Origin of the sequence: Streptomyces sp. NBC_01485 (assembly GCF_036227125.1) — a bacterium.
Classification (GTDB): domain Bacteria; phylum Actinomycetota; class Actinomycetes; order Streptomycetales; family Streptomycetaceae; genus Streptomyces.
The window spans coordinates 2847496-2905166 of the sequence record NZ_CP109435.1; the positions used below are offsets into that span (position 1 = coordinate 2847496).

Sequence of the window (57671 nt, forward strand, 5' to 3'; positions counted from 1 at the left end):
GGCTGGCTTATGCCAGTCGGCTCTATCTGGCGCCCGAGCAGGCACGCTCCGGGTACCCGATCGTCAACGTGCAGCCCGACATGCGGGACGGTGAGCCGGGGCGTGCGGGGTTTCTGCTGCCCATCGAGGACGGCCGCTGGATCGTCACGCTCAACGGCACCCGGGGCGGCGAACCCTCCCCGGTCAACGACGACTTCGTGCGCTTCGCGCGTGAGGAACTGCGGCACCCCGTCATCGGGGAACTCCTCGAACAGGCCGAGCCGCTGTCCGACGTGTCGTACACCCGGGCGACCGTCAACCGCCGGCACTTCTACGAGCGGATGCCTGCCTGGCCGGCGAACTTCGTCGTCCTCGGCGACGCCCTCGCCGCGTTCAACCCGCTCTACGGTCACGGTCTCGCCGTCGCCGCCCAGAGCGCGGTGATCCTGCGGGACGTCGTCCGGCGGCACGGGTGGGGCACGCCCGGACTGTCCCGTCGTATCCAGAAGGCGCTGGCCCGGCCGGTCGGCACCGCCTGGGACCTCGCCGTCGGCCAGGACGTGTTCTATCCCGGCGCGACGGAGAAGGGACCCACGCTCCGGGACCGGCTCGTGGCGTCGTACGTCAACCGGCTGATGCACACCGCCACCGGCAACGGGCGGATCGCCCGCCGGGTGACGGACGTGACCTCGCTGGAGCGCGGCCCGGAGGCGCTGCTGAGTCCCTCGGTGCTGGTGGCGGCCGCGCTGGGGCCGTTGAAGCCGGCGTTGACCGGGCCGCCGTTGACGGGGGACGAGTTGAAGCGGGCGGGGCTGCGGTAGGCCCAGGGGCCGGGTGACCTGGCGAACCGGGCACCCGGCCGGTGTTCAGCCTGCGAACGGCGGTTGGGCCAGGCCCTTCCCCGCGCCCGGGACCACCAGCAGTGACCCCGCCACCGGGTGGGGGGCCGTGAGACCGACGCGGGCCGTGGTGATGTACAGGTCCGTCAGGTCGGCGCCGCCGAACGCGCACGCCGTGATCCTCGGGGTGGGGAGGGTGATCACGCGGTCCAGTTCGCCCGCCGGGGTGTAACGGCGTACCGCTCCCCCGTCCCACAGCGCCACCCACACACAGCCGTCGGCGTCGACGGTGAGGCCGTCGGGGTAGCCGGCGCCGTCCTCGATCTGGACGAGGGGGCGACGGTCGGAGACCCTCCCGTCCGGCGCGTATGTGAAGACGTCGATCCGGCGCGTGGGCGAGTCGATGTAGTACATCAGCGTGCCGTCCGGGCTCCAGCCCGTCCCGTTGCTCACCGCCACGTCGTCGAGGACCGCCCCGGCCGCGCCGTCGCCGGTGAACCGGGACAGCGTGCCGCCGCCCGGAGCCTCGTCGTAGCGCATGGTGCCGGCCCACAGGGAGCCGTCGGGGGCGACGGCGGCGTCGTTGGCACGGCGGCCGGGGACCGGCTCGTGGTGCAGCCAGCGGAAACTGTCGTCGGGGTCGAGGAGGCCGACGCCGTCCCGCAGGTTCAGGACCAGGCCGCCGCCCGCGCGGGGCTTGGCCGCGCCCACGTGCTGGTCGGTCACCCGGACCGTGCGGCGGCCCGTCGCGGGGTCGTAGGTGTGCAGGCGGGCGCCGAGTATGTCGAGCCAGAGCAGCCGGCCGGTGGCCGGATCCCAGGTCGGCCCCTCACCGAGGGTCGCCTCGGCCCGGACGGCGACTTCGTACGAGGACGAGGACGATGCCGACGAGGAGGACGTGGACGCGGGTGACGTGGAAGTTGTCATGCCACGCTCCGGTAGCCCAGGAGTTCGGACAGCTCGGCGGCGCCCTTCGCCGCGAGCTGCTCCAGCTCGCCGCGGCGCTCGTCGCTCCAGCGGATCATCGGCACCGAGATGGACAGCGCGGCGACGACCCGGCCCGTGCGGTCGCGGACCGGGGCGGCGACGCAACTGACGTCCGGGTTGGACTCGCGGCTCTCGACCGCGACGCCCCGCTCCCGGATCTCCGCCAGGGCCTCGCGCAGCGCGCCGGGGTCGGTGATGCTGTTCGGGGTCATCCGGACGAGGTCGGCGTCGTCGGGGACGCGCGCGCTGAGCTCCGGCTCGGGGAGCGAGGCCAGCAGCATCTTGCCGACGGAGGTGCAGTGGGCGGGGAGGCGACGGCCCGCGGCCGAGACCATCCGGACCGCGTGCGTGGAGTCGACCTTGGCGATGTAGATGACATCGGTGCCCTCGAGGATCGCCACGTGGACTGTCTCGTCACACGTTTCGGCGACGGAGCGCGCGACCTGCTGACCCTCGGCGGCGAGGTCGAGCTGCTCGGCGTAGCGGCTGCCGAGCTGGTACGGGCGGACGCCGAGACGGTACCGTCCGGGCTGTCCGGGCACGGCGACGATGTACGACCGCGCGGAGAGCGTGGTCACCAGTTCGTGCACGGTGGTGCGCGGAAGCTGCAGCTTGCGCACGATGTCGGGGGCGGAGAGCGAACCGTCCCCGTCGAGGAAGAGCTCGAGAATGTCGAGAGCTCGGGTCACGGCAGGTACGAGGCGTCCCACAACCGGCCCCCTCCCTTAGTTAGTCGTCTCAGTGGCTGTCAGGCGGCCATACGGTGATCGTGTTCGAGATTTCAACAGGCGATCGGCATGACGAACATGACGACCACAGGCTGTCATAGCGCGTCGCGCCGGGCAATGGTCGGGAAACGTGAGGGCAAGTACGTCGCCCCCGCGTTTGGGCCAGGATGGTACGCATGCCGACTCAGAAACGTCTCGCCGGCTCCTTCACGCCGCTCGACTTCGAACTGGTCCTGCTGCGTCGTATGGCCGACCACAATCCGGACCTGGTGGAGAACGCCCGCCATGAACTGGGCGTCTCCCTCACACAGATGCGAGAGGCCAACAGACGCTGGCAGGCGATGACGCACTCCCCGCACGCCCGGGGCGCCCTCGCCCGCTACCGATCCGTCCTCGGCGAGCCCGAGACCCGGACGCCCCGCCGCGTCGGCGACCTCGACTGCGAGGCCTGGCTCTGGCCCGTGTCCTACTGGCCCGACCTGCGCTTCGAGGTCCTGCTCGCGCCGAACGGCAGCGTCTGGAACGAATGGCTGGTCCGCTCCCCCGTAGGCGAGCCGCCACCCCTCAAGTCCCTCGACGACCTCACCCCCTGGTCCTGCACGGTCGACGAGGCCGCCCGCGCCTTCGCCCCGGCCCGCCCCCTGGAAGGCACGGCCCCCACCCGCTGGGGCCTGGCCTTCACGGCACCGGACCGGCACGGCGTGCGGCAGGAGGTCGTCGCCGAGTTCACCTGGGGACTGCTGCAACGGACGGCGGTCAGGGAGTAGCGCGGTCCGGAGGTCCGGAGGTGAGGGCGGCGGCCGTCAACGAGTGACGGTCGTCAGCGGGTGGCGGCCGCCGCCAGGATCGCCGCCGCGACGGCCGGCACCGACTCCGGGTGCAGGAACAGGAAGAGGTTGGGCTCGACCAGTTCCAGTTCCATCACGCACGGCTCCCCGTCGTCGCCGTCCACGAGGTCGACCCGGGCGTACAGCAGCTCGGGCGACTCCGGTACGGCGGCCAGGGCGCGTTCGGCGACGGCGATCTCGGCCGGGGTAGGGGTCCAGGGCTCCAGTCCGGGGTGGGCGACCTTCACCGCGTCGAAGGCGGTGCCGGGGGCCAGCACCGCCCGCTTGCGGCTGGCGTGCAGCAGGCGTCCGCCGAAGAACTGCACGGCCCGCTCACCGCCGCTGTCGATGCCGCGCACATACGGCTGCACCATCGCCGTCAGCCCCTCGGCGTGCATCCGCGCGAGCTGCCGTACGGCCGTCTCGTGCTGGTCGGGCGTGTAGCGGGCGGCGTAGCGGGCGCCGGCGCCGGAGGTCGGCTTGACGACGTACTCGTGATCGGCGGGGAGGTCGGCCGGGTCGCCGGGCTCGAGGTAGCGCGTCGGGACGGTCGGCACTCCGGCCGCCGCCAGTTCCCCCAGATACCGCTTGTCGGTGTTCCACCCCACGACGTCGGCCGGGTTGGCGAGCCGGGTGACGGCCCCGACCTTCCGCGCCCACGCCGTGAACTCGTCCGCGCGCCAGCTGTAGTCCCAGGTCGAGCGGATGACGACGAGGTCGTAGGACCCCCAGTCGACGTCGGCGTCGTCCCAGAACACCCCGTCCGCCTCGCCCCCGGCCGCCCGCAACGCCGCCACCAGCACCGGAAGATCGCCGTCCCGGCTGGGCTCGGGCCGGGTGGGGTGAAAGCTGCTACAGATTTTCTAGTCATTCATAGTCATCCGTAGTCGTGTGTCTCAGGTACCTTGGTCTCGTGAAGCTTTCGGAGTGGGCCCGTCAGCAGGGCGTGAGCTACCAGACTGCCTGGCGGTGGGTGAAGGACGGGAAGATGCCCGTCCCCGTTCGCCAGGCGCCGTCCGGGACGTGGTTGGTCGACGAGGTCGCCGTCCAGCCGTCCGGGCGTGTGGTGGCGTACTGCCGCGTGTCGTCCGTTGACCAGAAAGCCGATCTTGAGCGGCAGGCCGCCCGGGTCGTGTCCGGCGCGAACGGGCTGGGTCTGGCCGTCGCTGAGGTCGTCACCGAGGTGGGATCCGGGTTGAACGGGCGGCGGCGCAAGCTGCACCGGCTGCTGTCCGACCCGCAGACGGCGGTGATCGTGGTCGAGCACCGCGACCGGCTGGCCCGGTTCGGCGTCGAGCACCTGGAGGCCGCACTGTCGGCGTCCGGGCGGCGCCTGGTCGTCCTCGACCCCACCGAGACCGCCGATGACCTGGTACGCGACATCACCGAGGTGCTCACTTCCATGTGCGCCCGCCTGTACGGGCCGGGGGCAGCGAAGAACCGGGCCGCCCGCGCGGTGGCCGTGGCGACCGGCGAGGCCGCCGAGTGAAGAAGTTCCAGCCGCAGCCCGGGTTCGTGGTGCAGGCGTACCGCTTCGCACTGGACCCGAACGCCACCCAGGAGCATGCTCTGCGCTCGCACTGCGGCGCGGCGCGTGCCGCCTGCAACTGGGCCGTCGGCTGGGTGACCGCCTCCTGGTGGCAGCGCCGCGCGGAGGAGTCCTACGGCATCGGCGAGGCCGGGCTGACGGAGTGGCGGCCGTGGTCGCTGCCCGCGCTGCGGAAGGCGTTCAACGAGGCCAAGCACACCGATCCGAGGTTCGCCGCCTGGTGGGAGGAGAACTCCAAGGAGGCGTACTCCACCGGCCTGGCGAACGCGTCGGCCGCGTTCGGCAACTACGCGAAGTCCAAGAACGGCAAGCGGCGCGGCAAGCGGATGGGTGCGCCGCGGTTCAAGTCGAAGCGCAAGGCGTGCCTTGCCTGCCGGTTCACCACCGGCGTGATCCGCGTGGACGCTGACGGCCGTCACGTCACCCTGCCCCGGCTGGGCACGATCCGCACCCACGAGCCCACGGTGAAGCTCCTCGACCGTACTCAAGCCGAAGCCCTCACGCTCTGGTGACGAGACGGATCTTCCGGGCGGAAACGTACGGAATGCCGAGACCTGACTACGGTCTCGGCAACGGTCATAGGTGACGAGCGCTCTCTAACGGGCCACGACGGACTCCCTGTTCCTTCAAATCCTTCATGCCCTTCATGCGACTGTCCGATATCCGATCATCTCTCTGACCGCCTATCCGATCGTCCGAAGGCTAACAAGGGGCGCCTGACAGGTGGGGGCGCGGTCCCGTGGGGTAAGACACCGTTTGATCGTGTCCCGCAGCCACCAGGAGCCCGTCCCGTGTCATCGCCCTCGGCCTCATCTTCGTCCTCACCCTCGTCCTCGCTCTTCCCGGCGCTGACGGACGACCCGTCCGGTCGTCCCGCCCTGCGGTTCGGGGAGCGGTCTCTGACGTATGCGGAGCTCGCGGCGGCGGCCGGTGCCGTCGGGGAGCGGGTGCGGGGGGCGGGGAGGGTCGCCGTGTGGGCGACTCCGTCGCTGGAGACCGCCGTCGGGGTGGTGGGCGTGCTGCTCGCCGGGGTGGCCGCCGTGCCGCTGAACCCGAAGTCGGGCGAGAAGGAGCTCGGGCACATCCTGTCCGACAGTGCGCCGGGGGTGGTGCTTGCGGCTCCGGGTGATGAACTGCCGGAGGCATTGCGGGAGTTGGAGCGGATCGACGTCGACGTGGACGTGGATGGGGATGGGGTCGGGGGGTTGGGCGGTGAGGCTGTGGGCGATGAGGACCCCGCCCTCGTCGTCTACACCTCCGGCACCACCGGGCCGCCCAAGGGCGCGGTGATCCCGCGTCGGGCGGTCGCCGCGACCCTGGACGCGCTCGCCGACGCCTGGCAGTGGACCGGGGAGGACGTCCTCGTGCACGGGCTGCCCCTGTTCCATGTGCACGGGCTGGTGCTGGGGGTGCTCGGGCCGCTGCGGCGGGGCGGGTCCGTGCGGCATCTCGGGCGGTTCGACACGGAGGGCGTGACGCGCGAGCTGAGCAGCGGCGCGACCATGCTGTTCGGGGTGCCGACGATGTACCACCGCATCGCCGAGGCGCTGCCCGCCGACCCCGCGCTCGCCAAGGCGCTCGCCGGGGCGCGGCTGCTGGTGTCCGGTTCGGCCGCGCTGCCCGTGCACGACCACGAGCGGATCGCCGCCGCGACCGGGCGCCGGGTGATCGAGCGGTACGGCATGACGGAGACGCTGATGAACACCAGCGTCCGTGCGGACGGGGAGGCGCGGGCGGGGACGGTCGGGGTGCCGCTGCCGGGCGTGGAGCTGCGGCTCGTGGAGGACGACGGGTCGGTCGTCGCCGCGCACGACGGGGAGACCGTCGGGGAGATCCAGGTGCGCGGGTCGAACCTGTTCACCGAGTACCTCAACCGGCCCGAGGCGACCGCCGCCGCCTTCACCGCCGACGGCTGGTTCCGGACGGGCGACGTGGCGGTGCGCGATCCCGACGGGTACGTGCGGATCGTCGGGCGCAAGGCCACCGATCTGATCAAGAGCGGGGGTTACAAGATCGGGGCCGGTGAGATCGAGAACGCGCTGCTGGAGTATCCGGGGGTGCGCGAGGCCGCCGTCACCGGGGAGCCGGACGCGGACCTCGGGGAGCGGATCGTCGCGTGGGTCGTGCCGGTGGATCCCGAAGCGCCCCCGACCGAGGGTGAGTTGGCCGATCACGTCGCCCGGCGGCTCGCCCCGCACAAGCGGCCCCGCGTGGTGCGGTACCTCGACGCGCTGCCCCGCAACGACATGGGGAAGATCATGAAGCGGGCGCTGCCGTCATGACGACGGGACGGGCGAGCGCGCGGGAGATCATCGCCCTCGTCGCCGACGAGTTCCACGAACTCTCCGGACCCTCCGGACCCTCCGGATTTTCCGAGCTCTCCGAACTCCCCCACCCCGAGAGGGAGTTCGCGCCCGACGGCCCCCTCGGCTGGCCCGGCTACGACGCCTCGCGCGCCCGCGCCGCCCGGCGCACCGGCGAGACGGAGTCCGTCGTCTGCGGCACCGCGAGCGTCGAGGGCACCCGGGCCGTCCTGATCGCCTTCGAGTTCGGCTTCCTGGGCGGTTCCCTGGGCGAGCGCACCGGCGACCGGCTGGAGGCGGCGTACACGTACGCCCGTGAACACCGGCTCCCGGTCGTGCCGTTGGTCGCCACGGGCGGCAGCCGGATGCAGGAGGGCATGCTCGCCCTCACCCAACTCCAGCGGGTGGCACGGCAGTCGGCGCTCACGAGAGAGGCCGGGCTGCCTCAGATCGCCGTCCTGCGGGACCCGACGACCGGCGGCGGCTGGGCCACCCTGGGCGCGGGCGCCGACGTGGTCCTGGCCCTGCCGAACGCCCAAGTCGCCTTCGCCGGCTCCCGAGTCCGCCCACGGGACGCCGACCCGTCCGCCTACACGGCCGAGGCCCAGGTCTCGGCGGGAGCGGCGGACGCGGTCGTGCCTCCGGCGGAGCTGCGGGGCGCGCTGGGGCTGTGGCTGCGACTGCTGACGGGCGGGACGGCTGGAGTGAGGCGGTCGGCCGAGACGGGCGAGCCCGCCACCCGGCCGATCGAACCGACTCCGGCGCCGGAAGCCCTCGGGTCGAGCGGGGCGAGCGGGGCGAGCGCATCGGGCCGGGCGAGCGACGCGGGGCAGGGGATCGAGCCCGCCCCGGTGCCCGGGGCGCTCGGGGTGACGGGGCTGCCGGTCTCCGGGTGGGACGCGGTCGCGCGTGCTCGTTCGCCGGAACGGCCCCGGGCGCAGGCCTACTTGGACGTCTACTTCGGCCACCGGGTCGCGATCTCCGGGGACCGGTGTGGTGGTGTCGACGCGGGCGGGATGCTGTGCGGGTTCGGCGAGCGTCAGGGGCGTACGGTCGCGTATGCCGCGCAGACCGGGGCGGCGACCCGGCCCGCCGGTTACCGCACGGCCGTCCGGCTGATCCGGCTCGCGGACCGGCTCGGGATCCCGGTGCTGACCCTGGTGGACACCCCGGGCGCGGCCAACGACGCGGAGGCCGAACGGCAGGGCGTGGGCGCGTCGATCGCCGAGTTGTTCGGGGCGGTCGCCACCGCGCGGACGCCGATCACCACGCTCGTGATCGGCGAGGGCGGTTCCGGCGGGGCGCTCGCGCTCGCCGCACCCGGCCGTACCTGGGCCACACCGGACAGCTACTTCTCCGTCATCGCACCGGAGTCGGCCGCCGCCATCCTCAAGCGGCCACCGGAGGAGGTGGAGGCGACGGCGGACCAACTCCGTATCCGGCCCCAGGACTTGGCGGCCTTGGGCGTGATCCGGAGCGACCAGGCCGACTGAAAGGCCGAACTCGGGAACAATCTCCAGCACCGTCCGTGACAATGGATGTGCGCAGAGCCGCTGGTGATGTCGAGTTGTTCAGGACTGGACCGGACTTGACTGGACCGCTTTGGACTGCTCTGGGCTGGACTGGACTGGAAGGGGTTACGGGGACACTGTGGACGGACTGGTGGAGTTCAAGACCGACGACGGTGCCGTGGTCGCCGTCGAGGCGGTCACGGAGCAGCGGCCCGGGTCGCGGCTGGTGGCCCGGGGCGACGGTACGGTCCAGGCGGCCCGCACCTTCGAAGGCGCCCTGGAAGGCGTGCGCGCCGCCGCCGAGTCGGCGCTGCGCGTCTTCCGCGACGGGGCGTTACGGCCGGACGGCGTGGAGATCGAGTTCGGGGTGAAGCTGTCGGCCGAGACGGGCGCGATCATCGCCAAGGGCACGGCGGAGGGCCACCTCGTCGTACGACTGACCTGGTCGCCGTCCTCCCCCTCATGAGCAGCGTGAGCCGCATGAGTCGCATGGGCGGCGTGGGCCGCACGGGGGGCGTGAACAGTGGGAACAGCGCCGAGTGGCACGCCCGGATCGAGAGCGCCGGCCAGGTCGCGGGCGCGGGTTTCCTAGTCACCCCGCGCCGGGTGCTGACCTGCGCCCACGTCGTGCACCAGGCCGCCGCCGACACGCTGACGGTGACCTTCACCGAGCGGCCCGGCTCCCCCGCCGTCCCGGCCCGGGTGGTCGCCGACGGCGGCTGGGGAGGCGGCACGACCGACCTCGGCGACCTGGCCGTCCTGGAGCTGGCCCACGACGTGCCGATCGCCCCGGCCGCGCTCGCCCCCGTGGACACCGCCCACGGCCACCGGCCCGACCGTCCCGACCTGCCCCGCAAGCTCGTCGTCTACGGCTTCCCGGTGGGCTTCGACGAGGGCACCCTCGCCGAATACCGCATCACCTCACCCCAGTTGCTCAACCGCGAGTGGATCCAACTGGAGGCCTGGCAGCCCGGCGGGCAGCCGCTCGCCCCCGGGTTCAGCGGCGCCGCCGTCACCCTCGTCGAGACCGGCGAGGTCGTCGGCATGGTCACCGCGGCCGCCGGCGACCGGGGCGTGCACAACGGGCGCATGATGCCCACCGAGGTCATGACCCGCTACTGGCCCGCCCTGGAGGGCCTGGTCCCCACCGCCGACCACCGCACCGCCGACCGCGCGCGCCTGCGCGAACTCGTCGAACGCGCCGTCCGGGCGGGCCTGGACGGCGATCCCGGGCGGCGCGTACGGCTCTACGAGGCCGCCCGGGGCCTGCTGGACCCGGACGCGCCCGAGGAGGGGTTCGACTCACTGTGGTCGGCCGCCCTGTTCGTGCTGTGCGAGATCGACGGCGCCGACGCGGCCACCACCGTCACCCGCTTCACGGCCCACCTGGAATCCCTCCTGGAATCCCTCCCGGACTCCCGTTCCCTGTCTCACGTCACCGTCGAGACGGCCGCCGCACCCCACTGGTCGCCCATCCTCGTCGACCTCCAGCACAGCGGCGCGGGCGACGGGCACGTGCGCGTCGAGGTGTCCGCGTACAGCGGGGGCCGCCGGCATCCGGTCGGCTCGGACACCGTCCCGCAGGCCGGGCTGCGCGCCTACGTGCAGGACCGGATCGAGGCCGCCTTCCGGTATCTGACGCCCGGCTGCGACGAGTTGATCGCGTTCGCGCTGCCCCGCGACTGGATCGACCTGCCCGTCGACCGCTGGGCCAGCAACCCCGACGACGACACCCCGCTCGGCTGCGTGTACCCGCTCGTCGTCACCGACCAGGCCCGCCGCCGGGCGGGCGTCCGGCACCAACTGACTCGGATGTGGAACCGGTTGGACTCCGTGCCCGGCGCGCGCGTGCACCGCGTCGAGTGCGGCAGCCCCGAGGAGCCCCGCCGGCTCCGGATGCGGCTGCGCCAGGACGACGCCTGCCTCGCCGGCTTCGCATCCGCCCCGGCCGCGCCCCGCACCCGCCCCCACTTCGACACCTCGCTCAACGCGCCCGCCCCGATGGTGATCTGGTCCCGCGAGGGCTGCGCCGCCGGGCCCGACGAGCCCTGCGCCGGCGGGGACGGCTGCGCGGGCAAGACGTTCCTGGACGAGCTCGACACCTGCCTGTCCGGCGTCCCGCCCGCCCAACTCCCGCGCCGCGTGCTGGCGTTGCGGGAGGAGGCCGACGCGGAGGACGGCCACTGGGCGCACGACATCCAACTCCTGTGGGACGACCCGCGCGTCTTCACCGACCCGCACGGCGAAGCGCCCGCCCACGCCCACTCCCCCGTGGCCTGAGCCCGCCACCGAGTCACCAGGCCACGCCAGGTCATGCCAAGTCACGCCATGCCACACCGAGTTCGGAGAACCATGCCCCACTGGTCCGTCTACACCGGGAACAGCGAGCCGCACGACGGCATCGACCGGCTGCCCGCGCCGCCGCCCTGGCGCGCGTTCGACGGCGAGCCCGTCGTGCCGGCCCCCCGGGACGCCGACGACGAGGCCGCCGTCTCCCCCGACCGGGTCCACCGCGCCCGCTCCTACGTCGCCACCCCGGAGAGCGTCCAGCTCGTCAACGCGGCCCTCGTGCTGCGCCGCCCCCTGCTGGTCACCGGCCCGCCCGGCACCGGAAAGTCCTCCCTGGCGTACGCGGTGGCACGGGAGTTGGGGCTCGGCCCGGTGCTGCGCTGGAACATCACCAGCCGCTCCGCCCTGTCCGACGGCCTCTACCAGTACGACCCCCTGTCCCGGCTGTACGCGGCGCGGCAGGCGGCCCGCACGGGGCAGGACGTCCACGAGGCCGGCGGCGTCGAGGACCACCTGCGCCTCGGCCCCCTCGGCACGGCCCTGCTCCCGTACGACCGTCCCCGCGCCCTGCTGGTCGACGAGATCGACAAGAGCGACCTCGACCTGCCCAACGACCTGCTGAACGTCTTGGAGGAGGGCCAGTACGAGATCCCCGAACTCCTGCGCGCCGCCCGCCACTCCGCCGAGGACGTCACCGCCGAGGTGCTGGCCGACGGCTCGGACTCCCCGGTCACCGTGACACGCGGCCGGGTCCGCTGCCGCGCCTTCCCGTTCGTCGTGCTGACCAGCAACGGCGAGCGCGAGTTCCCGCCCGCCTTCCTGCGCCGCTGCGTCCGCCTGAAGCTGCGCCGCCCCGACCGCGAACAGCTCACCGAGATCGTCCGGGCCCACCTCGACACCCCGCCCGGCGAGGCGGAACGCCTCATCAACCGCTTCCTGACCCGCGCCGCCGACGGCGAACTCGCCACCGACCAGCTCCTCAACGCCCTCTACCTCACCGGCGTCACCGGCCTCGACACGGACTCCCGCGACGCCCTGGCGGAACAACTCATGCCCTACCTGAGCACGACGGCGGACGGCGATGGCTTCTGACGCCGCGCCGCAGGGAGATGTGCCGCCGGGGGACACGTCAGCGCTTGCCCGGCTGACGGCGCTGCTGACCACCGCGTCGGAGACAGCGCCGACGGCGCGCGAACTGGCCGAACTGCTATGGCTGGCAAGGGAGTTGGAGGATCCGGACGCGGCTCACACGGATACCTCCGGCGACCCGTGCTCGGACCCGGACGGCACAGCGGCCACGACGCCGTCACCGCCGCCCCCCGCTCCGGCCGGCCCCGAGGACCGGCCGTCAGAGACCCCGCCCCTCCCTGAATCCCAGCCCCCGTCCCCCACCGACCGCGTCCCCCTGCACCTCCCCGCCCCGCCACCGCCGACGGACGCCCCGGCACGCACGACCACGGCCACCAGGCAACTCCTCGCACCCGCACCCCCGATGCTCCCCCACCCCCTCGCCCTCCAGCGGGCGCTGCGCCCGCTGAAGCGGACGGTGGCGTCGGCGCGCGCCCGTCTCCTCGACGAGCGGGCGACGGCCGACCGCATCGCCCGGCTGGGCGCCCACCCCGACGTCTGGCTGCCCGTCCTGCGCCCCGCGCGCGACCGCTGGCTGCGCCTGAGCCTCGTCCACGACACGGGCCCGACGATGCCGGTGTGGCGGCCCCTCGTCCGTGAACTGCACACCGTCCTGGCCCAGTCGGGCGTCTTCCGCACGGTCACCCTGCACCCGGCGGCGCCCGACGGCCGGGCCCGGCACGTCCCCGACCCGGCGGACGGCCGGACGGTCACCCTGGTCGTCAGCGACTGCATGGGCCCGCAGTGGCGACCCGGCCCGGCGGGCGACCTCTGGTACGGCACCCTGCGGCACTGGGCGACGCGGATGCCGCTGGCCGTCGTACAGCCGCTCCCCGAGCACCTGTGGCCCACGACGGCCCTGCCGGCCCAGCCGGGCCTGCTCTCCTCCCCCACCCCGGCGGCCCCGCTCTCCGCCCTCACCTTCACCCCGTACGACCCGGACCCGGACCCCGAGACCTGTCCCGCACCCGGAACCGCCTTTCCCCTGCCCGTCCTGGAACCGGGCGCGCCCTGGCTGGCCAACTGGGCGGCGCTGGTGGCGGGACCCGGCGGCGTCCACGCCCCGGGCGCTGCGGCCTGGCTTCCGCCGGCCCCCACCCCGCCCGCACCCGCCGAGCCGGGGACCACCGACCCGGGGTCCCTCCCCGCCCAGGACCTGGTGCTGCGCTTCCGGGCCACCGCCTCCCCGGAGGCCTTCCGGCTGGCCGGTCACCTGGCGCTCGCGGTGCCGTCCGTGCCGGTGATGCGTCTGGTCCAGCGTGCCGTGAACCGGGACCCGCGCCCGCAGCACCTGGCCGAGGTGATCCTCAGCGGCATGCTCACCACCGCCCCCGGCCCACCCGGCTCCTACGACTTCCGCCCCGGCGTACGCGACCTCCTCCTGCGCACCCTCCCCCGCACGACCCGAGGCCGCACCCGCGAACTCCTCGACCGCATCGGCGGCCTGATCGACGACCAAGCGGGTTACACGCCGGGCGGGTTCCGGGCGGAGACCTCCACCCCCCAGGCCAACGGCACCGGCACCGACACCGGTGCGGACTCCGGCTCCGACACCGCCCCGGCGTTCGCGAGGGTGAGCGAGGAGACGGTGCAGCGGATGGGCGGGGGCGGCACGGAACCCGCCGTCCAGGAACCCTCCGCCCAGCATCCGGATGTGCAGGAGCCCGCCGGCCCTCTGCACATCCGGATGCTGGGCCCGCTGCACGTCAGCCGTCCCCCGGAGCACCCGTCCCTCCCCCTCCCCTCCGTCGAAGCCCAGGCGCTCCTGTGCATGCTGCTCCTCGCCCCCGAACAACAGACGCCGACGACCTACGACGACCTGGCCGCCGGCCTGTGGGAGCAGCGGCCCGGCAGGGTGGAGTCCGTCCGCCGTATCGACGCGCTGGCCAGGGAGGTCGGCCACCTGCTGGGACCCGCGCGCCTGACCCGAACCCCCGACGGCTACACCCTGGACGCCACCGGCACCGGCACCGGCATCGGCACCGGCATCGGCATCGAGGTCGACGCCGTCGCCTGCGAGAACGCCGTCGCCTTCGAGGGACTCCTCGCCCACCCGCCCCAGGACCCACGGGCCCAGCGCTCCCGGCTCGAAGACGCCCTCGCCCTCTTCCACGGCGACCCCCTAGACGGCCTCCCCGGCCCCGCCGCGCGGGAGACCCGCTCCCGGTTGCGCTCCCTCCGCGACACCCTCCGTACCGCCCTCGCCGAACTCCACCCCGCGATCCTCTTCGAGACCGACGCCGATCTCACCGTCCACCCCGAAACCCGCATCACCCTCGAACTGGCCGTCCACGAAGTACTCGCGCGCGGCGATCTCACCCCCCAGCAGTACGAGATCCGCGTCCGCCGGAACGGCTACGTCGTCCAGGTCCACCCCGACGCCTACCTCCTCCCCGTCCTCGCCGCCGCCCTGCGCTGGCTGCCCGGCCCCGTCGCCGACCTGGCCGAACCGCCGCGCCTGCGCGTGACGTTCCGGAACGGCCCGGCATCGACACCGGCACCGGCCCCCGCACCCCGGCACGTCACCGCCCCCGTCCTCCTCACGATCCCCCCCGCCCTCTACGACGACTTCGCCCACAGTTCCGCCGCCTCCGGCCCCCACCGTTTCCGCCCCCTGTACGGCGACGCCCCGGACGGCCCCCCACTCGCCTGGTACTGCCGGCTGCCCGCGCCGCGCCCCGAGGACGGGAACGGGAACGGGAACGGGAACAGGGACAGGGACAGGGACAGGGACACGGACAGGGACACGGACGAGGCGCGGGACCTCGTACGGGGGCCGCTGCTCACCCCCGATCTACGGCAGCTCGGGATACCCGCCCCCGGCCGCACCGCGATCGTGCACACGGGCCCCGACGGCCCGCTCACCCTCCTCAACCCCGCCGACCCGTACGGCGGACGCCCGCCGCGCGCGGCGACGTACTACGAGGTCGACCTCACCCCGCACCACGCCGTCCGCCAGGTGTCGCTGCCCAGCTCCGGCAAGGGCGCCTTCACCGCTGCCGTGGAACTGACCTGGCGGGTGGCCGACCCGGTGGCGTACGTACAGGCCGACGCACGGGCGTACGTGCGGGCGGAGGCCACCGGCGTGGCCGAGCGGCTGCTGGCGCATCTGGTGGAGGCGGCATCCCGGGTCACCGGCCACCACTCCGTCCGCCGGGCGGCCGGCGCGCAGCGGGCCGTCAACGCCCAGTTCGGCACGTGGCCGGTGCCGGGGCTGGCGGTGACCTGCGCGGTCACCCTCGCGCCGGACTACGCCCCGCCCCCCGAGGTGCGGCGGCCCGCCGACCCCTCCGCGCGCCCGCTGGCGGGCCTGCTCGCGGACGCCGAGACCGTCCTGTTCGGCTTCGACGGCCCGCTGACCCGCCTGTTCACGGCGAACACCGCCCGCGAGGCCGCCCTCGACCTGCTCGCGCTGGTCGCCGAGCACCGTCACCCCGAGGACGCGCTGACCGGGCAGCCCCTGGGCGGCGGCGGGGCGCGACGGGAGCTGTTCGTGCACCCGCTGGACGTCCTGCGCGCCTTCGCCCAGGACCCCCTCGGCCCGCTCCTGCGGGACCGTCTCAACGAGCTGGAGCTGAGGGCCGTACCGGACGCGCCGACGACGCACCACTCCGTCACGCTCGTGCGCACCCTGCACGACAGCGGACGCCGGGTCGGGGTGGCCACGGACGTCAGCACACAGGCCGTCCACCGCTATCTGGAGTCCCACCGGCTCCCCCTCGCGCGCGTGCACTGCCGCAGCAACGACCTCGGCCGGCTCATGCCGCACCCCGACTGCCTGCTGCGCGCCCTGCGCCCGCACGGCACGCCCGCCTTCACCAGCGTCCTGATCGGCTCCACCCTCGCCGAGCTGACCGCCGCCCAGCAGGTCGGCCTGCGCTTCATCGGCCTCGCCCGCAATCCCACGGTCGAGACGGGCCTGCGCGAGGCGGGCTGCGAGGTCACGGTCACCTCCCTCGCCCCCGTACTGAAAGCGGCACAGTCGCTCTGAGAGAGCGGTCCCCTCACTCCCTTACATGAGCCCCACTTTCGACATGTGCGACAAAACCCCCATTCGGTCGCGCCCCGCCCGGCCCCCTCCAAGGGGCGGCCCCCGCCCCGCCCCCGCACGATGCGAAGGAGGCCGACCGCCCGGCGGCCCCACGGTCTGTGCTCTCGGGAGGACCTGCCATGACCGCCAGTCTGGAGCAGCTACGCCGCTGCCACTTCGCCGTCGACCTCGGAGCGGCGCGGACGCGGGTGTACGTGAAGGGGGCCGGGCTCGTCGTCGACCAGCCGTCCGCCGCCGCCGTGAACACCCGCACCGGCGCGCTGATCGCGGTCGGCGAGTTCGCCGAGAAGATGACGGGACGCACCCCGCACTACATCCGCGTCGTGCGCCCGGTCTCCGGCGGCACGGTCGTCGACATCGAGATGGCGCAGCGCATGCTGCGGCACCTGCTCGGCGACAAGATCCGCCGCCAGTTGCGCCGCAAGCCGTTCCTGCGCGGCGCCGCCTGCACCCCGCACGACGCCGACCCGCTCGCCCAGCGCGCCGCGATCGAGACGCTGGTCGGGCTCGGCGCGCGGCGCGTGGAACTCGTCGACACGCTGATCGCCGCCGCCGTCGGCTGCGGGCTGCCCGTCGAACGCCCCGAGGCCACCATGATCATGGTGTGCGGCGCGGCCGCGACCCAGGTCGCCGTGCTCTCCCTGGGCTCGATCGTGACCGCCGAGCGGATCCCGGTCGGCGGCGAGGCCGTGGACCACGCGATCGTCCAACACCTGCGCCACGAGCACGAGTTGATGCTGCCGAGCCAGTCCGTACGCCCCCTGCAGGTCGCCCTCAGCGGCAACGGTCTCACCCCGCACGGGCCCACCTCCACCGAGATCCACGGGCGGGACGTCGCCACCGGTCTCGCCCGCTCCGTGCGGGTCGACACCGCGGCCGTACGGGACGCCATCGAGACCCCGCTGACCGCCGTCCTCGACGGCATCGGCCGGGTGCTGCGCGAGTGCCCGCCCGACCTGGTGGCCGACCTCGCCGACCGCGGGATCATGATGGTCGGCGGCTCCGCCCTGCTGCCCGGCTTCGACCAGATGCTGCGCCAGGCCACCGGCATGCCGGTGCACATCGCCGAACGGCCCGACATCTGCGCCGCCCAGGGCCTGGGCGCCATGCTGGAGGGCAAGATCGCGCCACTCACCCTGGAGCCGATCGCCACCACCTGAGCCGCCCGAGCCGCCCGTGCCGCCTGCGCCACCTGCGCCACCTGCGCCACCTGCGCCACCTGCGCCACCTGCCGAAACAAACCGACTACGTGAGCCCCGGCAACAGGAGACACAGGAAGCACAGGAAACAACAGACGGCGACAGGAAACACCAGATGGCAACAGGCGGCAACAGACGTTTACCCGCGTGAAACCTTGACGATCACCCGGCCGGGTGCCACGATTCCGGCGCCGCCATGTTTACGCAAACATCAGCCATCGCGGGGCTCCGATGTTTACGCAAACATCAGAGCCGAAAGGGCACACGTCCATGCGTCACACCCCCGCCAGCGCCTCCCGCTCCCCCCGCCTGCGCGCCGCTCTCGTCGCGGTCGCCGTCGCCGCGGTGAGCGGCAGCACCCTCGCCGCCACCCCCGCCTCGGCCAGCGCCCGCCCGGCCATGGACACGACCCAGTTCAAGGGCGTGAACTGGGCCGACCCGCGCGACAACTTCGCGGACGACTACCTCCAGTTGTCCGGTCTGTCGACCAAGGACACCTACAGGCAGACCTACGCGAAGGCGACCCGGATCATCTCGGCGTTCCGCGCGAACCTCGGCGCCAACACCGTGCGGCTGCCGATCAACCCGTACACGGTCAACGGCGCGTACTGGAAGTCGTACCGCGGGGTCATCGACGCGGCCTCCGACCAGGGTTTCAAGGTCATCGTGTCCTACTGGGAGGGCACGGGTGACCGCAAGGACGGCTTCATCGACGACACGGCCACCTACTGGCCGATGTGGAAGACCGTCGTCAAGGCCTACAAGAACGACAAGCGCGTCTACTTCGAGCCGATGAACGAGCCGCACGGCTACACGGACACCGAGTGGGCCGACATAGCGGCGAAGTGGCTGACCAGGTACAAGTCGGTCCCCCGCAACCGGGTCTTCGTCAGCGGCGCCGGCTACAACGACCACGTGACCACGGTCTGCGCCGACCCCCGTCTCAAGGGCACGTACCTCTCCCTGCACCACTACGGGTTCTGGAAGGAGTACGCGACCTACGACCAGTGGGTGGCCGACCTCAAGGTCCGCATCGGCGACTGCGCCAACCGGACCGTGGCGGACGAGTTCGGCGCGCCGATGACCGACGGCCTGAACTACAACGTCAAGACCCCCGACAACAACTTCATCAACTACGTCCAGGCGGTCACGGACACCTTCCGCGAGCTGAAGATGGGCTCGGTGTACTGGCCGGGCCTGCGCACCGACGACACCTACTCGCTCCAGAAGCTCGTCGGCCCCGTCAACCGCCCCTGGCTGACCACCACCAACCAGTCCGGCGCGGACCGCCTCGCCTGGGCATGGGGCCGGGGCAAGCCGGTCAAGGGCTGACACCGGTCAAGGGCCGACGCCGGCCAGCCCCGAGGTGCTCACCGGGCCCGCTGACCTGACGGTCGGCGGGCCCGTCGCCTTTCGGCGGGGAGAGGGTGCGATGCGTCACGATGAGTTGCGACGATTTGCGATGAGTTCCGGCCGGGTCGCGAGTCTGTTCTGGTGAGCGTCGTAGGACGTTGCAGGACGTTTGCAGGACATTTGCAGGACGTCGTACGACGCTGCCCGACGCGAGACACCTGGGAGGACACCTGGAGCTCGACGGGACGGTCGAGGTCACCGGCGCCGACGGGCCGGTCCCGTTCAACGAGCCGGTCAACGGGTCGCTCGGCCTGCTCGACATGACGCCCTACGGCCGCGGCGAGGCGTGGGAGGACAACCCCGAGGGCCGGCCCGTGATCGGCGACGTCCGCGAGGGGTACCCGTCCGAGGGCCGCCTGCTGGTACTGGCGCTCGGACGCCGACGGCGTCGCCACCTGGGGCCCGACCAGCCGGCCCGTGCCGCAGTGGACCCGCCCCGGCGCGACCCCCGCGGAGACCCTCGGCCGACACGGCCACCACCACTGAGGCGACGTCAACGCGCCCCGAGGCATACGCCGTTGATCCACACACCGACCACCCCGTAGGTTCCGACACATGACGAACACGAACGCGAACACCAACGTGAGCACGAATGTGAATGCGAACGTGCCGAACGTACGGATCGGTGTCATGTACGACCGCGACTGGGCGCCGGAAGGGCTGCCCGGGTTCGCGCGGCAGGCCGAGGCGCTCGGGGTGGACGATCTGTGGGTCGTCGAGGATCTCGGGTGGAACGGCGGGGTGTCGGCGGCGGCCGTGGCGTTGGGGGCGACCGAGCGGCTGCGGGTGGGGCTCGGGATCGCACCGGCGCCGTTGCGCAGTCCGGCGCTGCTGGCGATGGAACTGGCCACGCTGGCCCGGGTGTTCCCCGGCCGGCTCGTGGCCGGGGTCGGGCACGGGGTGCGGGAGTGGATGGTGTCGGTCGGCGTCGCGCCCCGGTCACCGCTGGCCCTGCTGGAGGAGACGATCACCTCCGTGCGCGCGCTGCTGCGCGGGGAGCGGGTCGAGCTGGACGGGCGTGAAGTGCGGCTGGACGGCGTCCAGTTGGTGCACCCGCCGGTTCAGGTGCCGCCGGTGGTGGCGGGTGTGGTCCGGCCCCGGTCCCTCGAACTGTCCGGCCGCGTCGCGGACGGCACCCTGATCGCCGAGGGCCACGGCCCGAGCGACCTCGAGAACACCCGCGCCCTGACGGCGAAGGGCGGCGCCGGGCCCGACCACACCCTGACGGTCCTCTCCTTCGCGTGCGTCGGCGACGACCCCGACGAGGTCGCCCGCACCCTCCACCCCCACACCGAGGGCCACGGCGCCTGGCTGGGCCGCCCGCAGGAGGAGGTGTTCACCGTCTCCGGAACACCCGCGCAGGCCGTCGGCGACATCCACGCCCTGGCGGCGTCCGGCGCGGACACGGTCGTCCTGCGTATCGTCGGCGCGGAGCCGCTCCGCCAACTCGAAGCCGTACTGGACTCCCTCGGCCGCCCTCGGACACCGGCGCCGACCGCGAACTGACAAGTTCCGGACGGCACACGGAAGAACGCGGAGCAGAGCCGATCAGACTGAAGCAGCACACGGAAAAGCGGGGGATAGGCATGGCACGTTTCCTGGTCATCGGCGGCGGCATCGCCGGCACGGCGGCGGCTCTGGCGCTGCACAAGGCGGGCCTGGAGGTCGCCGTGTACGAGGCGCACCCCGACTCCGCCGAGGACATCGGCGCGTTCCTCACCCTCGCGAGCAACGGCCTGCGGGCCCTCGCGCAGCTCGACGCCACCCCCGCGGTCACCGCGCTCGGGTTCCCGCTCACCTCGATGCGCGTCGTGGACGCGACCGGCGCCGAGGTGGCACACGTCCCGCTCGGCGAGGCCGACGACCCCGCGCTGCGGTACCGGTGCCTGCGCCGCGGCGAACTCGGCGCGGCCCTGCAGGCGGAGGCGGTGCGCCGCGGCATCGCCGTCGTCCACGGCGCCCGTCTCGCCTCCGTCGAGGACGGCCCCGACGGCGTCACCGCGCACTTCGCCGACGGCAGCACGGCGTCGGGCGACCTGCTCATCGGCGCCGACGGCCTCAACTCCGCCGTCCGCCGCACAACCACCCCCACCGCACAGCCCCGTTACGCCGGACAGCACGTCTTCTACGGCTACACGAACGCAGCGCCGGAGGCCGTGCAGGCCGGTCAGGAAGATGCGGCGTGCATCACGATGACGCGCGGCAGCACAGCCGCCTTCGGCCATACGACGTCACCCGACGGCGAGACGTACTGGTTCGCCCGCGTCTCCGCCCCCGAACCCCTCACCGCCGACGAGCTGACCGACGCCGCCCCCACCCATTGGCGCGACCTGCTGCTCCCGCTGCTGCGCAAGGACCCCACCCCGGCCGCAGGCATCGTCGCGGCCACCACGGCCCCCGTCCTGGTCACCAACGCCACCGAGATGCCCAACGGCGCCCCCTGGCGCACCGGGCGCACCCTCCTCGTCGGAGACGCGGCCCACGCCGCCTCCCCCGCGACGGGACAGGGCGCCTCCCTGGCCCTGGAGGACGCGGTGATCCTCGCCAAGTGCCTACGCGACACACCGGACCTCGACTCCGCACTCCCCCTCTACGAGGCACTGCGCCGCCCGCGCGTCGAACACAACACCACCGCCAGCGGCAACATCTCCCGCGGCACCCAGCGCCCACCCCGCCCCACCGGAGCAACGCCCGCACCGGCGCCCCGTCCCGGCGACGACGAACTCATCCGCCAACTGGACTGGCCCTCCACCGTTCCTAATCAGTGAGCAGAAGTGAGTCTTGGACCCATACCTGGTCACCGCGGACACCCCGAACGGTTTTGGATGTCCTGGCGGGAGTGTCATGAATTAGGTGTGATCCTTCCCGAAGGAGTCATCTGATGAATGCGACGACAGGTCACCTGATTGAGGTCCCCACCGAGAAGGTCTACGGCCCCACCCAGGACCGCGCCCTGCGGCTGATCACCTGCGACGGCGACTTCGACGCCCAGGGTCACCCGGTGAACAACCTCATCGTCTACGCGAAACTGAGGTGAGCCCCGGCAACCGCCCCCCTCACCTGCCGCGGAGGCGGGCCGCCAGCGCGGCCAGGGTCTGGGCGGTGTCGGTCAGGGACTGCACGGCCGCCTCCAGGTCCGCCGCCACGCTGGTCGCGGGGACGCCGTCGGCCTTGGGCGCGGGGACCGGCGTACCGCGATAGCCGATGGGACCCTCGTTGTAGCGCTGGTAGTAGCCGACGAACCCCTGACCGGTGGGGGCTTCGACGAAACGGACCTGGGCGAGCTGGGTCTCGTTCGAGCCGGAGTTGGAACTGATCTCCAGACGATAGTGGCGGTAGGCCGTGGTGTGGGCGGCGCCCCGTACGACGAAGTCCCTGGTCTGGAAGCGGCTGGTGAAGGTCTCGCCGGTGCGGGTGTCCAGCGGCGTCCAGGTGTGGCCGTCGAAGGAGCCGAGGAGCGTCCAGTCGCGGGGGTCGCGGCCGGGGGCGTCGTTCGCCGACCTCAGGGAGTACGACGAGACGACGGCGGGGCGGGCGAGGGTGAAGTCGAGCAGGGCGGTGTCGTCGAAGGCCAGCCACTTGTTCCGGGCGTCGTCCAGGAGGTTGGCCGCGCCCTCCCCACCGCCGTCGAACTCCTCGCTCGCCGCCACGCCGGTCACCTTGAGGTCGCCCGTCGCGGACTGCAGCATGACCACGCCGGAGTTGCCGCGCTGGTCGCGCCAGGACACCCGCTCGACGGGAACCGGTCCGTCGTCCACCAGCAGCCGCAGCTCGTGCGAGGCGTGCCAGCCGCCGCCCCAGCCCTCCTCCGTGCGGAAGCGGTGCAGACGGGACTCCGAGGCGTCGTCGAGCCCCTCGGGGAACGCCCAACTGCCGTTGAGGTGACCGCGGTACTCGTAGACGGTGCCGTCGGCGGCACGGTGACTGCCATGGAAGCCGGACATGTTGGACTGGAAGCTGATGGCCGACTCAGCGCCGTCCGCCGCACGCCAGTTGAGCTGCGCGGGCAGCGAGTGCTCGTCCCGGTCGATGTGGAACAGCAGCCGCGGACCCACCTCCCAGGACTCGGAGGACGAGGAGGAAGTGTCGGCGAAGGGGGCGCGGAGTTCGGTGCGGTAGGCGAAGACCGAGTCCTGGGCGGCCTGTGCCGCCCGCGCGCGCTCCGAGCGGCCCCGCTCGTCGATGGAGTCGAGGGTGATCCGGTAGAGCCAGAACATGCTGCGCGCCTCGGCCGAGGTACGTATCTCCAGGGTGTTGCCGCCCGGCTTCAGCAGCCGCGCGGGCACCGCGAACACGTTGTCCGTCGGAAGGTCACCGCCGCCGGGCACGGTGAGTTCCTCGGCCAGCGCCTCGCCCTGGAGCAGTACGTCGATCGGGGCGTACCCCGGTGAGGAACCGAGCCTGGAGACAAGGCCCGTGACGGTGAGCGTCGCCTGCGGTATCGCCTCCGGATCCACCACCTCGAACTCCAACGTCACGCTCCCGCCCGCGTCCAACGCCAGATGATCCCCGGCGAACCCGCACCCATGGCGCTGGACCTCGGCGTTGGACAGAAGAGCCGGCTCGACGGAGAAGTCCGCGAAGGTGGCCTGCAAGCTCATGACGGCTTCAGCTCCTGATAGACAGTCAACTTCGGTCATGCCGAAGGGCGATGACCGTGATCAGAGAACTTAGCGCCAGGCTCTGACACCCGACGGAAGCAGCGGCTCGGGAAGCAGCTACTTTCCATACCGGAAACCATCCGCTACTCTTTCCAACATGGAAACTAACGGGGAACCGCTCACACCACTCACACCGGAGCAGGCCCGCTCCGCCCTGGCCGACACGCAGCGCGTCCGGGCGTCCGCCACGGCCCTGGCGGCCACCCCGTGGCCGAACTGGTTCTTCGCCACGCTCACGCTCTACGTCGCCGCCCTCCCGATCGTCTACGGAGGGGTCATGGCCGACCCGGAGTGGCTGCTGCCGCGCCCGGCCTGGGCGGGCGTCATGCTGGCGATGACGGTGGCGTACGCGTCGCTCTTCCGCGTTGCGGCCAAGGGCTGGCGCGACAGGACCGGGGTGGCGCTGCGGTTCGACGTGCTGCCGAAGCGGGCGACCGTACCGCTCATGATCGGCCTGCCGGTACTGCTGGTGGGGCCGGGGTTCGCGTTCCGTGTCACGGGATGGCCGGGTTGGCTGATCGCGGCCTCGCTGACCGGCGCCGCCGTGTCGGCCGGCTTCCACCTCACCTTCGTCCGCCTGCACCGCAAGACCGAGCAGAAGCCCGCCTGGAAGCCGGCATGAGCACCGACGCCCCCGACCCGCTGGCGGGTTTCGACGCCACCGTCCACGCCCCGAACCGGCTGCGCATCTGCGCCCTCCTGGACACGGCGGGCGAGGCGGAGTTCGGCCTCGTCCAACGGCAACTCGGCGTCTCCGCCTCCGTGTTGAGTAAGCACGTCACCGTCCTGATCGACGCCGGCTACGTCGAACAGCGCAAGGCCGCCCACGACACCCGCCGCGTATGGCTCCGCCTGACCCGCCAGGGCCGGGACGCCTACCAAGGCCATCTCGCGGCGCTGCGGGCGATCGTGGGACCACCGGATCCGGCCCCCTGATCACCCGCAGATCACGCGGACTTGATGGGATACGTCACCGCGCCTGACGGCGCGCCCTTCGCGGCCGCTTCACCGCCGCACGGATCCGCCACCACACCTTGCGCACCTGAGGGGTCTCCGTGGAACAGCTGACCGGCGTGTTCGACTCATAGTCGGGACCGTGCCCCAGCGACTTACCCTCGGCCGGGTATTTCTCATGCGGAGTTTGCGCCATTCGCCCCTCCTGCGGACGATACGTGCCGCAGTTCTTGCGCAGGTCGTTGTCGGACCGGGTCGTCGGGCTGGACCCGAAGCCGGCCACACCCACCATGACAGGATTTCCGGTGTGAGTGACGACGAGGAGTACCTGGACAAGAGCCCTGCCGCCGCGCGGATGGGGAAGGCCGCCGAGTACCTGGTCGCGGCCTCCTCCATCCTCGCCACAGGCGGGGAGTTGAACGTCTCCACCTCGCTCGTGGACGACGAGGGCGTGGACCTTGTCTTCCACCGGCGCGGGAGTTCCGCGACCCTGGCCGTGCAGGTGAAGGCCCGGATGTCCACTGGAACGCAAGTGCAGCAGGGCAGGCTGACGGCCTTCGTGCGGGCGCAGACGTTCCGGCCGCGGACCGGCCTGGACATGCTGTTCGTCGCCGTGGATGTCGAGCGAGGGGCGATCATGACGGCCTGGCTGATACCGAGCACCACCTTCGGAAAGATGGTGACCGAGCCCAACGGCAAGGGTCGCTTCGCGTTCTCGGCGTCCATGAAGCCGGACTCCAAGGACCGCTGGACCCCGTTCCGGCTGACAGCAGCCGAACTCCCCAAGCGCGTCCTCGCCCGACTCGCTGAGCTGGAGAAGGCGCCCGGAGCCCTGGCGTGAGCAGCGGATTCAGTCCGCTGGGCGAAAGCTGACGCTCCAGCAGCTCACCAGGAAGGTTCCCGCCCTCGCGGAGGGTTGGGTTTCCGGTCCTTGCCGGGACCCGCTGACCGAGACCGAGACCGAGACCGAGAATCGCCTCTCCGGGACAGCATGAGCGATGTACCGTCAATCGCACTGCGTCAGGGACGCCTCTGACCTGCGGTGTCGGTGTCGGCTACTACGCAGTGGCACATTCGGGATGAGGAGACCTTGGAGCGCGCGCCTGAGCAGTTGGGGGCCTGGCTCGAAGGCCGCCGGAGACGGCTGGGGCTGAGTCAGACGCAGCTTGCGGAGCTGGCCCTTGTCAGCACGCGCAGCATCCGCGACATCGAGCACGGCCGGGCACGCTCCCCGCGCAGCCTCTCGGTGCTCAGGCTGATGGCGGCACTGGGTCCGGAGGCCGAACCGGAGCCGGTCGGCGGCCCGGAACCGGTCAGGCTGGACGTCCTCGGTCCCCTCGTCCTGCGCGTGGCCGGACGACCCGTGGAGTCCGGCGCGCCGAAGCAGAGCTGCCTGCTCGCCCTGCTGGGCCTGCATCCGGGTGTGCCCGTGTCCCGGGACGAGATCGTCGACGTCCTGTGGGACGGCCGCCCTCCCGCCAGCCGTCTGAACGTGGTGCACACCTATGTGTCCCGGTTGCGCCACCTGCTGGCCCCGGCGGCCCGCCCCGAGGACGGGCCCGCCGGCGTGCTGCGCCGGACCCGCACCGGCTACCTGCTGCAACTGGACGAGGACCGGTGCGACGCGGCGAAGTTCACCGCCCTGGCCGCCCGGGTCTCCCCCACCGCCTGCTCCCCCACCCCGTCCGGCGACGGCGACCCCAGCCAGATGTACGCCACCGCGCAGGGCGCGCTGCGGTTGTGGCGCGGCGCGGTCCTCCAGGACATGCCGTCCCGGGTACGCGAGCATCCCCCGACCGTCGGCCACGCCGTCACCGCTCCCGGTGTGCCACGTACCCCCCGGTGACGGTCAGCCGTACCGGCGCCTGAGCCAGCTCGTCCGCCGGCGCCTCGACCGGATCCAGGGTCAGAGCCGTCAGGTCGGCGCGGTGGCCGGGGGCGATACGGCCCGCCGTCCCGCTTTCCCCCGCCGCCCGTGCCGCGTGGGTCGTGCAGCCTTCCAGCGCCTCCAGCCCGGTCAGTCCCGCCCGCGTCGAAGCCGCGCCCCTCGGCGCCCGTGCCGCGGCCAGGACGGCTCGTACGTCGTAGTGGGCGATGGGCCAGTCCGAACCCAGGGCCACCGTCGCGCCCGCGTCGCGCAGGTCGCGCAGGCGCCAGGCGTGACCGGCGCGGGCGGTGCCCAGACGGCGGGACCACTCGTCCGTGCCGTCGGCCCGTGTGTACGCGGTGTGCGGTGGCTGCATGGACGCGGCCACCCCCAGCTCCGCGAAACGGGGCAGCAGGTCGTCCGGCGCCGTCTCGATGTGCTCGATCCGGTGCCGCCCCCGCGCGCTCGGCCCCAGCCCCGCCACCACGTCCAGAACGTGCCGTACCGCCGCGTCACCGATGGCGTGCGTGGCCGTGCTGACCCCGGCGGCATCCAGCCGCCGTACGGCGGCGGCGTACGCCTCGGGGTCCGGCCAGAACGCCTCGGTGCCCTGGCCGTGGCAGTCGGCGTGCTCCAGCCAGGCCGTGCCGCCCTCCACGGTGCCGTCCATGAAGAACTTGACCCCGCCGACCTGCCAGTGCCGGCCTGCTCGGCCCTGGAGGGCGATCAGTTCCTCCAGACCCGCCTCGTCCACCCCCGGCATGCACCAGGGCGCGAACCGCAGCCGCACCGGCAGCACCGTCTCACGGGCCACGGAGTCGACCAGCTCCTGATCACCGGCGTCCATGACGTGCGCCCCGGTCAGACCGGTCGCCGCCATCGCCGTCAGGAGCTCGATCAGGCGGGCGCGACGGGCGGTGTACGACGGCCGGGGCATGACGGCCGTGAGCAGCTCCATCGCGGCGTGCTCGACGAGGTGTCCGGTGGGCCGGCCCGACGCGTCGCAGACCACCTCGGAACGCTGGGTGAAGTCCCGCGGCCCGGTCACGCCGGCCGCGGCGAGCGCCGCGCCGGTCGCGAGGGCGGAGTGGCCGTCGTAGAGGCGCAGGAAGGCCGCGGCTCCGCCCACCGCGTCCTCGACGAGCGCGCGGTCGATGGGCCGGCCTTCGAACGCGTTGTGGTCGAGGCCGAAGCCGAGCACCCACCCGTCGATCCGCTCGGCCCCCGCGAGGGCGGCCCGCAGCCCCGCCAGGTCCGCCACTCCCGACAGATCGACACCGGTCGCCATGTCCAGCCCCCACACGGGGTGACTGTGCGCGTCCACGAGTCCGGGCACGAGATGCGCCCCCTCCAGAGGTACGACCTCCGTGCCCGGCCCTCGCCAGTCGCGTACGTCGCTCTCGTCTCCGATCGCGGCGATCACCCCGTCGCGTACGGCGACAGCGGTGGCGTAGGGCAGGGCGGGGTCGAGGGTGCGCACCTTGGCGCCGGTGAGGATCAGGTCGGGGGCAGGCATGCGGCGGTGAACTCCTTTGGTCTGTACGGCTATTCGGCGGGTTCGGCAGGTTCGGCGGCGAAGTTCGCGTACACCTGCGGTCGTGCGCGGCGCAGCCACCACGCGAGGACCAGACCTACGACGAACGTGGCGGGGGCCATGAGGATCAGGACGGTGTTGACGGTGGGCGAGGCACCGGTGAACAGGTCGATGTGGGTGACGACGAGCCCAATCACCGTCGCCAGGATCACAGCGGCGAGGACCGGGGCGACGACCGTGCGAAGGACGCCCTCCTGGTGGCGTACCCGCCGGAAGTAGCAGGGAACGGCGATCGCGGCGAGCAACTGGAGCACGAACAGGCCGATCATTCCCGGGGTGTTGACCCAGAGGAGCAGCCGTTGGTAAGGATCGGCACCGGCAGCCCAGAAGGCGATGACGACGACCGCGCCGAGGGCGGTCTGGGCGATTCCGGCGACGTAGGGGGAACGGTGACGCGAGTGGATGCGGCCCAGCGTCCTCGGCAGGACTCCCTCTTCGGCGAGGGAGAGGGCATACCGGTTGATCGCGTTGTGGAAGGCGAGCAGGCAGGCGAGGATGCTGGTGATGATGAAGAGGTGCATCAGGTCGGCCGCCCAGCCGCCGACGTAGGTGGTGATGGCGGAGAAGAACAGGCCGCTCGGATCCTTGGCCGCGGCCGCGATCACTTCCTCGTTCCCGAACGCCTGGATGACGATCCAGACGATGAACGCGTAGAAGACGCCGAGGAACCCGATGGCCACGTAGGTCGCGCGCGGCACCGTGCGGTCCGGGTCGCGCGCCTCCCGCCGGTAGATGACGGTCGACTCGAACCCGGTGAAGGCGGCGAAGGCGAAGGCCATGACGACGGCCATGCCGGAGACGAAGACGTGGCCCGCGCCGAAGGAGACACCGGACAACCCGTGCGCACCGCCCTTGATCAGCACGCCGCCCGCGAGGAGCACCAGGATGCCGGTTTCGGCGACAAGCAGGACGCCCAGGAGTTTGGCGCCGAAGTTGACGGAGCGGAAACCGCCGTAGCCGACCAGCAGCAGGCCGGCGAGGGAGATCGGCAGCCAGGACACGTCCACGGAGAAGAGGGCGTGCAGGCTGCTCGTGGTGGCGCTGGCGAGGAGGCCGTAGATGCCGATCTCCATGCCGTTGTAGCCGATGAGGGCGAGCAGAGCGGCGCCGATGCCGACGGGTCTGCCCAGGCCACGGGTGATGTAGGCGTAGAAGGCGCCGCCGCTTTTCACGTGGCGGCTCATGGTGGTGAAGCCGACGGCGAAGACCGCGAGGGTGATGCCGGCGATGAGGTAGCCGGCGGGGGCGCCGATGCCGCCGAGCAGGATCGCGAGCGGGGCGACGCCGGCCATGACGGTGAGCGGGGCGGCTGCGGAGATGACGAAGAAGGCGATGTCAGCGGTGCCGAGGGAGCCGGAACGGAGGGTCGCCGTGGTGGGCGGCGCGCTCTCCTCGGAGGCGTCGGGGGTGGTCACGGACATGGGCAAGCCCTTCGGGCGCGGCGGACGGGGAGGGATCCGGACGTGCGGGGTGGCCGGTGTTTCCGGGGCTGCTGCGAGGCGATGGCGGCCTCGGACCCATTAATCTAAAGGCTTTCGGTTTCGGCAATGTAGCCTCATCCCGGGCATCCGGGAAGCCCCATCTCACACCCTTGGGGGGAACACACATATGGGACGGCCGCGCACACCGCTCCTCGACCGTGAGCGCATCACCACGACGGCGCTGCAACTCGTCGCCGAGCACGGCGACTTCAGCGTGCCGCAGATCGCGAAGCGGCTCGGGGCGCAGACCGGGTCGGTGTATCACCACGTGGACGGCCGGGACGGCATCGTGGAAATGCTGCGCGAGCGGGTCGCGTCCGCGATCGACCCCGGCACGCTGGACGTGAGGCCGTGGGACGCGGCCCTGGAGGCCTGGGCCCGCTCGTACCGGGCCGCGTTCGCCGCACACCCGAAGGCGATCCCCCTGCTGATGACCTCACCCGTACGAGCGCCCCGGGTACTGGAGCAGTACGAGCGCGCGGTGACGCTGCTGCTGAACGCGGACTTCGCACTCGTCGACGTGATGCCGCTGATCATCGCCCTGGAGAACCTGGTCCTGGGCTCGGCCCTCGACCTCGCGGCGCCGGAGACGATGTGGGTCATGACGGAGTCGACACCGACTCCTCGGCTGGCCGAGGCCCTGGCCGTGGTGGGCGAGGGGCGCGCGAATCGGGCGTTCGAGGTGGGCCTGGAGGGGCTCCTGAACCACGCGAGAGCCTTGCGACCGGCCGGGTGACGGTACGGAACGCGACCAGCGAACCTTCCACCCCGCCCTGGAGCGATTCAGGAGGCGGTGACGCCCCTTTCCGGCTCCTGAAAGCCTGACGTCGTTCAGCGACGTCTCGGAACCCAGACCGATCCGTGCGCGTACGCGGCCCGCCGGCCGTTCCGCTTCCGGCTCGAACCTTCGTCGCGCTCTCTGGCCACTTCGGGTGGGGCCGCTCCTGTCGACCGACCGGCCCTGCCCTGCCCCGGTCGAGGACTCCGTGCCGGCCCGCGCTCAGCCCTTGACGGCGGAGCTGGCGACGCCTTGGACGAACCAGCGTTGGAAGAACGAGAAGACGATCAGGACGGGCAGGACGAGAAGGACGCCGAAGGCGAGGATCTGGCCCCAGTCCGGGGGCTGTTGGCCCTGGAAGACGCTCATCTCCAGAGGGAGGGGGCGGACGGAGGGGTCGGAGACCATCAGGACCGGCCACAGGAAGGCGCCCCACTGCGTGAGGAAGGTCAGGATCGCGACGGAGGCGAAGACCGGTTTGCTCATCGGGACGATGATCGCGAAGAAGGTGCGCCACGGGCCCGCGCCGTCCAACCGGGCGGCCTCCTCGATGCTCGGCGGGATCGAGCGGAAGAACGTGTGGAACTGGTAGATCGAGAAGGCGTTGGCGACGAACGGGATCGCCTGGACATAGACGGTGTTGCGCTGCTCGTTGAACATGTAGAACAGCGGCACCGCCACCGACTCGAACGGGACCAGCATCAGCAGCAGGACGAGCGTGAAGACCGCCTCCCTGCCCCGCCACTTCAGCCGTGACATGCCGTACGCGGCCATCGAGTTGACGAACAGACCGCCGGTCACGACCACGAACGCCACGAGCAGCGAGATGCCCATGAAGCGCCAGAAGTAGCCGGTGCTGTCGGAGTTCAGGGCGTCGAGGACGTGCGCGTAGTTGTCGAAGGACAGGTGGGTGGGGAGGAAACCGCTCAGGCCGTTCAGTACTTCGTCGGAGGGCTTGAGACTGCCGAGGAGTAGATACAGGACCGGCAGGACGAAGGCGAAGGCGAGCACACTGAGGACGGCGTAGTCGCCGATGCGACGCAGGCGCAGCCGACGGCGTGGCGCGCGGGTGGTCGTGGTCGTGGCCATGGTGGGGTCAGTCCTCGTTGTCGGGCCGGACGACGCGGCGCTGGATGAGGGTCAGGGCGACGACGATCAGGAAGAAGACGACCGTGATCGCGGACGCCTGGCCGATGTTGTTCTGGTCGAAGGCGGTGGTGACGGCCTGGTACATGACCGTCCGGGTGGCGTCCTCGTCGAGACCGCCGCCGTGGATGAGGACGTACACCTGGTCGAAGACCCGGAAGGACAGCACCGAGGTGAGCATGGCGACGAAGACGAGCGTGCCGCGGATGCCGGGCAGCGTGACGTGCCGGAACCGCTGCCAGGGCGTGGCACGGTCGAGCTCGGCGGCCTCGTAGAGTTCGCCGGGGATCTGCTGGAGGCCGGCCAGCAGGATGACCATCTGGAAGCCGACGCCCTGCCACACCGAGAGCACGATCACCGAGGCCATGGCGGTGGCGGAGTCGCCGAGCCAGTCGAAGGCGCCCCAGTTGCCGAAACTCACCGCGTGCAACGCCGAGTTGAGCAGACCCTGGTCGCTGCGGGCGAGGATGAGCCGCCAGATCACGGCGACCAGCGTCATGGGGAAGACGACCGGCATGAAGAACAGGGACCGGAACAGGCCGATGGCCTTGAGCTTGCGGTTGAGCAGGATCGCCAGCGCCAGCGCCAGGCCCGTCTGGAGGGGTACGACGACCACGGCGAACGTCAGGTTGTTGAGCAGTGCCCGCAGGAACGGGCCCGACAGGTCCGGGTCGGTGAACAGCCGCCGGTACTGCTCCAGGCCGAAGAACGAGGGGGCCATGGGCGAGCCGAGGCGCACGTTGTAGAACGAGAGGACGACGGCGTAGCCGAACGGGATGCCGACGAAGGCTACGAGCCCGGCGACGGCCGGGGCGGACATCAGCAGTCCGTGCAGCCGGTCGCGGTTCCTGGGCCGGTTGCCGGGCCCGCTTCTGGGGCCGGAACGTGTCGGCCGGGCGGTTTTCACGGCGGTCATGGGCGGGCTCTGCTCCCGGTCGGGGGGCGCGGCGGGCGCGGGGTCCACTGGTTCCACTGTCTTCACGGGTGGGTCCTGTTCCCGGCGCGGCGGGCAGCGTCTGCGCGTGCCCGCCGCGACCGACACGGTCCTACGGGATCTTGTATCCGGCGTTGTCGGAGAAGTCCTGGTCGATGGCGCGGGCGGCCTTCTCCAGGGCGCTCTTCGGGTCGGCGCCGCCGTAGATCGAGTTCAGGGCGTCGCTGAACTTGGCGGTGACCGTGGGGTATCCGGCGGTGACCGGGCGGGTGACGGCGACGCAGGACTTGGTGATGTCGCTGTCGCCGCAGGGCTTGGCGAGCTGGTCGGCGAAGAGCCGGAGCGGGCCGCCCTGCTTGTAGAGGGGGCTGGCGGCGAGCGCCGTCTTCGTCGCGGGCGGGGCGCCGTTGGCCGTCGTCATGGCGGTGACGTCGGTGTCGTTCATGAGGTAGTCGAGGAAGGCGCCGGCCGCCTTGGCGTTCTTGGTGTCGGCGCCGATGCCCCAGGCCCACGATCCCTGGCCCGTCTTGGGGCCGTTGCCGAAGTCGGGCAGGGGAAGGACGACGAGGTCGCTGCCGAGGGCCTTGCTGTAGGTGGGGTACATCCAGTGGCCGACCCAGCTCAGCGCGACGCGGCCCTTGGCGAAGGCGTTGCCGTCGGTGTTGGGGTCGACGTAGGTCTTCCAGGACTGGAAGGTCTTCATGGCCGAGACCACGGCCGGCGTGGCGAGCGCGCCCTCGGCCTTGCCGTCCTTCAGCAGCGAACCGCCGGCCGACCAGACGATCGGGGCGAAGCCGTAGGTGCCCCACTCGGTGGCGTAGCCGTTGTTCTCCTGGAGGTCGAGGGTCTTGCCGTCGGAGTCCTTGGCCTTGAGGGCCTTGAGCGCGGCGGTGAACTGGTCCGCCGTCCAGTCGTCGGAGAGGCCCGTCGGGTATTTCACCCCGGCCGCGTCGAGGAGCTTCCTGTTGCCGTAGACACCGAGCCCGGAGTCGTACATGCCCAGGCCGTAGTGCTTGCCGTCGATCTCGCCCTGCGCCTTGCTGCCGGCGGTGGCGTTGCTCATGGTCTTGGCGGAGACGTAGGAGTCGATCGCGGCGAGCTTCTTGTTGTAGACGAAGTTCGCCATGGTCGGGCCGTCGAACTCCATCACGTCCGGCAGCTGGGAGGCGTCGGTGGCGGTGATGGTCTTGGTGTAGTCGTTGCCGGGGATGAGCTTCAGCTCGACCTTGATCTTGCTCTGTGAGGAGTTGAAGGACTTCACCGCGCTCTGCAGGGCACCGTCCTCGCTCTTCTGGCCCTGATGGGCCCAGACGCTGATCGTGCCCTTGCCGCTGCCCGCGTCGGCGGAGGTGCCACCGCTGCCACCGTTGCCGCCGCAGGCGGCCAGGGCGGCGAGGGGCAGGACGAGGGCGAGGCCCGTACAGGCCGTGCGGCGGTACCTTCTGCTGGTCGGGCTCATGGTTGTGCCTCCGTACGGTGCGAGGGTTTCGAAGTTCGCTGGTGCTTTCCGGCGTGGGGGTGTGGGGCCTCGGGGCCTGACGGTCACAGAGGGGTCACTGGGGTCCGCGCGGGCGCGGCGGGGCGGTCGTCTCGCGCAGGACGAGACGGATGGGCATCTGCACATGCCCGGGCACCTCGGTGCCCGGCTCGTCGAGCTGCCGCAGCAGCAGCCGGGCGGCCTCGGCGCCTTGCCCGGCGACCGGCTGGGCGACGGTGGTCAGTCCGATCACGTCGGCGAGTTCGTGATCGTCGAAGCCGACGACGGACACGTCGTCAGGCACCTTCAGCCTGTGTCGCCGCAGGGCCCGCAGCGCACCCATCGCCATCTCGTCGGACTGCGCGAACACGGCCGTCGGCGGCCGGGAGGCGGCCAGCAACTCGGTCATGGCCCGCTCGCCGCCCTCGACGGTGTAGTCGCCGTCCGCCTCCAGGGCCGGATCGTGCTCGATCCCGGCGTCGGCCAGTACGTCGAGGTACGCCTGGCGTCGCGCGATGGGCGTGGTCCAGTGCTGCGGTCCGCTCGACCCGCTGATCATGCCGATCCGGCGGTGGCCGAGGTTCACCAGATGCCGTACGGCGCTCTCCGTGCCGGCCCGGTCGTCGATGCCGACCACGGTGAAGCCGGGCCGGGCGCCGCCGACCGTGCTGGCCAGCGGCACCCCGAGTGAGCGCAGTGCGGCCGACTCCTCTTCGTCGGGAATGAGCAGCGACAGCACCGCGTCCACCCGCTTGCGGACCGGCATCCCGGTGAAGAAACGCTTGCGGGTCTCCGGCGAGCCCAGGTTGTACAGCAGGACGTCGTACCCGGCGGCACTGAACACGTGCTCGGCGGCGTCCAGCACCGTGCCGAAGAACCAGCGGCCCACGTACGGGACCACGACCCCGATGGTGAAGGTGCGCCCGCTGGCCAGGCTGGACGCCGAGCGGGACGCCGTATAGCCGAGTTGCGCGGCGACGGCCGTGATCTGGGCGCGCACCTCGTCGGACACGCCCTGCCGGCCGCGCAGGGCGCGGGACACAGTGGACGCCGAGACTCCGGCGGCGCGGGCGACATCGGTGATGCTGACGGTCACAGCGCATTTCTCCCGTCGGTTTCACGTCGGTGTGATCTGGGGGTGACGTGACCGTAGACCCGGCCTCGTTGTTGCACAAGCGTTTGCGTTCGGTTCTACTTGGGCCGATTCTCAAGCGAGACCTTCTGGGTCAATGGTCAGCGCATGCGTTTGGGCGCTGCGAGCCGACAGGAACTGTGCATGCGATACGCCCCGCCCGGCCTCTGCGTGAACGACTTCGCCCTGCTCCGCGACGACGACGGCGGTTACGCGGTGCTGCATCTGCAGGGCCCCTGGACGGCCGAGTTCGACCATCTGCGGATGGAGACCTCCTACGGCCGGGCCACCTCCACCGACCTGGTCGACTGGAAGCCCGAGGGCACCGCCTTCGGCAACGGCCTGCCCGGCCGCTTCGACCAGCAGGCGGTGTGGACCATGCACCCGATCAGGCACGGCACCGGAATGGCGATGTTCTACACGGGCGTCTCCGGACTCACCCCCGAAGGCTGGCCGCTGCAGTCGGTCGGTCTGGCCTACTCCGACCGCACCGACGGCACCGGCTGGCGCCGCCACGGCACCGGGCCCGTCGTCGAGGCGGACGAGCGTTGGTACCGCACCGGCGAACGTATGGGCTGGCGCGACCCGTTCGTCGTACGCGACGACGAGTCGGACGGCTGGGTCATGGTCGTCTGCGCCGCCGACACGTCACTGCCCGTCGAGGTCAGCGGCTGCGTCGCCTGGGCCACCTCCGACGACCTGGAACACTGGACGGTCCACCCGCCGCTCATCGCACCTGGCGATGTCGACGAGTTGGAGTGCCCCGTCCTCGAACGCCTCGACGACGGAAGCTGGTTGCTGATCGGTTCGATCGGCGCGACGCGCGGCTTCGAGGCATGGACCGCACCGCGCCTGAGGGGGCCGTGGACCCGCCGTGGCCCGCTGGGCCCGACCGGCTCGTACGCCCCCCGCGTCATCGCCGCTCCCGACGGCTCACGTGTCGTGCTGCACACCACCCCGCGCCGAGTCGACCTCACGGACTCCGGCGAGCGTTGCCGGGGGATGCTCGCGCAGCCCAAGTCCCTTGTGACGTCGGATGATTCGGCACCCCGCCTGGAGTGGTGGCCGGGCCTGGACGGCTGGCTGGGGGAGGAGACGGAGGAGCCGGTGCTGCATGCGGTCGGCGATCTCCATGTCACCGGGCGGGTCGAGATCACGCTGCGCACCGACGGCCCCGGCGGCGACGGTCCCGCCCTGGTCGTCGGCTGCGACGGCAGGAGCCTCCGGATCACCGGCCCCGCCGGCGCGCCCATGGGCGAGACGCTCCTGACCGAGCCAGCCGCAACCCTGCGCATCCTCACCATCGGTGAGTACGTCGAGGTCTACGCCGACGGCGTCTTCGTCCTGACCAGCCTGTGCTACTCGGGTCACCCCGCCGTCTGGACGGCGGTGGCGGAAGGACGTACCCGCGCCGTCCCCGTCCGCCCGGTCCGCCTGCCCGACCCCGACCGCGACGACGCCTCGGCCATCTGGCCCGGACCGGCATCGATCTGAAAGGCCCGGCTGTGACCACTCCTTTTGCCGGGCCGTCTCCAGAACGCGCTGCCGGGTCTCGGTGTTGACGCGCTTGCCCTCGACCTCGTTGAGGATGTGGGAAACGGGCGTGACCGAGACTCCGGCGGCTGCCGCCACGTCCTTTGTCCCGATCCGCCTGCCAAGTGGTGCCCCATCGTTTCGGCAAGTGAGTGCGGGATGAGACCGCGCCCCGGTGGAGGCCCTTGTCAACGGCTCGCTACGGATTCGTGGCCAGCGGGTTCAGGAACGTCAGCACGGAGGCGTCCTCTTCGATCAGCGGAACGAGGGCGGCGTTGAAAGGGCCGCCGTACGGGGCGTTCAGGTGCGCCTGGAAGGCGTCCTCGTCCCGGTACGCCTCGAAGATCCAGAAGGCGCGCGGGGCGGCTGCCTTGGTGTAGACGTCGAAGGCGAGGTTGCCTTCTTCCTCGCGCACTTTCAGGGCGTAGTCGCCGATCAGACGGGCGACCTCGTCCTGTGCTCCCTCGCGGGCGGTGAACTCGGCGAGCAGGGTTTTCTTCACGGTCTCGTGTCCTTGTCAGTCGGGGGCGTCGGTCGTGAACGTCACTTGTGGGCGGAGTCGAGGTGCCGGACGACTGCCTTGCCCAGCTTCACGAGCCGATCTCGGCGAAGACCTGCACTCCCTGGCCGGCGGGGTCGGGGAGGATCTGGTCGGTGATCGGAACCTCGCCGCTGTCACCGAACACCTCGACGGACGACCGACCGGTCGACCGGTCGACCGGTCGACCGGTCGACGAGGATCCGCGACTTCACCTTTGCCGCAGGGACGACACGCTGGTCACGGGCCGGCTGGTCAGCCGGATGCTGCCGTCGACCGTGCGCAGGGCCATCTCCCGGGGGATGCTCTGCGCGCCGCGCCAAGGTGACGTGGGGATGGCCCCGCCGAAGTCCCAGCAGCTGGGCCTGGGTGTCCGAGAGCATGCCGGGATACACGTCCAGGGCTCATGGTGTCTCCTGTGCTGTGGCCGTCCACCGGGCGGAGTCTGCGGCTCGTGCGTGGACCGACCGAAACGTGACGCCCTGGTCGGCGTCGTCGTCCACGCGGCCGACCCGGAGGTGTCATCGTCGACTCGTGTCATCGATGACATCAAGTGGCCCGATGATGAGCGGAATCCGGCCGACGCGTCAAGGGTCGGGGCGGAACCGCCCGGCGCGGCCCGCCCGCCCGTCAGGCGCCGTCGGCGGTCGTGAGCTGCGCCAACTGGTTCCGCCACGGCGGATTGGGACCGGCGACCGAGCAGGTCAGGGACGCGACCCGGGCGCCGAACCGGCAGGCCTCCGCGACCTCGTCGAGACCGAGATCGGCCAGCCGGCCACCGAGGAGTCCGCGGGCGCCGAGGTGGTGCAGCAGGCCGGCGGTGAAGGAGTCCCCCGCGCCGACCGTGTCGACGACCCGCGTGGCCACCGCGGGCACCAGCAGCCGTTCGCCGTCGAGCGAGGCCAGGGCGCCGTCGGCGCCGAGCGTGATCACGACGAGCCGTACCCCCGCCGCATGCCAGATGTCGCACGCCTGCTCGGGCGGAGTGCCCGGCAGGAGGAGTTCCAGGTCGTCCTCGCTCAGCCGCAGGACGTCGGCGAGAGCGCACCAGTGCGCCAGCCGGGCGCGGTAGACCTCGGGGCGCACCAGCAGCGGCCGGACGTTGGGATCGATGCTGATGGTGGCCCGCGGAGCAGCGGCCGCCAGGAACTCCTCCACCACCGCCCCGCCGGGCTCGCGGACCAGCGCCAGCGACCCGGTGTGCACACAGGCCGTTTCGGACAGATCCACCCTTGCCAGTTCCGCCGGGGTCCACTGCCAGTCGGCCGTGTTCTGCGCGTGGAACGAGAACGCGGCCTGCCCGGTGGCGTCCAGTTCCGCCACGGCCAGCGTGCTGGGCTCGGCGGCGGCGACGGCGTACGACAGGTCGACGCCGGACGCCTCCAGGTGGGCCCGGAACAGGCGGCCGAACACATCACCGGACAGGCGTGCGAGGAAGCGGGCCGGCGTGTCCAGCCGGGCCAGGGCCACCGCCGTATTCGCAGGTCCGCCGCCAGGCAGCACCCGCAGGGCGAGCTCGTTCGAGGCGTTTGCCGGTTCGGCGAAGGCGTCCGCGACGCACTCGCCCAGAACGGTGATCTGACGCGGGCTCATGGGCTGCTCTCTCTCGGAAGGCTCGGAAAGACCGGGCAAAGGGGCGGCGCGGCGACACAGCCACTGACCGACCGCGCGGTGCCGACGGCTACGGGCGTTGCCGATTTGTGACGCGTGGAAGGCATTGACGTTGCCGGGATCCGGAGTCCATCATCCTGGCCAGGCAGTGTCAACGATGACATAAGTCAACGATGACACCTCGGGCAGCATGCTCTGATCCCAACCCCCGTGCCGCCCGCTATCCCACAGGAGTCGATCATGCCTCGCACCAGTCGCCTGTCCTCGTCCCTCCTCCGAGCCGCCGCGGTCACGGGCGTCGCGGCACTCACCCTGACGGCCTGCGGGTCCGGTTCCGGGTCCGGGTCCGGGTCCGGATCGTCGAGTTCCGGCTCCGGCTCCGGCTCGGGCTCGGGCGAGGCGAAAGTCGGTCTGATCACCAAGACCGACACCAACCCGTTCTTCGTGAAGATGAAGGAGGGCGCGGAGAAGGCCGCCAAGGAGAACGGTGCCCAACTGTCCACCGCGGCAGGCAAGTTCGACGGGGACAACGCCGGGCAGGTCACCGCCATCGAGAACATGGTCGCCGCCGGGGTGAAGGGCATCCTGATCACCCCGAGCGACTCCAAGGCGATCGTGCCCGCGATCCAGAAGGCCCGTGACAAGGGTGTTCTGGTCATCGCGCTGGACACGCCGACCGATCCGGAGAGCGCGGTCGACGCTCTCTTCGCCACCGACAACCTCAAGGCCGGCCAGCTGATCGGCGAGTACGCCAAGGCCGCCATGAAGGGCAAGACGGCGAAGATAGCCGCCCTCGACCTGGCGCCGGGCGTCTCCGTCGGCGTCCAGCGGCACAACGGTTTCCTGAAGGGCTTCGGCGCCACCGACAAGGACGTCGTGTGCGCCCAGGACACCGGTGGCGACCAGGCCAAGGGCCAGACGGCGATGGAGAACTGTCTCCAGAAGGAGCCCGACATCAACGTCGTCTACACCATCAACGAACCGGCGGCCCTGGGCGCGTACACCGCGCTGAAGGCCAAGGGCCGGGAGAAGGACGTCCTGATCGTCTCCGTCGACGGCGGCTGCACCGGCACCCAGGCCGTCAAGGACGGCAAGATCGCCGCGACTTCGCAGCAGTACCCGCTGAAGATGGCCGCCGAGGGCGTCAAGGCGGTCGTGACGTACGCCAAGGGCGGCAAGAAGGCGTCCGGTTACACCGACACCGGCGTCACGCTGATCACCGACAAGGCGCAGACCGGGGTCACGTCGAAGGACACCGCCTACGGCCTGGAGAACTGCTGGGGCTGAGCCCCCCAGGGCCTGTCGTCACCTTCCCGTCGTCCGCCCGAGGCAGGCGAGAAGGTGACGACAGCCCAAGGACCGTACGACACCGCCACTCCCCTCAGCGGGGCGGCCGCCCCACCTCCCCAGCCAGGGACGGCCGCCCTCCTTGTCCCGTCGGCGGGGCTTCTGCCCTCGTCCTCCGACAAGGGACATCTGTCTTCCGACAAGGACTTCGCATGACAGCCACGACAACGCCGTACTCGGAGCTCAAGGCACCGACCACGGCCCGCAGACTGCTCACGGCGCCGACCACCGGACCCCTGGCAGCCCTCCTCCTGGCCTGCGCCTTCTTCTCCTTCTCGAGCGACCAGTTCCTGACCGGCGGGAACTTCTCGCTGATCGTGCAGCAGGTCATGGTCGTGGGCATCCTCGCCATCGGACAGACCCTGATCATTCTCACGGCGGGGATCGACCTGTCGTGCGGGGCCGTGATGGCGTTCGGCAGCATCGTGATCGCCAAGATGGCGGCCGAGGGATCCGTACCGCCGCTCGTCGCGATCGCGCTGGGCCTGGTCGTCTGCGGCGGATTCGGGCTGCTCAACGGGCTGCTGGTGCAGAAGATCCCGCTGCCGCCGTTCATCGTCACCCTCGGCATGCTCAACGTGGCGTTCGCGCTGACCCACATCTACTCCGAGGAGCAGACGGTCACCGACCTGCCCGGCCCGCTGACGGCCCTCGGGGAGACCTTCCCGCTGGGCCACACGGACATCACGTACGGCTCCCTCGTCACCATCGCCCTGTTCCTCCTCCTCGCCTACGCGCTGAGCAACACCGGCTGGGGCCGGCACGTGTACGCCCTGGGCAACAGCGCCGAGGCCGCCCGGCTGAACGGCATCCGTACCTCCCGCCTCACCATCGGCATCTACACCGTCGCCGGTCTGCTGTACGGCATCGCCGCCCTGCTGCTCATCTCCCGCACCGGAGTCGGCGACCCGCAGGCGGGGCAGACCGACAACCTCGACAGCATCACCGCCGTGGTCCTCGGCGGCACCAGCCTCTTCGGCGGACGCGGCTCGGTCCTGGGCACCTTCATCGGCGTCCTCATCGTCGGTGTGTTCCGCAACGGCCTCCAGCTGATGGGCGTCGCCTCCATCTACCAGACCCTGATCACCGGCGTCCTGGTGATCCTCGCGGTGACCGTCGACCAGCTCTCCCGGAAGAAGGCCCGATGACCGCCACATCCTCCCCCACGCCCGTGCTGCAGGCCCGCGGCCTGGTCAAGCGGTACGGCCAGGTCACCGCCATCGACGGCGCCGACTTCGACCTGCTCCCCGGCGAGGTCCTCGCCGTCATCGGCGACAACGGCGCCGGCAAGACCAGCCTGATCAAGGCCCTCACCGGCGCGGTGACCCCCGACGCGGGCGAGATACGACTGGGCGGCGAGCCCATCGCCTTCTCCGGCCCGCAGAGCGCCCGCGCCCACGGCATCGAGACGGTGTACCAGGACCTCGCCGTGGCCGCCTCCATGGACATCGCCTCCAACATGTTCCTCGGACGGGAGCTGCGCCGCCCCGGCGTCCTCGGCAGCGTCTTCCGCATGCTGGACAAGAAGCGCATGCGTCAGGAGGCCGCCGAGCACATGGCCGACCTGAAGATCGGCCTGCGTTCGCTGACGCAGTCGGTGGAGACGCTCTCCGGCGGACAGCGGCAGGCCGTCGCGGTCGCCCGTTCCGTCGCCTGGGCCAGCAGCGTCGTCGTCATGGACGAACCCACCGCCGCCCTCGGCGTGAAGGAGTCGGGCCAGGTTCTCGACCTGATCCGCCGGGTCCGGGACAAGGGCATGCCGGTCGTTCTGATCAGCCACAACATGCCGCACGTCTTCGAGATCGCCGACCGGATCCACGTCCACCGCCTCGGCCGGCGCGCCGCCGTGATCAAGCCCTCCGACTATTCCATGGCCGAGGTCGTCGCCATCATGACCGGCGCTCTCACCGTCGACGCGGCCGGAGATACTGTCGTAGCGGATTCGGAGGCCGCGAAGGCCGCCGGAGTCCAGGCCACCTGACAGCACAACCCCGCTCTCACAGATTCCGGCCGAGGCCGAGGCCGGAACCGAGAGCCCTCAGGAGACGGTTTCCTCCATGGCAGCGAACCGCCGCCCCACCCTGGCCGACGTCGCCCGAGAAGTCGGCGTCAGCGCCAAGACGGTCTCCCGGGTCCTCAACGAGGACGGACCCGCCTCCGCGCAGACCAGGGAACAGGTACTCGCCGCAGTGGCCAAGCTCGGCTTCCAGCCGAACCTCATGGCCCGCAACATCCGCGTCGGCGGCCCGGACACCACCATCGGCCTGGTCATCCCCGACCTCGCCAACCCCTTCTTCGGAGCCGTGGCCCGCGCCATCGAGGACACCGTCCGCGAACGCGGACTGACCCTGCTCATGGGCTCCTCCGCGGACGACCCCGAGCGCGAACGCGCCCTGACGGACAAGTTCCTCGCCCGCCGCGTCAGCATCCTGATCGTCGTTCCGTCCGTCGGCGCCGACCACTCCCACCTCAAGTCCCACCGTACGGCGGGACTGCCCGTGATCTTCCTGGACCGACCCGGAGTCGGCCTCGCCACGGACAGCATCGTCAGCTCCAACCGGGCCGGCGCCCACGACGGCGTCGCCCACCTTCTCGCCCACGGACACCGGCGCATCGGCTTCGTCGGCGACCTGCCCGTGAAGCTGTACACCCGCCGTGAACGTCTGGCCGGCTACCGCTCGGCCCTGGAGGAAGCCGGCATCCCCGACGACCGCTCGCTCGTCGCCAACGCCCACGACCAGCGAGGGGCCGAGGCCGCGACCGCCCAGCTCCTCGGCCTGGCCGATCCCCCCACGGCCCTGTTCGCCGGCAACAACATCATGGCGCTGGGCATCGTCGCCGAACTGGCCCGCAGCAAGCGCAAGGACGTCGCCGTCGTCGCGTTCGACGACGTACCGCTCGCCGAGGCACTCGAACCGGCCCTGACCTCCGTCGCCCAGGACGCGGAAGAACTCGGCAGAACGGCAGCGACCACCGCCCTGACCCGCCTCGACGGCGACCGCACCCGCGCCCGCACCATCACCGTCCCCACCCGTCTGATCATCCGGGGCTCGGGCGAGCTCCCTGTCCCTGGGCTGCAGGAGGCCTGACCTGGAGTTGCGCCGAGGCACAGCGCCGTGATCGCCAGGATCGGGCCAGCGGACGCAGGGGGCTTCGCCGCTGCGTCAAACGGAGTTGACGGGGCAGTTCCGTTCGGTGGGCGGCGCGGTCAACGACGTCGGTCCATCGGCCACCGCCTACGCCCACCGCACCCAGAACGTCCAACGGGCCCTATTCTTCCCCGGCCGTGACGAACATGGCCGGGTCCGGAAACACAACGGGCAGCACCTGCTCGGCCCAGATGGTCTTGCCATTGGACGACTGGCGGGTTCCCCAGCCCTGGGTGAGCTGGGCGACGAGCAGGAGCCCGCGGCCTCCCTCGTCGAACAGTCGCGCACGGCGCAGGTGCGGGGCTGTGTTGCTGGCATCCGAAACCTCGCAGATCAGCGTGCGGTCGTGGATGAGGCGCAGTTGAATGGGCGGTTCGGCATACCGGATGGCATTGGTGACCAGCTCACTGACCACCAGTTCGGTGGTGAAGACGGTCTCGTACAGTCCCCACTCGGCCAGTTGGGCGGAGACGTCCTTGCGCGCCTGGGCCACCGATCTGGGGTCGGCCGCTATGTCCCAGGTGGCCACCTGCCCGGCGTCGAGTGCCTTGGGGCGGGCGATCAGCAGGGCGATGTCGTCCTGTGGGCGATCGGTCAACAGGGCCGCGAGCACCGCGTCGCACACCTCGTCCAGGGACTGGGCCGGCCGGGTGAGCGCCTGGCGCAGAATGCCGAGGCCGTCGTCGATGTCACGGTCACGGGCCTCGACGAGTCCATCGGTGTAGAGGACCAGCAGGCTGCCCTCGTCCAGCTCCACTTCGGCCGATTCGAAGGGGAGGCCTCCCAGGCCGAGCGGCGGGCCGGCCGGGAGACCGAGAAGCTCGGCGGTTCCCTCCGGCGTGACCGTGAAGGGAAGCGGATGGCCCGCACGGGCCAGAGTGCAACGGCGGGAGACCGGGTCGTAGACCGCATAGAGGCACGTGGCCCCGACATCACCAGCGGTTTCTGTGTCCGTGACTGTGTCCGTGGCTGTGGCTGTGGCTGTGGCTGTGGCTGTGGCGCCGGAATCGGGATCGGCGTCGTACACGTCGTCCGCGAGGTGGGTGACCAGGTCGTCGAGATGGGTCAGCAGTTCGTCAGGAGGGAGATCCACGTCGGCCAGGGTGCGCACCGCCGTACGGAGACGGCCCATCGTCGCGGACGCCTGGATCCCGTGGCCGACCACATCACCGACCACCAGCGCCACCCGGGCTCCGGAGAGCGGGATGACGTCGAACCAGTCGCCGCCCACGCCGGCCTGTGCGCCGGCGGGCAGATAACGGGACGCGACCTCGACCGCCGCCTGCCGGGGCAACCGTCGTGGCAGAAGGCTTCGCTGCAGGGTGAGCGCGGTACTCCGCTCCCGGGTGTAGCGGCGGGCGTTGTCGATGCAGACCGCGGCGCGTGCCGTGATCTCTTCCGCCAGGAGCAGGTCGTCAGGGTCGAACGCTTCCTGGAACCGGCGGCGTCCGAAGACCGTCACTCCCAGCGTCACACCACGGGCCCGCATGGGCACCGCCATCAAGTGGAGTTTGAAGCGCTGCCCGGCGCCGTGCGGCGCGTCCTGTGTCTGCCGTCGGCCTTCGGCGGAGTCGGGCTCCGCCAGCGTTCGCGAGACGGTCCGCCCGGTCGACAGGCACTCGGCCTGTGGCGAATCCTCCGCGTATGTTTCCAGGTCATCGACGACGAGGGGGATCTCGGGGCAGCTTTCGGTGGCAGCGGCCTTGGCGATGTGGCGGAGGGTGACTGGCCCGACGCGTTCCGTCCGCACGCGTGAGGTCGGCTCACCGCCGTTCTCGCGCGGGCCGAGCATGTCGACGCTGACGAAGTCCGCGAGCCCTCGAATGGCCACGTCGGCGAGTTCCTGTGCGGTACGCACGACGTCGAGGGTGCTGCCGATGTCGGCACTGGCCTCGTTGAGCAGTTGGAGCCGCTGCCGCGCCCAGTACTGCCGGGACTCGTCGTGCGCGGCGAGACATACCGCCTTCACCTGGCCGTCCTCCGCTCGCAGCGGGACGATGGACACGGCCCACGCCTGCTGGCGACTCCGGCCCGGCGTCGGGAGGAAGTTCTCCCGATGCTGTGGTTCGCCGGTCTCCAGCACCTCACGTATGGCCTTGTCGGTCTCCTCGATGTGGGGGTGAAGGATGATCTCCGACACACGCAGCCCACGCATGTCCTCCTGCGCGAGCCCGAGCGCCTGTTCCATGTCCGCGTTCGCCCGCTGCAGACGCCTGCCGCTGTCGTAGATCGCGGCAGCGCACGGCCCCTGGAGGAAGGCCTGCTCCATCAGCGGTTCCCCGTTGTACGGGGAACCGGCCTCGCCCATGACAGGCGCTACGACCAGCCACTCGCCCTGCCCCTGGCCGTCGAACGACCGGCGATGGACCAGCAATCTTGCTTCCACATCCCGGCCGTCGCGATGCCGCAGCCGGACCGTACCGTGCCAACGGAGCTCGTCCGGGAACGATCGCAGTGCCGATTCGGAAAGGGACTCCGCCAGCAGGAGAGTGGCTGCCCGCCCCACGATCTCTGCGGCTGAGAAGCCCAGAAAACGGTGGGCTTCCTCGCTCCAGCCCGTCACGACGCCCCGCTCATCGATGACAGCTGAGGCGGTGTAATCGAGGGTGCTGTCGCGCTCCATGGCCCGTGTCCCGTCGTCCGAAGAAGTCCTCGGAGCCCGGCCGGCAGGAGACTCACGGGCGAGCTCCACGGACCCATGGTGCGCTTTCAACCACCGCCGCGTCCAACAACCCCGTCGGGAATCGTCGGCCGAGAAGGCCGAGAGGCCACTCCGGCAGTGCCACCCGTCCACCCGTCCTCACCGGTGGCATGGGAAGCCCGGACCGAGGCAGCATCGCCTCCTCCACCCCCACGGTAGAGACCCGACCACGCCACCATCCCCCAGAACGGCGTTCTCGCAGCTCAGCCCGTCCCCGAGGAGAGCTACGCCCTTCCCCGGCCCGTGCGGGCTCACCAGCACGCGGCCGGGGCCCGCAAAAGGGGACCCGGCCGGCGAGCCGGACGACCATGCCGTCGGCCCGTCCCGCGGCGGACCGACCACGAAGATCCACCTTGCCGCCGACAACCGCTGCCGGCCGCCGGTCTTCCATCTCACCGCCGGACAGGCGGCGACGCGCCCGCCTTCATGGAAGTGATGGCACGCCTGCGCGTTCCCCGCCGCCGTGGACGGGCCCGCACCAGGCCAGACATAGTCCTGACATGGACCTGGCCGACAAGACGTATGACTCCGAGACCGCCTAGTAGCTGTCGTAGCTGGGCTTTCCGTTCGGCCGGTAGACGCCGACGACGGTGCCGCCCTTCGTCGTCGAGACGCTGACCGGCTCCAGCGCAGTGGGGATCGCTCCGTCGGCGAACAGCCTCTTGCCGGTACCGATGATCACCGGATGGATGGTCAGCCGGTACTCGTCGACGAGGCCGTGCCGCATGAGGGTCTGGGCGAGGTCGCCGCTGCCGACGACGTTGACGTTGCCGCCGTCGGACGCCTTCAGCCTGTGTACGGCATCGACGACGTCGCCCTCCAGCAGCGTGGAGTTCTGCCACTCGACGGACGTCAGGGTCCGAGACGCCACGTACTTGCGCATGCTGTTCATCCGGTTGGTGAACGGGTTGCCGGGATCGGCGGTCGGCCAGTACGACGCGAAGATCTCGTACGTCTTGCGGCCGAGCAGCATCGCGTCGGAGTGCTCGTACCAGCCGGCGATGGCCGTGCCGACCTCGTCGTCGTCCACCGGTTTCTGCCAGCCGCCGTGCTCGAAGCCGCTCTCGGCGTCCTCGTCCGGACCGCCCGGCGCCTGCATGACGCCGTCCAGCGTCAGGAACGTGCAAACGATGATCTTGCGCATGGTGCGCTCCCTTCGTCGACGGGTAGACGGCACAACCACCGGAAACTCATCGGCGGAACTTCCGCAGTGCAGCACTGGAGCGTGTTTCGAAAGTGGATCTGGCGGAAGGTCGGGAGGACCGCCGGAGATCGCCCCTCCCCTTCCCCGAATGTCGCACCCCGCTTCTAGGATTGCCCGATGACGACCGAGACGACCGACCGCGAGAGCATCGCCCCTCTGGTGTTCCTTGCGTACGATCACGCCCCCGGCACCTATGGCCTGATCCTGAGCGACGGCATGGACGCCACCGGCGCAGTGTTCGACGAGCACGGCCACGAGGGCGGCGGCTACGACTGGGAGGCCGTCGCCCGCTCCGCCGTGCGGTCCCGCACCCCGGAGCTGGCGGACCTCGTCGCCTACGACTGCGAGGCCGGTATGTTCGTCGCCCACGGCAAGGACGCCGAGGCGCTGCGGCGCCTGGGTGTCCTCCTCCACGAAGCCCACCGCGACCCGGCCGTCCTCGCCGCGCACATAGCCGCTGCGGATCCGGACTGGTTCGACTGATCCGCGGCGGCTCGACGGCTCCCTGGGCAGGCCCGTTTCAGACTGGCAAGGCGCTCGCGGATCGTGTGGGCGCTCGTACACAGCGCCTCAGCGAGTTGGCTACCCAACCCCGTGGGGAGTGACCCGGCTCCGAGTGCGCTGGCGTGGAGGAGAGCGCGGCAGTCCTGCGCCTCTCGCAGCATCGGCGTCGCACTCACCGCGGCCGCCATGAACCTGCTGGCAGCGGGGGCCTCGTTCGGCGCCATCGTGGCGATCTTCCAGTGGGGCTGGCTCAGCGAGCCCCTCGGCCTGGGTTGAGGCACCGGCTGGGGCCGCAACTGAGCCCGGCTACATCGGATGCCAACGCTCCGCTTCCATACTCCAGTCCCTACCCCGGCCTGCGCACCAGACGTACGGCATCCGCGCCGCCTCCGCTGCCGGCCCGGTACTCGGCTACCGCGCAGGGGACAGTAGCCCGTGCCGCGCAACCAGCAAATGGGACAACGAATCGGCCCGGAGAAACCGTCGGCCTGGCCATTGCCGCGCCGTCCCGGCCCCTGTACGGTCCCTGGCTCTTGGCATCGGCCCTCAGGGCAGCCGCCCGGACCGCGAGCGGCAATCCCGATCACCTGCTCCACCGCAGGTCAGATGGGTTGAAGGTCCCCCGAGCACCGCCGGACCAGGGTGGTGACCGATGCACCAGTCGAGGCGGTCGACGAGAACGAAGCCGGGTGCCGTCGCAGCGATGAGTCTGCAGGCGCCCGCAGGTCTACCTCCCGACCGGGACAACCACCTCATCGGGAGTACGGCATGGGCCTCATCCACATCGAGATGTTCGCGACCCTCGACCTCGTCGGGCAGTCGCCCGGCGGCCCCGACGAGGACCCGGAGGGGTTCCCGTTCGGCGGCTGGCAGGCGCCCCTGATCGACGAGGTCGCCGGGGCGCAGATCGGTGCCGCGTACGAGGGCACGGACGCCCTCCTGCTCGGCCGGCGCACGTATGACATCTTCGCCGCCTACTGGCCGCACCAGGAGGGCGGCGAGGACAACGAGATCGCCACGCTCTTCAACAGCGTCCCGAAGTACGTGGCGTCCCGCGGCAGGCCCGACCTCTCGTGGGCCGGGTCGACGCAGCTCGGCCCGGATCTGGCCGGGGCGGTGCGCGAGATCCGTGACCGGCACGAGCACGTGAAGGTCGTCGGAAGCCTGAACCTGGTGCAGACCCTTCTGCGCGAGAAGCTCTTCGACCGTCTCGACCTCTGGGTGCACCCGATCGCGCTCGGCGTCGGGAAGAAGGTGTTCGACGGTGGCGCGGTGCCCACGAACCTGACACTCCTCGAACCGCCGGCAGCCAGTCCGAAGGGCACCGTGTACCTGCGCTACGGGATCGCCGACGGCACGCCCGGGACGGGGGACATGAGCGCACCCGATCGCGGTGTCGGGCACGACTGAAGCCGCCCCGTGCAGGTGGATACGTGTCGTCAGCAGTGTCCGCCAGGCCGACATTCCGTCACGACGTCGGTGGTTCGAGGTGCCGACGCCGTGACGAAGTGCCTCGCATCAATGACTGACTCCACGTGATGCACAAGAGATGCCCGAGGGCCATGCCGCACCCGCGCGCAGTCACACCGGCCGCATCTGGGGGCGCCGGTGTGGCCGCCGTGGTTCGCGTCAGTGGGTGACCGAGTAGGAGTGGGCGCCGGTGCCGGCCAGGGCGCCCCCGTCGACGATCAGGTACGCGTCGCGGATCGGGCGGCCCGCCAGCCAGGACTCCAGGATCTCGCGGGTGCCGGCCGCGTAGCGGGCCTGTGCGGAGAGGGAGGAGCCGGAGATGTGGGGGGTCATGCCGTGGTGCGGCATGGTGCGCCAGGGGTGGTCGGCGGGGGCGGGCTGGGGGTACCAGACGTCTCCGGCGTAGCCCGCCAACTGGCCGCTCCGCAGGGCGCGTTCGACGGCGTCCTGGTCGACGATCTTCGCCCGGGCCGTGTTGATCAGGTAGGCGCCGCGTTTCATCGTGGCCAGCAGCGCGTCGCCGAACAGGCCCTCGGTCTCGGGGTGCAGCGGCGCGTTGATCGTGACGACGTCGCAGTGCGGGGCCATGTCGGCGGCTGTCGGGTGGAAGGTCAGGCCCAGTTCCTCCTCCACTTCGCGCGGCAGCCGGTGCCGGTCCGTGTAGTGCAGTTTCACGTCGAAGGGGGCGAGGCGGCGCAGGACCGCGAGGCCGATGCGGCCCGCGGCGACCGTGCCGACGTGCATGCCTTCCAGGTCGTAGGAGTGGGCCACGCAGTCGGCGATGTTCCAGCCGCCGTCGAGGACCACCTGGTGCGAGGGCAGGTAGTTCCGGACGAGGGACAAGGTCATCATCACGACGTGTTCGGCGACGCTGATGCTGTTGCAGTAGGTCACCTCGGCGACCGTCACGCCGTGGGCGATGGCCGCGTCGAGGTCGACGTGGTCGGAGCCGATGCCCGCGGTGACGGCGAGCTTGAGGTTCTTCGCGGCGGCGATGCGCTCGGGGGTCAGGTACGCGGGCCAGAACGGCTGCGAGATCACCACGTCCGCGTCGGGCAGTTCGCGGTCGAAGACGGAGCCGTCGCCGTCCTTGTCGGAGGTGACGACGAGGGTGTGCCCGGCCTTCTCCAGGAAGGCGCGCAGGCCGAGTTCACCGGAGACGCTGCCGAGCAGGTGGCCCGGGGTGAAGTCGATGGCGTCGGGGGTGGGGGCGGTCTGGCCGCCGGGGTAGTGGTCGATGGCGGGGAGGTCGTCCCGGGCATACGTGGTGGGGTGTCCGTCGGTGGGGTCGTCGTACAGGACGCAGAGCACCTTGGCCATGGTCACGGCTCCTCAACTGCGTTGCCGGTAAGTGCTGTTCACGATCCCCGGGGCCGAATGCCCTGGTCAAAGCGAACCTCGCTATGCCGGGATAGCCCTCGTCTATCAGGTGTGACCGGCGCCCTCCAGGTGCGTCCGCAGCAACGCGTCCAGCGCGTCCCGTACCCGTGCCTCCCGTGCCACCTTGAGCAGCGCCTGCGCCAGTACGGACTGCGGCTCGCTGCGGGCGACGACGAGTCCGACCCGTGGTCCGTGCGCGGGGCCGTCCAGGGGCACCACCCGCATGCCGTCGGGTACGCCGAACATGTGCAGCCAGGCGTGCGAGATGACGCTGGACCAGCGCCCACCGGGCAGGTGGGCGTAGAGCCCGGCGACGCTGTCCGACTCGATGGCGGGCGTGGCGGTGGCATCGTCGGCGGCGAAGCACTCGTCGATGATGCGGCGGTTGCGCATCCGCGGGTTCAGCAGGCACAGCGCAAGGGTGGCGGCCTGCGACCAGCGCGCCCGGGTCACGTCGGCGAGCGGGCCGTCGACCGGGGTGAGGAGCACGTACCGCTCCTCGTACAGCGGGAAGCGGCGCACCTGCCGCAGGGAGTCGTCGTCCAGGTACGTCATCGCCGCGTCGAGCTCGAACTCGGTCAGTTTGTGGGTGATGTCGGCGGAGGACAGTGACTCCAGGGAGACCCTGGCTCTGGGGTGCCGGTCGCAGAACGGGGTGGTGAGGAGGGAGGCGGCGGGCAGTGCGGTGGGGACGACGCCGAGGCGCAGGGTGCCGGTCAGGCCGCCGCGCAGGGCGGACAACTCCTGCTGCAGGGCGTCTTGTTCGGCGAGGATGCGGTGCGCCCAGGCCAGGACGAGCTCGCCCTCGGGCGTGAGGCCTTCGTAGCGTCTGCCGCGCCGCACGATCGGTACGTCCAGTTCGTGTTCGAGGCGGCGGATCGCGGCGGACAGCGAGGGCTGGGAGACGTGGCAGGCGGCAGCGGCGCGGGCGAAGTGGCGTTCCCGGGCGAGCGCGACGAGGTACTCCAGCTGGCGCAGCAGCATGATCGTCCTCCACGGCCGGGATGCGGCTCTAGGCTTCGGGTGTGCCGACGTACAGCATTGGGCAGGCCGCGCGCCTGTTGAGGGTGAGTCCGGAGACCGTGCGCAGGTGGGCGGACGCGGGACGGCTGCCGGTGGGGCGGGACGGCTCGGGGAACCGGGTGGTCGACGGGGTGGGGCTGGCGCGATTCGCCAAGGAGCGGGCGGCCGAGGACGCGCGAAGCGTGGTGGAGGGGCCGCCGGTGTCGGTGCCGAACGCGTTCACCGGGGTGGTCACGGCCCTGACGGTCGACGACGTGGTGGCGCAGGTGGAGATCCAGGCCGGGCCGCATCGGGTGGTGTCCCTCGTGACACGGGAGGCGGTCGAGGAGCTCGAACTGGCCGTCGGCGTCACGGTCACCGCGCGCGTGAAGTCGACGAACGTGCACGTCGACCGCCGGTAACGGCCGGGACGGTCGGGGCTGCGTGGCAGAGGAGCGCGGCCCGTAGGTCGAGGCGGTCGTCGAGGCGGGACAGGCTTCGTCCCGTGAAGTGTTCGATGCGCTGGATGCGGTAGTGGACGGTGTTGACGTGCAGGTGGAGGGCTTCCGCGGTGCGGGCCCAGGAGCCGTCGTGGGCGAGGAACGTTTCCAGGGTCTGCAGGAGTGCGGTGGTGCCGGCGTTGTGGGGGGCGAGGAGGGGGCCCAGGACGGTGCGGCTGTAGGCGGTGCGGACGTCGGCCGGTATACCGGTCAGCAGGGCTTGCAGTCCGGTGAGGGCCGTGGCGTCCGTGAGGGCGGAGGCGTTCGGCGCGGTCGTCCGGGTGGAGGCGAGGGCGTAGCAGGCCTGGGCCAGTGCTCCGGAAAGGTCCGGCGGTCCTGACGCGGCAGCCCCGGTGCCGCCGTGCAGGGGCATGGCGGGGGCGGAAGCCTGGACCAGGGCCCAGATCTGCTGAAGGCTTCCGGTGAGGGCTTCGGCCGTCTCGGGCATCACCGCGAAGGCGGTGCCGTCCGGTAGACGTCCCACTGCGGCAGGGCCTACGCCGGCGTGGGCATGGGCCACGACCTCGGCCAGTGCCCCTTCCGCCTGCTCATGGCGTCGCGTGCCGGTGTCGGCGGCGATCACCCGGTACGGGCCCTCGGCCGGGAGCCCGCAGGTTCGCAGTGCGGCCTCCACCCCGGCGGTCTCCGCCGCGGGATCGGTGAGCAGGGCGCCGAGTTCGTCCGCCGCCTGGCGCTGGATGTCGCGCTGCCGGGCCCGGGCCTCCTGGGAGAGGCCCAGGATCGCGGCGATCTCGTGCAGCATGCGCGGCGGTGCGGCCGCGGAGTCCGGGACGTGCAGGTGTCGGCGTTCGTACGGGGAGACGGCGTCGGCTTCGACGGCCACCGTTGCTCCGGTCTCGCTGCGCAGCAGGGCGGCCGCGTCGCGGGCCGGGATCTCGGCGGCGCCCGGTGTGGCCGCGACGGTCCGCCCGGCGGCGGTGAACAGGTACGCGGTGGCCGGGGCTGCCGGGTCGAGGTGGGTGAAGGCGGTCGTGAGGATCGTTTCCGGGGCGGCTTGCTGGGTGACGAGACGGGTCAGGCGGGCGCGCAGGGCCTCCGGGAGGGCCTGGCGGCGGCTGAGGTCGCCCCACTGCCGCAGATACACCGTGTCCGTGATCGCGCGGAACATGACATGGGCCGGTACGCCTGCCACCGGCACGTCGTGGCGGGCGCACGCCTCGACGAGGTCGTCGGGGACCGAGCCGTGGGTCTCCTCGCCGGCCAGCAGGACGGCGGCGCCGGCGTGTTTCAGCGCGGAGACGAACCGCTCGGCCTTGCCCCGCCCGTCCTGAGGGGTCCACCAGACCAGGCCGCTGAGCACCGCCTCGCCGGGCCGGACGAAGCGGGCGGGGTCCTCCAGGTCGGTGACCGTGACCCCGCTGATCACCCGTCCCAGCAGCGTGTCCTCGGCCCACAGCAGGCGCAGGCCGAGGGACTCGTCCTTCAGGAGGTGTTCGACGCGCATGTGCTCCGGCTCCTCGTACGGCGGCCGGGTACGGGGGCGCGTACCCGGCACGCACCTCACATTCACCAGGTGAATGCGCACAATCGCATAGTAAGTGCCAGGTGAAACAAAAGGTATGCCTCTTGGTTGATTCACCAGGATCGCCGCCGGGAACGTCTGCGTTTCCGTGCTGTGAACCAGTCGTCCCGGCCGGGTCCTGGTTGCTTCACTGACGCTCATGGAGTGCTCATGGATTTGAACACGGTGGTGGAGATCCGGGACGCGCGGCAGCCCGCGCCCTGGCGGCCGGGCGACGCCTGGCTGGGGGGCGGCACGTTTCTCTTCTCCGAGCCCCAGCCGCACCTGAGGCGTCTGGTGGACCTGAGCCGCACCGGCTGGACGCCGGTGGAACTCCTCGCGGACGGCTCGGTGGAGATCGCCGCCACCTGCACCGTCGCTCAGCTGTCGCGCTTCGCGAAGGGACTGGACGTCCGGGCGGCGCCGTTGTTCGAGCAGTGCTGCCGGGCGTTCCTCGCTTCCTTCAAGATCTGGAACATGGCGACGGTCGGCGGGAACCTGTGCAACGCCCTCCCGGCCGGCCCGATGATCTCGTTCACGGCCGCGCTCGACGGGGAGTGTCTGCTGCTGGCCCAGGACGGCGTACGGCGCCGAGTGCGCGTCGCGGACTTCGTCACCGGTGCGGGCCGCAATGACCTCGCCGAGGGTGAACTGCTGCGGTCCGTCACCCTGCCTGCCCGCGCGCTCGCCTGCCGCACGGCGTTCCGGCAGGCGTCGCTGTACGGGCTGGGCCGCTCCGGGGCGCTGGTCATCGGCACGCTGGACCCCGTGGACGGCTCGCTGGCCGTCACGGTCACCGCCGCCACGGTCCGCCCGGTACGGCTGTGGTTCCCGCTGCCCCCGACGGCCGAGGCGCTGCGGGAGGCGATCGGGGACGCCGTCGCGGACGACGAGTGGTTCGACGACATCCACGGGCTGCCCGAGTGGCGGCGGCACATGACGTTCCGGTTCGCGGAGGAGATCCGCCGGGAGCTCGAAGAGGTGGCGCGATGAGGATCGTGGTCAACGGCCGCTCCCACGAGGAGGAACCCGGCCCCGGCCAGTGCCTGCGCACCTACCTGCGCGCACGCGGCTGGTTCGGTGTGAAGAAGGGCTGCGACCAGGGGGACTGCGGCGCCTGCACGGTCCATGTGGACGGCGAGCCCGTGCACAGCTGCCTCTACCCGGCCTTCCGCGCCGACGGCCGGAGCGTCACCACCGTTGAGGGCCTGGCCTCCCCCGGCGGCGAACTCCACCCCGTGCAGCGGAAGTTCCTCGACGCACAGGGCTTCCAGTGCGGTTTCTGCACGGCCGGTTTCCTGATGACGACGGCAGCCCTGGACGAGGATCAACTCGCCGACCTGCCAAGGGCGTTCAAGGGCAACCTGTGTCGCTGTACCGGCTACCGGGCCATCGAGGACGCCGTGCGCGGGGTGTGTCACGTCGAGGCGCCGGAGGCCGGTGAGAGCGTGGGCCGCAACCTGCCGGCCCCCGCCGGGCCCCAGGTCGTCACCGGCACCGCCCGCTACACCTTCGACCTCGACGTCCCCGGCCTGCTGCACATGAAGCTGCTGCGCTCCCCGCACGCCCACGCCCGCATCCTCGCGATCGACACCACGGCGGCCCTGTGCGTGCCCGGCGTCCACGCCGTGTACACCCACCACGACGCCCCCGAACGGCACTTCTCCACCGCCCGCCACGAACACCCGACGGAGGACCCGGACGACACCCGCGTCCTCGACGACACCGTCCGCCACATCGGCCAGCGCGTCGCGGCCGTCGTCGCGGACAGTGAGGCGGCGGCCGAGGAGGGCTGCCGTCGTATCCGGGTGACGTACGACGTCCTGCCCGCCGTCCTCACCCCGGAGGAGGCGATGCGGCCGGGTGCGCCGGTCGTACACGACAAGGACCCCGCGACGGCTCGCATCGCCCGCCCCCGTGACAACGTCGTGGGTGAGGCGCACGGCGAGATCGGCGACGTAGAAGCCGGGTTCGCCGAGGCGGACGCCGTGTACGAGGAGACATTCCGCACTCAGCGCGTACAGCACGCCAGCCTGGAGACGCACGGGGCGGTGGCCTGGCTGGACGAGAACGAGCGGCTTGTCGTGCGCTCCAGCACGCAGACCCCGTTCCTCACCCGCCGCGCGCTGTGCGCCCTGTACGACCTGCCCCGCGACAAGGTCCGGGTGGTCGCGGGCCGGGTCGGCGGCGGCTTCGGCGGCAAGCAGGAGATGCTCGTCGAGGACATCGTGGCCCTCGCCGTCCTGCGGCTACGGCGGCCGGTGAAGCTGGAGTACACCCGTGCCGAGCAGTTCTACGGCGCGACCACCCGGCACCCCTTCACCATCGGCGTGAAGGTCGGCGCCCGCCGGGACGGCACGCTGACCGCGCTGCGACTGCGGGTGGTGTCCAACACCGGTGCGTACGGCAACCACGGTCCGGCGGTGATGTTCCACAGCGTCGGCGAGTCGACGGCCGTCTACCGCGCCCCGCACAAGAAGGTCGACGCCTACTCCGTCTACACGCACACGGTCCCGGCCGGTGCCTTTCGGGGCTACGGCCTCGGCCAGGTGATGTTCGCCGTCGAGTCCGCGCTGGACGAACTCGCGCGCCGACTCGGCCTGGATCCACTGGAGTTCAAGGCCCGCAACATCATCGGGCCGGGCGAGGCGATGATCACCGCGGGCGGCGAGGAGGAGGACCTCTACATCGCCAGCTACGGCCTCGACCAGTGCCTGGGCATCGTGCGCAAGGCCCAGGCCGAGCCCGCCACCGAACCCGTCCCCGACGGCTGGCTGGTCGGCGAGGGCGCGGCCCTGGCGATGATCGCCACGGGCCCGCCCGGCGGCCACATCGCCGACGCGCGAGCCGCCCTGCTGCCGGACGGCAGCTTCGACCTCGCCGTGGGCACCGCCGAGTTCGGCAACGGCACGACCACCGTGCACCGCCAGATCGCGGCGGGCGAACTCGCCACCACCGTCGACCGGATCGCCGTCCGCCAGTCCGACACGGACGTCGTGCGCCATGACACAGGCGCCTTCGCCTCGACCGGCGTGGTGGTCGCGGGCAAGGCGACATTGCGCGCCTCCCGCGCCCTGGCCGACCAGATCCTCGACTTCGCCGCCGCCCACCTGCGCGTGCCGCGCGGCGACTGCCGGCTGGCGGAGGAGGCGGTGCTGCATCCAGGCGGACGGCTGCCCCTGAAGGAGCTGTACGCCGCCGGCCACGCGGTCGGGATGCACTTCGCCGCCGACGGCCACTTCGGCGGCACCCCGCGCTCGGTGGCCTTCAACGCCCAGTGGTTCCGGCTGGCCGTCGACCCCGGCACCGGAGAGATCCGCATCCTGCGCAGCGTGCATGCCGCCGACGCGGGCAAGGTCATGAACCCGATGCAGTGCCGCGGCCAGGTCGAGGGCGGCGTAGCCCAGGCACTGGGCGCGACGCTCTTCGAGAACGTCCGCATCGACGAGCACGGCGCGGTGGAGACGGCTGCCTTCCGCCGTTACCGGCTCCCCCAGTACGCCGACATCCCGCGCACCGAGGTGCATTTCATGGAGACGGCGGACGAGATCGGCCCGTTGGGCGCCAAGTCGATGAGCGAGAGCCCCTTCAATCCGGTCGCCCCCGCCTTCGCCAACGCCCTGCGGGATGCGACCGGCGTCCGCTTCACGGAGCTCCCGCTGACCCGCGACCGTGTCTGGCTGGCCCTTGACGAAGCCGGGGTGACGGATCAGCCGAGGGTGAGCAGTTCCTCGTAGAAGCCGCCGAACTCCCGCTCCCGGTCGATGAGATGGATCTCCAGGATCCAGTGGCAGGAGCGCCCGGCCCTGTCGGTTCGCCGCAGCGGGGTGTCGTTGGCGGGCGTGATGTACGACTCCGTGTCCGCGCCGTCGATCTTCTCGTGGGGGAACTCACCGACCAGGTGCCCGGCGTGCCAGCCGCCCAATGCCCACCCGGCCTGCTTCGCGAGCCGCTCGACTTCGGCGTACAGCCGCGCGCCGGTGATGTCGGGGGCGGCCTCGAAGAGGCGGCGGCCGGCCTCGAAGACCTTGGGCAGGTCGTCGCGCAGCCGGTGCTTGACCGGGTCGTCGCCCAGCACGAACGTCCGGCCGAAGTCGGCCTCGTACTCCTCGAAGATCGGCCCGAAGTCGGCGAACACGATGTCGTCCGCGCCGATGACCCGGTCCGGTGGGTTCTCCCGGTAGGGCTTCAGCGTGTTGGGTCCGGAGCGCACGATCCGCTTGTGCCAGTGCCGGGTCGTGCCGAACAGCTCGTTCGCCAGGTCCCGGACGCGGTCGCTGACCGCCCGCTCACCCTCACCCGGCGCGACGAGCCCGCGCCCCTCGATCTCCGTGAAGAGCCGTTCGGCCTTGGCCTGGGCGTCCAGCAGTCGGGCCGCGCGCG

At 71.5% G+C, this 57671-nt stretch carries 48 protein-coding genes and 4 pseudogenes (2 of these 52 only partly in view); 32 read left to right on the top strand and 20 right to left on the bottom strand.

The features are described 5' to 3' along the window. Window positions 1-800, top strand: partial view of an NAD(P)/FAD-dependent oxidoreductase gene (locus OG352_RS13105; RefSeq protein WP_329216893.1) — the 3' portion only. Its footprint begins 574 nt before the window's first position; the window shows 800 of its 1374 coding nt (coding positions 575-1374); its start codon lies beyond the left edge, outside the window; it ends in the stop codon at window positions 798-800. Window positions 801-845: 45 nt separating this feature from the next. Here the strand turns inward: OG352_RS13105 and OG352_RS13110 are convergent, their stop codons facing one another. Together OG352_RS13110 and OG352_RS13115 are read right to left on the bottom strand one after the other, a co-directional pair. Further along, entirely contained in the window at window positions 846-1745 is a 900-nt protein-coding gene (locus OG352_RS13110) for an SMP-30/gluconolactonase/LRE family protein (protein WP_329216894.1), read from the bottom strand. Next, on the bottom strand, window positions 1742-2515 hold the full coding sequence (locus tag OG352_RS13115) for an IclR family transcriptional regulator (protein WP_329216895.1): 774 nt from the start codon (window positions 2513-2515) through the stop codon (window positions 1742-1744). The genes OG352_RS13110 and OG352_RS13115 overlap by 4 nt, the downstream gene beginning before the upstream one ends. 194 nt (window positions 2516-2709) lie before the next feature. Here OG352_RS13115 and OG352_RS13120 point away from each other — a divergent pair, with 194 nt between their 5' ends. Beyond that, complete coding sequence (locus OG352_RS13120; RefSeq protein ID WP_329216896.1) at window positions 2710-3300, top strand: hypothetical protein; 591 nt, start codon at window positions 2710-2712, stop codon at window positions 3298-3300. A gap of 53 nt (window positions 3301-3353) precedes the next feature. Here OG352_RS13120 and OG352_RS13125 read toward each other — a convergent pair whose 3' ends face one another. Then, the gene (locus OG352_RS13125) at window positions 3354-4220 is read right to left on the bottom strand and encodes an ATP-grasp domain-containing protein (RefSeq protein ID WP_329223814.1); all 867 of its coding nucleotides are present in this window, start codon (window positions 4218-4220) and stop codon (window positions 3354-3356) included. Window positions 4221-4273: 53 nt separating this feature from the next. On the opposite strand from OG352_RS13125, the gene OG352_RS13130 reads away from it, so the two are divergent. The 14 genes and pseudogenes from OG352_RS13130 to OG352_RS13195 form a co-directional block, all read left to right on the top strand. Beyond that, entirely contained in the window at window positions 4274-4849 is a 576-nt protein-coding gene (locus OG352_RS13130; protein WP_329216897.1) for an IS607 family transposase, read from the top strand. Beyond that, entirely contained in the window at window positions 4846-5421 is a 576-nt protein-coding gene (locus OG352_RS13135; protein ID WP_329216898.1) for a helix-turn-helix domain-containing protein, read from the top strand. Before OG352_RS13130 ends, OG352_RS13135 begins: the two co-directional genes overlap by 4 nt. A gap of 279 nt (window positions 5422-5700) precedes the next feature. After that, entirely contained in the window at window positions 5701-7191 is a 1491-nt protein-coding gene (locus OG352_RS13140; RefSeq protein WP_329216899.1) for an acyl-CoA synthetase, read from the top strand. Then, the gene (locus tag OG352_RS13145; protein ID WP_329216900.1) at window positions 7188-8705 is read left to right on the top strand and encodes a carboxyl transferase domain-containing protein; all 1518 of its coding nucleotides are present in this window, start codon (window positions 7188-7190) and stop codon (window positions 8703-8705) included. The genes OG352_RS13140 and OG352_RS13145 overlap by 4 nt, the downstream gene beginning before the upstream one ends. 157 nt (window positions 8706-8862) lie before the next feature. Next, entirely contained in the window at window positions 8863-9189 is a 327-nt protein-coding gene (locus OG352_RS13150; protein ID WP_329216901.1) for a CU044_2847 family protein, read from the top strand. A 14-nt stretch (window positions 9190-9203) separates the two neighbouring features. Next, window positions 9204-11003 (top strand): VMAP-C domain-containing protein, encoded by a 1800-nt coding sequence (locus OG352_RS13155; RefSeq protein ID WP_329216902.1) that lies wholly within the window; start codon window positions 9204-9206, stop codon window positions 11001-11003. Window positions 11004-11075: 72 nt separating this feature from the next. Then, window positions 11076-12104, top strand: coding sequence for an AAA family ATPase (locus OG352_RS13160; protein ID WP_329216903.1), 1029 nt, complete (start codon window positions 11076-11078; stop codon window positions 12102-12104). Then, complete coding sequence (locus OG352_RS13165) at window positions 12094-16131, top strand: SAV_2336 N-terminal domain-related protein (RefSeq protein WP_329216904.1); 4038 nt, start codon at window positions 12094-12096, stop codon at window positions 16129-16131. The genes OG352_RS13160 and OG352_RS13165 overlap by 11 nt, the downstream gene beginning before the upstream one ends. Window positions 16132-16310: 179 nt before the next feature. Then, complete coding sequence (locus OG352_RS13170) at window positions 16311-17351, top strand: rod shape-determining protein (protein ID WP_329216905.1); 1041 nt, start codon at window positions 16311-16313, stop codon at window positions 17349-17351. Window positions 17352-17660: 309 nt separating this feature from the next. After that, complete coding sequence (locus OG352_RS13175; RefSeq protein WP_329216906.1) at window positions 17661-18722, top strand: glycoside hydrolase family 5 protein; 1062 nt, start codon at window positions 17661-17663, stop codon at window positions 18720-18722. A gap of 305 nt (window positions 18723-19027) precedes the next feature. Beyond that, window positions 19028-19289, top strand: a pseudogene (locus OG352_RS13180) (DUF899 domain-containing protein); the annotation flags it as partial. 120 nt (window positions 19290-19409) lie between these two features. Continuing rightward, window positions 19410-20309 (top strand): LLM class flavin-dependent oxidoreductase, encoded by a 900-nt coding sequence (locus tag OG352_RS13185; protein ID WP_329223815.1) that lies wholly within the window; start codon window positions 19410-19412, stop codon window positions 20307-20309. Window positions 20310-20389: 80 nt separating this feature from the next. Continuing rightward, window positions 20390-21571 (top strand): FAD-dependent oxidoreductase, encoded by a 1182-nt coding sequence (locus OG352_RS13190; RefSeq protein ID WP_329216908.1) that lies wholly within the window; start codon window positions 20390-20392, stop codon window positions 21569-21571. Window positions 21572-21717: 146 nt separating this feature from the next. Continuing rightward, a pseudogene (locus OG352_RS13195) lies at window positions 21718-21840 on the top strand (class F sortase); the annotation flags it as partial. Window positions 21841-21859: 19 nt separating this feature from the next. Here OG352_RS13195 and OG352_RS13200 read toward each other — a convergent pair. Continuing rightward, complete coding sequence (locus tag OG352_RS13200) at window positions 21860-23404, bottom strand: alpha-1,2-mannosidase (RefSeq protein ID WP_329216909.1); 1545 nt, start codon at window positions 23402-23404, stop codon at window positions 21860-21862. Between the two features lie 157 nt (window positions 23405-23561). Between OG352_RS13200 and OG352_RS13205 the strand changes: the two genes are divergently transcribed. The 4 genes from OG352_RS13205 to OG352_RS13220 all read left to right on the top strand — a co-directional run bounded on the left by OG352_RS13205 (window position 23562) and on the right by OG352_RS13220 (window position 26264). Continuing rightward, window positions 23562-24086, top strand: a complete 525-nt coding sequence (locus OG352_RS13205; protein WP_329216910.1) for a hypothetical protein — start codon at window positions 23562-23564, stop codon at window positions 24084-24086. Beyond that, window positions 24083-24400: a transcriptional regulator gene (locus tag OG352_RS13210; RefSeq protein ID WP_329216912.1), complete on the top strand. Its 318-nt coding sequence runs from the start codon at window positions 24083-24085 to the stop codon at window positions 24398-24400. Before OG352_RS13205 ends, OG352_RS13210 begins: the two co-directional genes overlap by 4 nt. Window positions 24401-24725: 325 nt before the next feature. Continuing rightward, a complete protein-coding gene (locus OG352_RS13215; protein WP_329216914.1) occupies window positions 24726-25259 on the top strand; it encodes a hypothetical protein in 534 nt (177 codons plus the stop codon). 249 nt (window positions 25260-25508) lie between these two features. Then, window positions 25509-26264: a winged helix-turn-helix domain-containing protein gene (locus OG352_RS13220; RefSeq protein ID WP_329216916.1), complete on the top strand. Its 756-nt coding sequence runs from the start codon at window positions 25509-25511 to the stop codon at window positions 26262-26264. Here OG352_RS13220 and OG352_RS13225 read toward each other — a convergent pair. Together OG352_RS13225 and OG352_RS13230 are read right to left on the bottom strand one after the other, a co-directional pair. Further along, window positions 26230-27801: an amidohydrolase gene (locus tag OG352_RS13225; protein ID WP_329216918.1), complete on the bottom strand. Its 1572-nt coding sequence runs from the start codon at window positions 27799-27801 to the stop codon at window positions 26230-26232. The two genes, OG352_RS13220 and OG352_RS13225, sit on opposite strands and share 35 nt — an antisense overlap. Window positions 27802-27830: 29 nt before the next feature. Next, the gene (locus OG352_RS13230) at window positions 27831-29300 is read right to left on the bottom strand and encodes an APC family permease (protein ID WP_329216920.1); all 1470 of its coding nucleotides are present in this window, start codon (window positions 29298-29300) and stop codon (window positions 27831-27833) included. 187 nt (window positions 29301-29487) lie between these two features. Between OG352_RS13230 and OG352_RS13235 the strand changes: the two genes are divergently transcribed. Continuing rightward, entirely contained in the window at window positions 29488-30096 is a 609-nt protein-coding gene (locus OG352_RS13235) for a TetR/AcrR family transcriptional regulator (protein WP_329216921.1), read from the top strand. 264 nt (window positions 30097-30360) lie between these two features. On the opposite strand, the gene OG352_RS13240 is transcribed toward OG352_RS13235, so the two are convergent. The 4 genes from OG352_RS13240 to OG352_RS13255 all read right to left on the bottom strand — a co-directional run bounded on the left by OG352_RS13240 (window position 30361) and on the right by OG352_RS13255 (window position 34791). Then, window positions 30361-31227 (bottom strand): carbohydrate ABC transporter permease, encoded by an 867-nt coding sequence (locus OG352_RS13240; RefSeq protein WP_329216922.1) that lies wholly within the window; start codon window positions 31225-31227, stop codon window positions 30361-30363. A gap of 7 nt (window positions 31228-31234) precedes the next feature. After that, the gene (locus OG352_RS13245; protein WP_329223816.1) at window positions 31235-32257 is read right to left on the bottom strand and encodes a carbohydrate ABC transporter permease; all 1023 of its coding nucleotides are present in this window, start codon (window positions 32255-32257) and stop codon (window positions 31235-31237) included. A 73-nt stretch (window positions 32258-32330) separates the two neighbouring features. Continuing rightward, window positions 32331-33677, bottom strand: a complete 1347-nt coding sequence (locus tag OG352_RS13250; RefSeq protein ID WP_329216923.1) for an ABC transporter substrate-binding protein — start codon at window positions 33675-33677, stop codon at window positions 32331-32333. 94 nt (window positions 33678-33771) lie between these two features. Next, complete coding sequence (locus OG352_RS13255) at window positions 33772-34791, bottom strand: LacI family DNA-binding transcriptional regulator (protein ID WP_329216925.1); 1020 nt, start codon at window positions 34789-34791, stop codon at window positions 33772-33774. A gap of 180 nt (window positions 34792-34971) precedes the next feature. Here OG352_RS13255 and OG352_RS13260 point away from each other — a divergent pair, with 180 nt between their 5' ends. Continuing rightward, a complete protein-coding gene (locus OG352_RS13260) occupies window positions 34972-36321 on the top strand; it encodes a mucin-1 (RefSeq protein WP_329216926.1) in 1350 nt (449 codons plus the stop codon). Window positions 36322-36399: 78 nt separating this feature from the next. On the opposite strand, the pseudogene OG352_RS39965 reads toward OG352_RS13260, so the two are convergent. From OG352_RS39965 to OG352_RS13275, 4 genes and pseudogenes are all read right to left on the bottom strand, one after another. After that, window positions 36400-36459 (bottom strand): annotated as a pseudogene (locus tag OG352_RS39965) (hypothetical protein); the annotation flags it as partial. 100 nt (window positions 36460-36559) lie between these two features. After that, window positions 36560-36862: a putative quinol monooxygenase gene (locus OG352_RS13270; RefSeq protein ID WP_329216928.1), complete on the bottom strand. Its 303-nt coding sequence runs from the start codon at window positions 36860-36862 to the stop codon at window positions 36560-36562. Between the two features lie 88 nt (window positions 36863-36950). Beyond that, window positions 36951-37046: a hypothetical protein gene (locus tag OG352_RS39970; protein ID WP_443072244.1), complete on the bottom strand. Its 96-nt coding sequence runs from the start codon at window positions 37044-37046 to the stop codon at window positions 36951-36953. 482 nt (window positions 37047-37528) lie between these two features. Continuing rightward, complete coding sequence (locus OG352_RS13275) at window positions 37529-38491, bottom strand: carbohydrate kinase family protein (RefSeq protein ID WP_329216930.1); 963 nt, start codon at window positions 38489-38491, stop codon at window positions 37529-37531. A 258-nt stretch (window positions 38492-38749) separates the two neighbouring features. Between OG352_RS13275 and OG352_RS13280 the strand changes: the two genes are divergently transcribed. The 4 genes from OG352_RS13280 (at window position 38750) to OG352_RS13295 (ending at window position 42945) form a co-directional block, all read left to right on the top strand. Further along, window positions 38750-39796: a sugar ABC transporter substrate-binding protein gene (locus OG352_RS13280; protein ID WP_329216932.1), complete on the top strand. Its 1047-nt coding sequence runs from the start codon at window positions 38750-38752 to the stop codon at window positions 39794-39796. Window positions 39797-40008: 212 nt separating this feature from the next. Beyond that, window positions 40009-41004: an ABC transporter permease gene (locus OG352_RS13285; protein ID WP_329216933.1), complete on the top strand. Its 996-nt coding sequence runs from the start codon at window positions 40009-40011 to the stop codon at window positions 41002-41004. Continuing rightward, window positions 41001-41837, top strand: a complete 837-nt coding sequence (locus tag OG352_RS13290; protein ID WP_329216935.1) for an ATP-binding cassette domain-containing protein — start codon at window positions 41001-41003, stop codon at window positions 41835-41837. The genes OG352_RS13285 and OG352_RS13290 overlap by 4 nt, the downstream gene beginning before the upstream one ends. Window positions 41838-41913: 76 nt before the next feature. Continuing rightward, window positions 41914-42945 carry a LacI family DNA-binding transcriptional regulator gene (locus OG352_RS13295; RefSeq protein WP_329216937.1) on the top strand — a complete coding sequence of 344 codons (1032 nt, stop codon included), beginning with the start codon at window positions 41914-41916 and terminating at the stop codon, window positions 42943-42945. Window positions 42946-43126: 181 nt separating this feature from the next. Here the strand turns inward: OG352_RS13295 and OG352_RS13300 are convergent, their stop codons facing one another. Then, window positions 43127-45628, bottom strand: coding sequence for a SpoIIE family protein phosphatase (locus tag OG352_RS13300; protein WP_329216938.1), 2502 nt, complete (start codon window positions 45626-45628; stop codon window positions 43127-43129). Window positions 45629-45949: 321 nt separating this feature from the next. Between OG352_RS13300 and OG352_RS39975 the strand changes: the two are divergent. Beyond that, a pseudogene (locus OG352_RS39975) lies at window positions 45950-46127 on the top strand (IS5/IS1182 family transposase); the annotation flags it as partial. Between the two features lie 117 nt (window positions 46128-46244). Here the strand turns inward: OG352_RS39975 and OG352_RS13310 are convergent. Then, a complete protein-coding gene (locus tag OG352_RS13310; RefSeq protein ID WP_329216939.1) occupies window positions 46245-46850 on the bottom strand; it encodes a dihydrofolate reductase family protein in 606 nt (201 codons plus the stop codon). Window positions 46851-47027: 177 nt separating this feature from the next. Between OG352_RS13310 and OG352_RS13315 the strand changes: the two genes are divergently transcribed. Further along, window positions 47028-47393 carry an Imm51 family immunity protein gene (locus OG352_RS13315; RefSeq protein ID WP_329216941.1) on the top strand — a complete coding sequence of 122 codons (366 nt, stop codon included), beginning with the start codon at window positions 47028-47030 and terminating at the stop codon, window positions 47391-47393. 789 nt (window positions 47394-48182) lie between these two features. Continuing rightward, entirely contained in the window at window positions 48183-48824 is a 642-nt protein-coding gene (locus OG352_RS13320; RefSeq protein ID WP_329216942.1) for a dihydrofolate reductase family protein, read from the top strand. Window positions 48825-49043: 219 nt separating this feature from the next. Here the strand turns inward: OG352_RS13320 and OG352_RS13325 are convergent, their stop codons facing one another. Both OG352_RS13325 and OG352_RS13330 read right to left on the bottom strand, forming a co-directional pair. Next, a complete protein-coding gene (locus OG352_RS13325) occupies window positions 49044-50204 on the bottom strand; it encodes an NAD-dependent formate dehydrogenase (protein ID WP_329216944.1) in 1161 nt (386 codons plus the stop codon). A 105-nt stretch (window positions 50205-50309) separates the two neighbouring features. After that, the gene (locus OG352_RS13330; RefSeq protein WP_329216945.1) at window positions 50310-51248 is read right to left on the bottom strand and encodes a LysR family transcriptional regulator; all 939 of its coding nucleotides are present in this window, start codon (window positions 51246-51248) and stop codon (window positions 50310-50312) included. Window positions 51249-51289: 41 nt separating this feature from the next. Here OG352_RS13330 and OG352_RS13335 point away from each other — a divergent pair, with 41 nt between their 5' ends. Continuing rightward, complete coding sequence (locus OG352_RS13335) at window positions 51290-51688, top strand: TOBE domain-containing protein (protein ID WP_329216946.1); 399 nt, start codon at window positions 51290-51292, stop codon at window positions 51686-51688. Here OG352_RS13335 and OG352_RS13340 read toward each other — a convergent pair. Beyond that, window positions 51642-53231, bottom strand: a complete 1590-nt coding sequence (locus tag OG352_RS13340; protein ID WP_329216947.1) for a PucR family transcriptional regulator — start codon at window positions 53229-53231, stop codon at window positions 51642-51644. The genes OG352_RS13335 and OG352_RS13340 overlap by 47 nt on opposite strands. Window positions 53232-53459: 228 nt before the next feature. Here OG352_RS13340 and OG352_RS13345 point away from each other — a divergent pair, with 228 nt between their 5' ends. Both OG352_RS13345 and OG352_RS13350 read left to right on the top strand, forming a co-directional pair. Continuing rightward, on the top strand, window positions 53460-54281 hold the full coding sequence (locus OG352_RS13345; RefSeq protein WP_329216948.1) for an FAD binding domain-containing protein: 822 nt from the start codon (window positions 53460-53462) through the stop codon (window positions 54279-54281). Continuing rightward, the gene (locus OG352_RS13350) at window positions 54278-57025 is read left to right on the top strand and encodes a molybdopterin-dependent oxidoreductase (RefSeq protein WP_329216949.1); all 2748 of its coding nucleotides are present in this window, start codon (window positions 54278-54280) and stop codon (window positions 57023-57025) included. The genes OG352_RS13345 and OG352_RS13350 overlap by 4 nt, the downstream gene beginning before the upstream one ends. Here the strand turns inward: OG352_RS13350 and OG352_RS13355 are convergent. After that, window positions 56998-57671, bottom strand: partial view of a M24 family metallopeptidase gene (locus OG352_RS13355; RefSeq protein WP_329216950.1) — the 3' portion only. The gene runs 19 nt beyond the window's last position; the window shows 674 of its 693 coding nt (coding positions 20-693); its start codon lies beyond the right edge, outside the window; the stop codon is at window positions 56998-57000. The genes OG352_RS13350 and OG352_RS13355 overlap by 28 nt on opposite strands.

What these genes read in the sequence shown, in the direction of transcription:
- OG352_RS13340 (WP_329216947.1), bottom strand. Translation starts at nt 53,231, where the DNA reads ATGCGCGTCGAACACCTCCTGAAGGACGAGTCCCTCGGCCTGCGCCTG.
- OG352_RS13345 (WP_329216948.1), top strand. Translation starts at nt 53,460, where the DNA reads ATGGATTTGAACACGGTGGTGGAGATCCGGGACGCGCGGCAGCCCGCG.
- OG352_RS13235 (WP_329216921.1), top strand. Translation starts at nt 29,488, where the DNA reads ATGGGACGGCCGCGCACACCGCTCCTCGACCGTGAGCGCATCACCACG.
- OG352_RS13310 (WP_329216939.1), bottom strand. Translation starts at nt 46,850, where the DNA reads ATGCGCAAGATCATCGTTTGCACGTTCCTGACGCTGGACGGCGTCATG.
- OG352_RS13210 (WP_329216912.1), top strand. Translation starts at nt 24,083, where the DNA reads ATGAGCACCGACGCCCCCGACCCGCTGGCGGGTTTCGACGCCACCGTC.
- OG352_RS13190 (WP_329216908.1), top strand. Translation starts at nt 20,390, where the DNA reads ATGGCACGTTTCCTGGTCATCGGCGGCGGCATCGCCGGCACGGCGGCG.
- OG352_RS13275 (WP_329216930.1), bottom strand. Translation starts at nt 38,491, where the DNA reads ATGAGCCCGCGTCAGATCACCGTTCTGGGCGAGTGCGTCGCGGACGCC.
- OG352_RS13260 (WP_329216926.1), top strand. Translation starts at nt 34,972, where the DNA reads ATGCGATACGCCCCGCCCGGCCTCTGCGTGAACGACTTCGCCCTGCTC.
- OG352_RS13225 (WP_329216918.1), bottom strand. Translation starts at nt 27,801, where the DNA reads ATGCCTGCCCCCGACCTGATCCTCACCGGCGCCAAGGTGCGCACCCTC.
- OG352_RS13290 (WP_329216935.1), top strand. Translation starts at nt 41,001, where the DNA reads ATGACCGCCACATCCTCCCCCACGCCCGTGCTGCAGGCCCGCGGCCTG.
- OG352_RS13325 (WP_329216944.1), bottom strand. Translation starts at nt 50,204, where the DNA reads ATGGCCAAGGTGCTCTGCGTCCTGTACGACGACCCCACCGACGGACAC.
- OG352_RS13160 (WP_329216903.1), top strand. Translation starts at nt 11,076, where the DNA reads ATGCCCCACTGGTCCGTCTACACCGGGAACAGCGAGCCGCACGACGGC.
- OG352_RS13165 (WP_329216904.1), top strand. Translation starts at nt 12,094, where the DNA reads ATGGCTTCTGACGCCGCGCCGCAGGGAGATGTGCCGCCGGGGGACACG.
- OG352_RS13110 (WP_329216894.1), bottom strand. Translation starts at nt 1,745, where the DNA reads ATGACAACTTCCACGTCACCCGCGTCCACGTCCTCCTCGTCGGCATCG.
- OG352_RS13320 (WP_329216942.1), top strand. Translation starts at nt 48,183, where the DNA reads ATGGGCCTCATCCACATCGAGATGTTCGCGACCCTCGACCTCGTCGGG.
- OG352_RS13350 (WP_329216949.1), top strand. Translation starts at nt 54,278, where the DNA reads ATGAGGATCGTGGTCAACGGCCGCTCCCACGAGGAGGAACCCGGCCCC.
- OG352_RS13170 (WP_329216905.1), top strand. Translation starts at nt 16,311, where the DNA reads ATGACCGCCAGTCTGGAGCAGCTACGCCGCTGCCACTTCGCCGTCGAC.
- OG352_RS13205 (WP_329216910.1), top strand. Translation starts at nt 23,562, where the DNA reads ATGGAAACTAACGGGGAACCGCTCACACCACTCACACCGGAGCAGGCC.
- OG352_RS13285 (WP_329216933.1), top strand. Translation starts at nt 40,009, where the DNA reads ATGACAGCCACGACAACGCCGTACTCGGAGCTCAAGGCACCGACCACG.
- OG352_RS13200 (WP_329216909.1), bottom strand. Translation starts at nt 23,404, where the DNA reads ATGAGCTTGCAGGCCACCTTCGCGGACTTCTCCGTCGAGCCGGCTCTT.
- OG352_RS13250 (WP_329216923.1), bottom strand. Translation starts at nt 33,677, where the DNA reads ATGAGCCCGACCAGCAGAAGGTACCGCCGCACGGCCTGTACGGGCCTC.
- OG352_RS13175 (WP_329216906.1), top strand. Translation starts at nt 17,661, where the DNA reads ATGCGTCACACCCCCGCCAGCGCCTCCCGCTCCCCCCGCCTGCGCGCC.
- OG352_RS13330 (WP_329216945.1), bottom strand. Translation starts at nt 51,248, where the DNA reads ATGCTGCTGCGCCAGCTGGAGTACCTCGTCGCGCTCGCCCGGGAACGC.
- OG352_RS13295 (WP_329216937.1), top strand. Translation starts at nt 41,914, where the DNA reads ATGGCAGCGAACCGCCGCCCCACCCTGGCCGACGTCGCCCGAGAAGTC.
- OG352_RS13145 (WP_329216900.1), top strand. Translation starts at nt 7,188, where the DNA reads ATGACGACGGGACGGGCGAGCGCGCGGGAGATCATCGCCCTCGTCGCC.
- OG352_RS13240 (WP_329216922.1), bottom strand. Translation starts at nt 31,227, where the DNA reads ATGGCCACGACCACGACCACCCGCGCGCCACGCCGTCGGCTGCGCCTG.
- OG352_RS13280 (WP_329216932.1), top strand. Translation starts at nt 38,750, where the DNA reads ATGCCTCGCACCAGTCGCCTGTCCTCGTCCCTCCTCCGAGCCGCCGCG.
- OG352_RS13300 (WP_329216938.1), bottom strand. Translation starts at nt 45,628, where the DNA reads ATGGAGCGCGACAGCACCCTCGATTACACCGCCTCAGCTGTCATCGAT.
- OG352_RS13230 (WP_329216920.1), bottom strand. Translation starts at nt 29,300, where the DNA reads ATGTCCGTGACCACCCCCGACGCCTCCGAGGAGAGCGCGCCGCCCACC.
- OG352_RS13315 (WP_329216941.1), top strand. Translation starts at nt 47,028, where the DNA reads ATGACGACCGAGACGACCGACCGCGAGAGCATCGCCCCTCTGGTGTTC.
- OG352_RS13155 (WP_329216902.1), top strand. Translation starts at nt 9,204, where the DNA reads ATGAGTCGCATGGGCGGCGTGGGCCGCACGGGGGGCGTGAACAGTGGG.
- OG352_RS13120 (WP_329216896.1), top strand. Translation starts at nt 2,710, where the DNA reads ATGCCGACTCAGAAACGTCTCGCCGGCTCCTTCACGCCGCTCGACTTC.